A 56,181-nucleotide genomic window follows, 5' to 3' on the forward strand; every position below is an offset into this window, starting at 1 on the left:
GGCGGCTATACCCACCCCTGGCAGCCAGACTGGTGTGCTGCTGGCCGCCGATGGCCAGGTGGTCCAGCACTCGGATGTCCAGGAGGCCCAAGGACTGCTGTAGGCGATAGGTGACCTTGCGGTCTGCCTCGCTGGGCTCGGGATTTCTGCCTGGGTGATTGTGGAAAAGGATGAGCGCGACCGCGTTGAGCTCCAGCGCGCGCTTGGCGACGACTCGACTATGCGGGGCGAGCAAGCAGCAACGTGTGAGCTATGAATCAGGCGGCGTTGTCCCTGGCTTACACCACGAGTCGGGATCAGCTGATCAAGGAGAGGACGGCGTGGCACCGAAGCTCGGGCATCCGTCCTGCCGCATTGCCTTGGCATAGAACGCAGGAATATCCAAAGAGGCCACGCCATCCTTCACCGCCAGCCGAAGGGGTATGGCTTCCCAAAAGCTCACGATGGACTCGGAAAACGCGTCCAGATGCTCCTCGGTCACGCACATGCTCGTGTAATCCACATACCGCCAAGGGTTCTCCCCTGACTCCAACGCAGGGACAAAACCGGGGAAGCGCTGCTTCAAGGCTTCGAAGGCCGGGCCTTCGCCATGCTTGAACACGTTCACGACCAGTCGCAAGGCTTCAAGATCCTGATAGCGCGGCACTGACGGCACATCCCACCCGAAGGCGACCAACAGCGCCTCCAGGTGACCCCATTCGCACCGCCAAATCTGATCCCGAGTCTTCTCTCCAATGACCCACCCGGCTTGGCGCAGCTCGCGAGCAACCCGGACACGGAAGCTCTTTTCAAAGTGGTGATACATGCCGGCGGCGATGCCTAAGAGAGTGCGTTCCTGCATCTCATGGAGAAGGTCGTAGTGTTCGAGGCTCTGATGAAACGCCGCCTCGTAAACCATCGACATGTCCCATTGCTCGGGGTCGAAGCACTCTGGAGGGTTCTCCAAGCAGTCCTGCTCCATGGCTTCCGCCTCTGCGTCGATCGCAGCAAACGGCGTCAGGAGACGAGCCTTGGCCTGAGTTAGGTAGAAGCGCTGCTCCTTGACTCGCAGAGCGATCTCTTCTGCCATGAAACAAAAGACGCCACTGCGCCTGCGCGTGACCAGGACCTGCATTGTCGGCTCCATTTTCCATTGAAGGCTTAGGGCGTAGAACTTGAGGTGTAAGGTTGGAACTCGGTGCCAACAAGGACAAATGCCTCCGCCTTGGATGACTCAAGCACTTCAGGCTCATTGGCCTGGATATCCTCCAAGAACTGGCTGAAGATCTTGCCGCCCTTCTTCATGGTCATCTCATCCCCACGACGGCCATCTTTGCCCTGCACTGCCATGATGAGGGATTGGGCACCGGCCAGCTCTTTCAGCACGTCACCAGACAGTGGAACCAAGATCGTCCAAGACCAAGTGCAAAGGCGTCCGGAACAGTTGACCTGCGGACGAGTGTTGTTGACGGCACGCACACGAAGGGTGCGGCGGTCATCGAGGCGGAAGAGCACGGCGTCGACGTCAATAGGGTCGCCAAAGACCTGCATCATTCGCTGCAAGCCCATTTGCCCGTCGCCTGTGATGATCTGGTTCCCTACGCCCGCTAGGCCAATCGTCCCCGTGCCGTAAACGCAAGCGTTCTTGCCCGTGAAAGTGTCGGCCTCGCACTTAGGCTTGGCCATCAAAGGCATGGCGGCGCAGAAAAATCCCATCAGCAGGCTGCATCGGAGGACCGCAATCACTATGCCGTTCATTCATCCCCCGTCTGATTGCGATTCGATCCGGCGCCCTTCTTAAGCGCAGATCTGGCTTGGTAGGTATCCACAACGAACCAAACGTAGGCAAGCGCCGCATTGACCGCTAAACGGGCATGCCTAGGCTGTAGACCGCGATGATTGCCGCGTGGGCCGTGCCCCGTGCCATACCTGCCGCGCAACTCGGCCAAGTGATTGGTCATTGCCGCCAGGTTCCTCAAGATAAGCCTGATGTTGTCGGCACCTTTTGCGCGATCACTCACGTCGTCGGGGACCAGTTCAAGTTCCTTCGCCACTCGCTTGGTCAGGTCATTGATGTCGCTGGATTTCCCGACCTCGACGCCAAGGCGGCCTAAGATCGTCTTGCAGCAGGACTCAACGAAATCCTTGGCCGTTCCAATGGCGACCTCCGGATCGGCCGTAATGGCATTCTGCATGCGCTCGATCTGCCGAGCCATGGCCCCAGCCTCCAAAAAGTCGGCAACTGCCTTCGCCTGCTCTATCGCCTCGCGACCACCGTGGTTGAGTTGCTGCGGGATGTATCGCGGCCTGCCGGCGATTCGCTCTTCTTCCACCAACTCCCAACCCGCGCGACGCAACTGATCGTTGAAGTGCTGGACAATCTTTTCAGTCTCAGCGCGATCAGGACGGACCAGCGGGTGAACAATCTCGCACAGGAAGCGGAGAAATGTATCCGCCGGACCGTCCAACAGCGCAAACCGATCGTCATCAAACACCCAATACTGATCCCAGTCATCGTTGTTGATGCGATGCTGGTAGATGTCGCCTGCGGCGTCCTTGAATCGGCTGTCTGTGGATGGAAGCCGGCGCAGCTCAAAAATTCGACTAAGGAACTCCGGGTCTGGCAACGCGCCAAAGACATTCACTTGCTCCATGCGAAGGCCGTCGAGGATGTTTCGACGAACGGTCCGTGAGAGCCCTTCAGACGGCTCCTCGCGCCAGTTGAAGCCGGGCTCCAGAACAGGGGTCAAGTGAACCGAGTAGTAGTCTTGGGCCTCAGGGGGTATCGATGCTTGAACGGCATTGCCTATTGCTCGCTGAAGCTCCACTTGCTTCTGACGAAGGAGTGCAAAGGCTCCCGCAGGCACCTCCAAAATGAGCTTGTAGAAGTTCGTGCCACCGTTGAGGTTGTCGTAATAGTCGAAGGCAACCTTGCCCTTGCTCGTGCGGAGCAAAGATGCAGCCTCCAACTGTCCTTCCTGTCCAAGGAGAACGTAGGCTGCGCCCAAGTAGCGGTCTAGATCTTGGTCTTCCATGACTGTTTGTTTACCTCTTCGCCCGGATAGCAGCCTGAAGTTGCTCGGTCACGCTGTTGCCCTTCTCATCCTTCAACTGAGCCATGAGGTAGACCCCTCGGCCATTGCTCTTGGTGGCCCAAAGCTCGCCGATCATGCGCTTCTCCTTCTCGGAGTCCGCCGTGTATCGGTCGCCGCCTTTGTATTCAACAACCAGCAGACGCCCATCCTTGAGCCTGGCAACGAAGTCCGGGTAGGTGCGCTGCTTGGACGTCGGCATCCAGAACTGGCTCTTGTCCACCAGGTTGCGGACCCAGAACTCCACCTCGTCCAGCTGATCAATGGCTTGGGCACACAAGAACTCCTCGCCTACCTTGCCGCCGGCGGTCTTCCACTGAAGGTCGCCCACAAAGGGGTAGTAGTGCTTGCGGAACCGGTAGGTGCCGCCTTGGTAATAGGAATGCGCCGGATACTGGGTCATGTCCGCCGGATAGGTAAACATGGCATCGGGCTCATCGCTGACCACGATCTCCGCGTTCCCACGGAACAAGGCCTGCTGGAAGCCGTCCTTGAGGGCTTCGGCCTTGGCGATTTGGAGCTGCTCACCCAGTTTCCGCCGGAGAACGAACTGGCCGTTGAGCAACTGGGATAGCGAGAACCCGCGATCCTCGGACAGAGAACTGATGGCTCGGCGCAGCCACTCCCGAAGCACGGGCTGCTTGACCCCCGGATCGCGGATCTTCTGGTCCAGCCAGCCCACCAAGTCCGCTTGGGTGCGATCTTTGGCGAAGCCCGGCAAGTAGGTGTTTACGTCGTCATCGATCTTCGTGTAGCTCACCTTTGAATCGACGAGATCCACCTCAAAGGTCTGGCTGTCGGCGTTGAACTTGAGACTGGAGAGGTCCGGCGGATACGCCAGCAAGTCCCAGGTGAAGCCAGGGGGCGTGGCACCGCTCTCCACGAACTCCAGCTCGCCCTGTTCCATGACGCCGAGCCGAGGGACGCTGAACACCACCCCGTTCTGACTGGGCGCTTTGACCGCCTTGGCCGTGATCTGGTGCCGCTGGATCGTGGCCGTCGCTTCCTCGCGCTCCTTGGTTGGCACAGCCTTGGTGATCGCTTCCACCGTGGAATCGTCAACCTCGCCCGTGATCTCGACCGATCCGCCCTTCCCCTCTTCGCTTGGGGTAAACACCACGTTGGCCTGGTCCCGAGCAGGGATACCGGTGAGGTCTGGCTGCTTGCTCACCGCGATCGTGGTCTTCGGCGTGACGGGGGCCGGATTGACGTTGCCGCCTTGCAGCGGCAAACCAGGCCCGGGGGTGAGATCCGGCAGCACTGCGCCGACGGCTTCCAACGGGTTGAACCCGATATCGATGAGCGACTTGGTCAGCTCTGCCGCCGCCAGGTTGAAGGCCGTGGTGGTGACGTGCGCGTAAGCCTTGTTCATGGCCTCCTGCTTGCGGCGGGTGGCATAGGGCATGCGCAGCACGCGGCCCAGCAACTGCTGGATGTCCTTGTCGCTTTTGACTTGGGCCACCGAGCAGAAGACGTAGGCGAAAGAGCAATCCCACCCTTCCTTGAGCGCTTGCTTGGTGATGATGACCTCAATGGGGCAGTCCTTGGCGAACAGGTCCACCCCGTCGATTTCACGCTGATCGCCGGTCGCAATGGCAATGGCCTGCTCGGGCACCTTTTCGTTGTCGATGAGGTGCTTTTTGACCTCCTCCACCGTGGCCGTGCCCTTCGCATTCTCGGCCTGGATCAGCAGGATGGGACGGATGTAGTCCGGTTCCCCAAGCGCGGTCTTGCCCAGCTCGTTGCGGCGGGCGACGGCGCTGCCCACAGCCACCTCCCATTGTCCGACGTGCTCTTTGAGCACGACGGGAAACTTGATCATGTTGGCGACTTTCAGCTCAAACGCGCTGACGCTGACCAGCACGTTGCTCTTGGTGGCCTCGGGGGTGGCGGTCAGTTCCACCACCACCTTGGCACCCAAGCGCTCGTAGACTTGATACGAGAGTGGGGTATTGGCGTTGTGGGCTTCGTCGGTGATGACCAACGGTCCGTGGAGTTTGAGCAGGTTGGCAAACGAGGCAATCGCCTTACCGGCCTTGTTTTGCTCCAAGTAAGGCAGGTCGGAAACGCTGCCGGCGAAATGGGCTTCGAGATCTTCGTGGTGCTCGTAAACCTTGCGGCCTTCCTGGTTCTCCACGCGCAGCGCGGCCATGGTCGAGATGACCACGCACACCTTGGTGCCCAGGTCTGCGGGACGGATATGGGTGAAGTCCTCCACGTCAAACACGGCCACCTTTCCGCCAAACGCCTCGTCCAGTTCCTGGCGGTAGGGATGTCGTGGGTTCTTGAACGCCTCCAGGGTCTGGCTCTTGATTTGGGTGGTGGGCACCATCCACATGACCAGCGGGAACTCACGCTCCAGGTAAGCGTCGCCTGCAGCCTGAATGATGTGCGCACCCATGACTGTCTTGCCGCCGCCCGTGGGGATGCGAAGGCAGACGTAGGGCGAGGCTTCCATGCCCGGCATGGGCTTGTAGTGGGTGACCAAGCCAGGATCCACGTTCTGCTCGAACGCGGATGCGGGGCCGGTCAACCGGGCGTCCTCCAAGAACTGGGCCAAGCTGGACAGCGCCCGCTGCTGATACACCTTGAGAGAAAGAGCCATGCTTAGCGTGCCTTGATGTCGTAGGGGGTCTGCTTGAAGGTGATTTGGAGCTCCTCCAGCCGCTCCTTGGGCAAGTCGCACGACTCGCCGTAGATCACCTTGGGACCATCAAAGGGCTGCAGGCCTTTCAACACCCGCTTGGTCAGCACGTTACCGCCGGCCTTGCTTTCATCGCCCAAGATCCCGTTGAACAGCAGGTAGTAGCCGATTCCTTGGTGCTCGCCCAGGAATGGCTGCTTAGGAGCACGGGTTGAGCGTGCAGTGCCTGTTTCGGCAAACCAAACGTGGGCAGCTAAGTGCTCGAACCTGATGCCCGCGCGGATGTGGCCTTCGTCATCAAAGACGGGCACGCCTAGCTTGTAGAAGCGGAAGCCGCCTCCGCCCTTCCAATCCACCAAAGCCGAAATTCCGCCCTGTTCACCGTCTACCACCTTTGCGAGACGAGCTTGGCAGCGAGTCCGGGCGTGCTCACCCATCTCGATTCCAATCCAGTTCCGGGCCAGCTTCTGGGCAACAGCAGCGGTAGTTCCCGAACCTAAGAAGCTGTCCAGCACGATATCGCCCGGCTGAGTTGTCATTTCGATAACGCGCTTCAGCAGTGCCTCCGGCTTTGGTGTCGCAAAATGGTCGTCTCCAAATAGGGCAACCACCTCCTTCTTCGCATCTTGAGTATGGCCGACTTCCTCGTAGGGCCAGAAGGTCTGAGGAACGCGACCTTGTTTGACCTCCGAAAGAAATCGCTTGATAGCAGGGACGTTATTGCCATCCTTGCCCCACCAGATCCGCCGGTCCGCATCCAGCTCCCTTAGCCGCGGCTCCGAAACACGCCAGAACATTCCGTTCGGTGGTCCAGGAATGACACGCCCGGAGGGCGTAGTGATCGGGTAAGTTCCTGCACCGTAATAGTTCCGGGCAGAAAGATCCCCTGCCTTCCATAGGCCTCGACTGTCGCCATCCGGGTTCTTGTATGCCTTGTCCTGCTTCTCGGTCCGCGGCATGGGATTGGGTGCCCATTTTTCCGCATTCTTCGCGTAAACGAAGAGGTAGTCGTGATCCACGGAAAAGTGCCTCGCCGAATTCTTGGGCGAGTAGATTTTCTGCCAGATTACGGTTGCAACGAAGTTGCTCCGCTTGAAAATCTCATCAGCGATGACTTTGAAATAGTGCGCCTCGTTGTCGTCCAGCGCGATCCATATCGCTCCATCTTCGCTAAGAAGCTCTTTCAGGAGCTCTAGCCGCGGATAGATCATCGACAGCCATTGGGCGTGCTCCAAGTTGTCGTCGTATTGTTCGAATGCGCTCTTGGTGTTGTAAGGCGGATCGATGAAGATGCACTTCACCTGCCCTGCGTAGTAAGGCAGCAAGGCCTTCAATGCATCCAGGTTGTCGCCTTCGATCAGCATGTTCGGAGAGTCCACTTCCCCATAGGACAGACTGGCCACCGGCTCCAAGAGGCGGTAGGGCGTCAGGGCGGAACGGGTCAGGTCTTCATCACGGTCGGACCAGTTGAGCAGCGGCATCTAATACATCCGATCGAACAGGCCCCAAGTATCGTTCAGCAGCGCCTCTGGGCCAACGTTCCCGACCATCACCGCCCGTAAGTGCCTGATCGGACGAGCCTTAGAGAGAGCAGAGCTAAATCGCGGTCCTTGGACATGGCCTACCGGAGGATTGGACCGCTAGGAGCCCCCCCTACTAGGAGGCGATGAAGCCTGTCTTCTTGCAATAGCGGTAGACCGCCGAGCTGCTGACCCCTAGCTCCCGGGCCAACTGGGCTCTACTGACGGCCTTTAAACGGGCCTGAACCTGCTCCCAAGTCAGCCCACGCAAGTTGCGTTGCTTGGATCGGATTGGGGTGCCGCCCAAGCCCAACACTTGACGGTCGAGATTGACCGTGGCGATGGACACCCCCAACCGGGCCGCCACCTCTGCCGAAGTCCGCCCCTCTTCCAGCAGCTGCCGCACCTGCCGACGGCGTTGAGCCACTTGCTCAGCTTGCCGTGATCGGTAGGCCTGCAGCCCCACAGAAAGTAGGCCATGGCGGTGCACAAAGCGGCTTACGGCCTGGTGCGTGACCCCTACCCGTTCGGCCAAGGCGCGCTGAGTGACGCCCTGATCCAGCACGGCTTGGACTTGCTCTGAGGACTGCCCGCCTAGGAAGCCTTTGCGTGGGCTCATCGGGCGCTAGCCTTGAGGTCGCCACGCATGACGCCGGGCGACACCCCCAGCGCTCTTGCGATGGCCACATGAGCCATGCCCGCATCAATCCCGGCACGCACCGCATAACGGCGCTGGCGCACATAGGCATCGCGACGCTCCTCGAGCCTAGAAGGCATGGCATCACATGGGTCTAGGCGTTCGGCCTGCGCGATCTGCTCCTTCTCCCCGCGGGCAAGGCGGTCAGCGGAAAAAACGTCGTCCACCCCCGTGCCCCATGGTGTGTTTCGCTGGCAGGCTCGGTAAAGCACCAGGATTTCCGGAGGCATCGGCACCAGAGCTGCATGCCCGAGGTCCGCAATGGCATCAGGGGCGAATAGAGTGGAAGGATTCCGTTTCATCGCCTGCCCTCCTTCCCCATGCGGAAGAACAACAGACAGATAAGGGAGATAGATGCGAGGGCGAGCAAGCCCATGCGACCGTTGGCCGTGTCCTGCCACGCGTTGAAGCCGGAGCGGAAGAAAAATGCCAGCGTCAGCAGCACCCCGAGCCCAAAGCCGGCGCCGTGCACAATGGCGTCCAAGTGAAGTCGCGGCGTCGTCTCCCCGGCCTTCAGTCGGCGATACGCGGTCATGGCAGCACGGTAGCGGCGACCGGACCAGAACGGAACGGCAACGACCAGGAACAGCCCGCCCGCGAAGATGGCAAGAACCGTCCAAGAACTCATCCCAACCTCCACGTGGGCTGCTCGTTCTCCTCTTCGACGATCGTCCGCCTACCCCGATCATCGTCGTCATCATCATCGTCGTCGTTGTCTTCCGTGTCGTAACGATTGCTTCCAAGCCACACAGCAAGCCCACACGCCACCAGGAGACAAGAAAGACCAGCCAAGCCGAGCATCGATGTGCCGTTTATCTGGCGCAGCACCTCGACTCCCATGATCGGAACGAGGGTCATGACCTCCAGCGAAACAAAGAAGAGGTTATGCATGTGCTGCGGCCGGTAGGCATCTTCGCCGTCGTAGTCAACGATGCACCGGACGCGGTAGGCGTTGAAGTAAAGCGTCAATGGGGTCATCAAAAGCGCGAGCAGAATCAGATAGCTCATGCGGTCTCCCCCGGCTCTCCGCGACCTTCAACGCCGCGGCCGCGACAACCCGTGGCATAGGGTGCAGGCGGCCCACGTCGCGCGCGGGCATCCACACGAGAAATGGGGCGCGCCGAGTATGGGAAGGCGCTGCCCCAGCCCTGCGCCCAAGACGGGGTCACGCATGGGGCATCCGAAGTGAACGATCCGCCGCCGCGCAGGATGGTGGCCATGGGGCCGTCTTCAATGCGATAGAGGGCGGGCCGCCATCCAGTGACCAACGCTGCTTCAAGGTCACTTTCTGAGACCAAGAGCCCGTGTTGCCGGGCGATGACATGGAGGGGAAGACGCATGTACATCAGCGCTGCCCCTCAATCGGCACGACGCGGGTCTTGCTGCCCTTCCCCGTCAAGAACACCTTGTCACCGGCGCGAACCAGCAGATCCGCGGATTGCACGATCGCCTGGACCTTGCCGCTTTCCAGATCGCGCACGTAGATCTCGATGCCTGGGCGCTTGCTGATCCCGTTCTGGATGGCAGTTCCGGCGACGCCCCCAATCACCCCTCCCGCTACACGCGCGGCGCTGCGGTAGTCGCCTTTGAGCTCGCGGGCGGCACCGTAGCCGGCGGCCGCACCTATGGCGCCTCCAGCGTTCAGGCGTTTGTCGCTCTTGATGTCCACCGAGCGGACCATCAGGACTTCACCCAGACGGGCGCTCTGGACCGACAGGGCTTCAGATGTGCCGTAACGGCCGGCGGAGGTGGAATCGGCAGCAGAGGCCGTCAGCGGGAACAGGCTGGCGATGGCCAGGGAAAACATGAGTGCGCGCATGGATGCTCCTTTTTCGTGTGGGTTGATATACCCATAACAAAGAGTTGGAGTTGCGCAAGGGGCTCAGACAAGGGAAAGGCGGCTTTCGCCGCCTCTCTCCTTCAGCCACACTTCAACTGATTGGACCAGTGGGGATAGATCTTGGCCGACGCTCCAGAGCCGTATATGCAGGCGAAGGATGTGGAGCGAAAGTAGTCCACGGTCAGTTGACCGGACTTACTCACAACGAGCTCCTTCACGCGGGCGCCATCAATATCCAGGTAGGCGACCTGTATTTTGTCACCGGCTTCCTCTGCACGCATCACCTTCACCAGTGCCCCTGGGCCTGATGGCCGATCCGTGCGGATGAAGGGCGCTGGAGTCGGCCCAATGGGCGCGGCGACAACGGATGCAAAGGGACCATTCCCATGGACGAATACACCGTCATTGGGTTGGAGCGCAGGCCGCCCATTAGCAAAGGCTGGCTGGACGATCGCCCGTTTGACATCCTTCGGTCCAATCAGGCGGTAGAGGACCAAGCCGCCATCAAAACCTGGCGGCCAGACGCCTTCCACCCCGACGGCCTGGTGCGAGCGCACGCTTTCAGTGGTGTTCTCTACCGGTTCAACAGACAGGACCACGTAGCCAACCTGTGGGTCTTCAGATGGGGGCGAACCTGCCATCTTTTCAGACGAGCAGCCAGCCAGAGCGAGCAGAGAGCCGGCGACAGCCGAAACAGTAGCAATACGCATGAATCCTCCTTTTTTGTGTAGGTAGATACACTCATAACAAACAAATGAAGTTGCGCAAGGGATGGGGAGCGAAAAGAAAGGCGGCTTTCGCCGCCCCTTGATAAGCTAAAGCCGCGTCCGAACCGGCTGATTTTTTCAGTAAGAAAAGTCAGGCGATTGACTCGCCGCACATTAGAGAGATCGCAGCTCCGTTGGGACGACTTCCCCTGCCATCGGTCCGCGGAACCTCCTAGTCCGGCGCGTGAGCACTACCCATGAGCTATTGTTTGCCCCCGCACGCAGATGTTGAACCTCATGACCGGACCCACCTTCCCTATCCAACCCTCCAGCGTTCGCTTCATTAAACTTGGTAAAGGAGGCCAGTGGGAGCAACTGAGCATCAAAGAGCGACAGATCTTGTGCTTCGGCTTTGATTCCTCGGACCCCAAGCAACTACAGAAGATGAGGGACGGCAATTGGGTCGGGGTCAGAAATGGCTGGCTCGATGAGAACCGGGGCGCCGGGTTTCCTACTTACGTGACCAACGCATTGAAGGCCTACTTCCAAGACGACGGCACCACCTTGTGGGTGACCTTCTATGCAGGGGACCTGTATTGGTGTTTCCTAGAACCCGGAGAGCCCGTGCCGTTGCCTGAGAGCGCCGAAGGCTACAGTTTCCGCAAGGTTCGCGGCGCCTGGTCCAACAAGGACTGCAAAGGCAACGTCCTCAACCGCCGTAACTTATCGGGTGCCATCAACGCTGCGTCGCGGGTCCAAGGCACAACCCACCTGCTGTCTGCCCACAAGCAGCTCTTGCAGCGTCTGAATGGCCAGAGCCCCAAGGCCGTCGAAGACGCAGAAGTCGCCTACAAGGCGCTGGTTGAATCCGTCAAACCGCTGATCGGCGAACTCACCTGGCAGGACTTCGAAGTCCTTGCCGACCTCATCACCACGGCAAGCGGGTGGCGTCGAAACAATCAGCGCGGAGGCGGCGAAAAAACCATTGATCTAGATCTCGAGCTACCGCTGACTGGCGAAATCGCTTTTGCCCAAATTAAAGCCAAGTCTAAACAAGCCGAACTGGACAGCTACATTGAGCAAATGGCCCAGCGCGAAGGCGTAAAGATGTTTTACATCCACAACTCTGCTCAGGATCTTCAGACAGAGATACCAAACGTCTACATCATCGGTCGAGATCGCCTCGCGGAGCTGATCGTCAAGCTTGGCTTTGTTGAGTGGCTGGTGGACAAGGCCAGGTAGTAGTTGCGCCGCTGAAGGTCTGATCATCTCCAGCGGTCCTTCGGCTTGGTGCTGGGAAAGCCTTGTCCAGTTCAACAATTTCCTCGTGCGACAACACCAGGTCCAGCGCCGCCACGTTCTCCTCTACGGGGGTCTGGGTGCCGGCCTTAGGGATAGGCAATGACCCCGTCTTGGTGGAGCACCCAGGCCAAGACCATCTTCCGGCTTACCCATGGCGCTGGACCATGATCACTCTGCATCCACGACTTTCCAGGTCTCACGATGCTCTTGGCCATCAACGGCAACCGCATTTTACGTCGACAGCCCGCACCTTCGTCCCGCGATCGCTTTCAATGCGAGCGGTTGCTGGGGAGTAGAAAACTTCGGGCGCACTCAGTGCAGGCGTGAATATCCTCACCCACTTCGGCTCGGCGCCGGAGGCCAGCGAAGCAAAACCAATAAGGGAAAACCCAGAATCCATTTCATTTATCACTCCTTAAATATTGAGCTCATGACTAAAAAGAGATACTGAGGTATCCCTGCATCCTTCTGGCGCGTTCCGCTTCGAACATCAACTGATTCGAAAGCCATTGAATCCGAGACCGCCAATTTCCCGAGAAGGACGTCTTCCCTAGGCGAGCCCATGCGGCATCGTCCAGATCGCCGATTCCGCTCAGCAGCCGGGTAGCCCGGTCGGCCACAGCCTGACTTTGTGTAGCAGCATCATTGATCATCTCGGAGAAGGCCTCATCAAACCGTGCTCTTTCATCTTTACGCAAGAACAAGAACTCCTCGCCGGAGTCAAATGCGGTCTTGCCGCGATAAGCCGCCAGCAACATGCGGCGTTCTTGATCACTCATCTGCTTCCAGCGCTTTCCCGCCTTGAGAACGTTGAGGTCAAAACGGCGCAACTGATGGACCGTCAACCGCGTTTTGGTGGGATTGATAGAAAGTCCCTCGGACACCACCTCTATTGGTGAGACATAGCGAGAATGGGCAGGAAATGCATCCAGGGGGACTCGGACCAGTTCGGACATCACCCAGAGCGTGTGATAGCGAGTCGCAGGCATTGCAACGAGAACAGACAAGACCACCGCAAGGACCGCAGTGGAAACGGCCGACACTTTAAACGCCACACGCAAGAACTCACCGAGCCCAGCGAGAAAGCCCTTGCCGAGATCATGCCCGCCTCCGGTGGCACCAATCTGCCCCGACAGCTCCAACATGCGAGCGTCTATCTTTTTAAGTTCTTCTTCGTGCCTCAGCCGCGCGAGGGTATGCTCGGGGTGCTCGCCACGGGAGTGACCATCGACGGACTGACCCAGGCTAAGCCCATAATCCACTCCATGGAAAGGATCACCATTGCTCATGCGTTTGGCCGCCATTCTTCCCTGAGTATTCTTGGATACTAGCCGATATCTGGGCCGGATTTTATGCTCCAGCCCCAGTCACCCGACGTCAATTCTTTGGCACCAGCTGAGCGGTAGAGCTGAGCTAAAGCACGACTTGCCGTCTGCAGCCCTTCACGGGAAATCCATGCAGGTATTAGCCACCCGGCACTCCTTATCTGGTATGCGGGAGCTTCTCCCCGCCTCATTGGAGCCCTTGACGCGTCTCTGCTCTGTGTCCTGCGCCGTCATGATCTGCGGTAGCGGTTCGCGTTCGAATGCCTGGACGTCGAGAAACGTCATGACCTTCTCTGCCTGACTGGCCGCGCGAAACAGGGTCCTGGGGTCGTCAGCCAAGGCTTTCATCCAGGACTGCAGGTAGGCGGCGTGCTGCTCTTCGTGCTCTTTGCCCAGGGCGATGCCCAAGCGCTCCGAAATGAAGAGGCTGGACAGCTCTGCAACCAGCTCCTCTTTTGCGTATTCCTCGCTGCCGAACCGGCCGCTCAGGTCTCGGTCAAGCCGGGGCTTGGCACCCGTCCAATGGGCCAACTCGTGCAGGAGCGTGGCTTGGTAGCTCACGGCGTCGCTGAAGGTGTGGTGCTTCGGCAGGTGGATCGAATCGGCAATCACACTGTAGAACGCGCGGTTGCCGCCGTCGTTGTGGAGCTTGGGCTGGTGCTTGTCCAGCAGTTCCTTGACCCGAAGGTTTCGGATCGTTTCCGGCATGACAAAGGGTGGCGGGGGCTCGGGCATGCCGTCGATCTGGCTGGCGTTGAACACCGTCGCAACGAAAACGGATGGGCCTTGGTAGCCCTTCTCTTCGCCTTCAGCGGGCGGCTGCTCACCCTCCTGGGCCTTGCCCGTCTTCGAGAAATCCCAGTAGGCGATCTGCTGGCCCACTTCCCCTCGGCGCACCTGTCCGCCAACAGCCAGCGCTTGCTTATACGTCAGCCAACGGCTGTCCTCGTAGCCGTTGACCAGCTGCGCCCCTCTCAGGATCAGCGTGTTCGAGCCGCGATAGGCTTTGCCAGTGCTCGGGTTGTATGGCCCGTGGATGCTGCCGTTCTGCGGGGCGCTGGCGTCGTTCCAGGGCCGGCGCCAAGGAATGGTGCCCTGCTGCATGAGGGCGAGCATGCGCTCGGCGGTGGCTTGGATGAGATCGGAATACTTGGACATGGGGTGGTGCCTCAAATCTTTTTCAACCGCCTGCGCCTCTTAAAACAAGTGGTTGTGGGTGGATGGGTTAGAGCTCGATGTGTAAGGTCAGGGACTTGCGATGGAACAATGCCCGCCGGACCAGCTCGGCGATCTCATCCTCGCTTCGCAGCCCAAGGTCGCCTTCTTTTCCTAACTTCACATGGAAGCCGAAGGCCGATTGGATCAGCAGGTATTGCGGATCGGATTCGGGGCCATCTGGCCCTTCTAGGTCAGCGGCGGTGATGGCCTCTTCGTGAAAAGCGTCGTCGGGGATGTTGGAGATTGGCGATGGCATGGGAGGGGTTCCTTTTCTGAGGGATACCCCTTTGCAATACCTCACCTGCGGCGGATGTAAAGCCCCGAACCCACGTTCAGTGTCACCCAGGTTGGCCGCTCGCCCTTTTCTTCTCGATCTCGGCCTTTCGCTGGGCGCGGTGTTCCGACTCCCTGCGGTCTTGCGCCTTCCATGCAGCGGCGTTCTTCGTTTGACGCTCCCGTTCAACGCGACGCTCTGCCTGGACGTGCTCATAGGGCATAACGGTAAAGCCGAACAGATGCTGGATCGCCTCGGGCATCTCGACAAAATCCTGCTCGTCTTGCCGTTCGGCCGCGACTGCCCGCGCCAAGTTCTCAGCCTCGTTGGCCGCGCTTGCCTGCTCAAACTCAGCTTGGCGTGCTTCTGGGGTCAGGACATCCAGGCGCTTGAGCTCCTGCTCTTGCGCGCGCTCGGCATCGGTCTGCTCGCCTTTCCAGCTGCAGGGGTAGCAGTCCGCTTGTTCACCTTTGATGCGGCGGTTCGACGGGCGGCCACGCAGGTGCCCGGCGGTCTTCAAGCCGCGGGTGAACTGGCGCTGCGACAGGATTTCTTCCTGCTCAAAGCCCTTCTTTTCGCACCAAGCCTCGTAACGGGCGTGGATGGCCTTGATGCTCTGCCATTGCTCACTACCAGCAGCAGCGCCAAACGTAACGCGGTCTGCGTGAGCCCAGGCGGCGATGGAATCGGCGTTGTGGACGACCGCCTGCTTGTAAGCGCGGGCGGCTTCCGGGAGCTCGTGGTCGGCCATGAAGCGACCGCGGGCCACGACGCGGCGAGCGCCCTCCAGCATCCAGTCCAGGAACAACTGCCCCTCTTCTTCCAGCAGCTTCTTGCTGAAGTCCGGGATGCGGTCGTCGGCCGGGATGACGTTGGCCCACTCCACGATGGAAAGGCGACGGGCCACGCCGCCGGACTTGTCGCGGAAGAACGGCGCGGCGTTGCTGCTGATGATCCACTTAGCCTTGCTCTGGTAGTTCAGGACCGAGAGGTGCTTTCGATTGATGGCAATCCCGTTGCCGCTGACGAGGGTTTTAAACGTGCCCTCCTTCCACTTCTCGCATTCCACTTCATCGACCAGGATCAACTGGCTACCCAGAATGCCTTCCAGCGCGAAGGTGTCGCTCAACGTGCCCAGGTCCAGGCGGGCCACTTTGTTGTGCACGCCCTGCACCATCTCTGCCAACGTTGACTTGCCGCTCCCGGCAGCTCCAAACCACCATGCGGCGATTTGATACGAGCCCGGCAGCAGGGTCATGCCGCATTGTTCCTGCACCAAGGCACGCACGCCCTCATCGGGCAACGCGTGGGCCAGGAACTTCCCCAGCAAGCTGTCCGAGGGCAGTGACTTGGGGGTGTAGGCCTGCCCGGGCGTGGCGCCCGTTTCAATGGTCAGGGCGTGGGTCATGCCATACCGCGGCTTGGGGGCAAGGGCTTGGATGCCGTCGGCGGTGATTTCCAGGTAAGCGTCCGCGCAAGGGACCATCGCCCGCTTGGCTTCCAACTGCGGCAGCGGGCTTTGCTGGCCCAGTCGCGTGCGGGCATAGGCCCAGCAACTGGCGGCGAGCTTGTCGCTGGCTTTGGCCGGAATGTTGGCATCGAGCCAGTCCGACGCCAGGCCATCGCCCAGGCCGCGGTGGACCAAGGACCAGTGGTTTTCGTTCCAGCGGTAGACCAACGTGGACTGGGTTGCAGATTCGTCGCGGACGCTGGCCCAGAGGTTACCGTCGAGCCCCAAGCGAAGATGGCTAGCAAACAGGAAATCCAGGCTTTCCGGGCGCAACTCCCCTTTGTTGAGCTTGGCCTGTTTGTGGCGATCCAGGGCCCGGTGCTCCACCTTCAGGTTGCGGGTGTAGTCAGCGCGGTTTTTCTCCCAGTGCTTTTCGATGAGAAAAGACACATTCGAGGGGTTGACGGCGGACGGATCTTGGTCGAGATTGGTTTCAGACATTGTAGTTAGCTCCAACGAACCCTTGCCCTGCCAGGCGGGGGTTTCGCATTTGTGGGGTTAGGCGACTTGCGGCAAGGCGTTGTCGAGGATGCGCCGCAGCTTTTCACTGGGAGAAATGCCCGAACGCTTGGCGTCGGCTTTCAGCCGTTCAATCAGCACCTGTTCCATTCGGGCATTGAACGGGGCCTTTCGAATCGAGGACTGAGGGGTTTTCTGCGGCTGCATGGAATCTCCGTATTGCTTGTGTAATACATCCAAGAAAGCAGGTTTCCGAACAACGTCAAGCCCAAAGCGAAAAGAAAGTTTTTAGTTGCTGGTTAACTCTGCTGCTGGTTTTCTGCTTTTTCTTAAACCAGCACCCAAACCAGCAACTAAAAACACTTCAAGTGATTGATATTTATTATTTTTGTTCAAAAAATAAGCTAACTGCTGGTTTGCTGGTTAAAAAAATAGCTTTTACGCACGCACTGCGTCTCACGAGAGTTTGATACTTTTCGAACTACTTCAATTTTTTCATCGCTAGAAGAAATTTGAAAAAATAAACCAGCAAACCAGCAGAAGCTTGAAAAGCTTGTCCCGTAAGGCTTTAGCTGCTGGTTTAGCTGCTGGTTTATGATTTGAGCGTTAACCAGCAGAGGCGTTAACCAGCAGGAAACGCTAACAACATGGATACGGATGGATTCTTTTCCGTATGGTTTTGCCAATGAGTGGCTGGTAATAAGCGCCTGTCACTTGCGGGAGAAACAAAAGAAAAAGCAGCTCAAAGCAAAAGCGTCCGGAAGAGAAAGGCCGATGCCTTCGGCCTTTTTTCCTCCCAGACGCTGTGCTTACTCACCGTTGGCGGCCGCTGCAGCGCCGGCCACCACGCCCACGCGGGCCATGTCCAGATAACCGCCCGGGATCTGCCCTTCGCTAACCGCCAGGCGAAGCCGGCGTGCCGCCTCCTCCCCATAAGCCACGAACACCGGGCCGCAGGGCGGCGCGTCCCCAGGTGTTCCGTCCTGACGGCAAAACTTCAGCCTCCCCCGCTGGAACACGATGGCGCTCGTGGCAGGGTGGTTGAGCACGTGGTCCTGGAACCAAGCCGTGTCAGTCCGGGAAAACACCAGCGCGATGCCACCGCCCGGGTGGGTGGCCAGCTTCTGCATCCAGGCTTGCTGCCCCCGACCGAATGGTGGGTTCATGAAAACCAGAGCAGCTTCAGGCCAAGGCGTTGCCAAGCCGTCATCGCTGGGCCTGAGCATCACGCTCGCAGTCGGCCAGGGCATGCCCTCTTCGGGGGTGCAAGGATCCAAAGCAAAGGGCCCCAGCCCGGTGTGGCCTGCGCGCGGATTGCCCCAGATCAGCTCCGGCGGCGTGAGCCACGTGTCCGTGGTCTGCGCTGCCGGCAGGCGGTCGTAACCGACCATGGCGGACGCGAGCTTGGTTGCCCGTGGGGAGGAGGTGTTCCTGCGGGCCTTGGGCAGCGACAGGGCGTTGTGATCAGCGAGGACGTTTGCAGCATTCATCGGTAAATCTCCGGTTTTGATTGGTGGTTGGGCAAAGCTCCGCCAGCACGGCTGGCTGGCCGCGTTCGCGAAAGGGTTGGGGGTTGGGCCAAGCTTGGCCCGGACTACTTCAGGCGTGTCAGGCCATCAGTCGTTGGCGGCGTCCTGGACGTCAAGGAAGCGCTCCAGGGTGGCGATCTGCAGGGTGAGAACCTGGTGGGCTTGAAGCGCCGTCATGTCCCCGCAGGCCACCATGACCGACTGGGCAATGCCCGCCTCGAACTGGGCCAAGGCCTGCGGAAGCGCGTCGGCGAGGACGTCGGCCAAGGCCCGAGGCGTCAGCGCGGCCCGGTGATGACGAGCGGCGACGGGGTCGAGCTGGAGGATGATCGGAAGCATGTCGGCGGGTCCGTGTTGGTGTGGGAATAGCATCCTTTGAACCGCTAATCGCGTCTGGCGGAAAGGGGCGGTTGCCCCTTTGGCTTGACGACGGGCACAAAAAAGCCCCGGGCGTGAGCCGGGGGCTTGGATAGGTCGACCTGGCGTCGGCGGAAGCCGGCGCCTCCCTGCCTCTTCTTCCCCTACGCTCTTCGGCGGCGAGCAGCCGCCGCACGTTCGCTCCAGCGATCGCCTCCACCTTAGAACCGAAACGGTGGCCGCTCGATGGGAGGCCCTGCGGGCGGAAGGGTCACGTCCAGGATCGCGCCGCGCACCTCACTGACCTGCATCTCTAACGCTCGGCTTTCTTCGGCCCATTGCTCCACCAACGCTTTGTGGGCGTCCTGGGCATCCACCTTGTCCTCCTCCGGTGTGAGATTGGGGATCACGTTCTGGACACGCTGCAAGTGCTCTTGGAGCTCACTTCTAATGCCTTCCAGACCTCCTATGTATTGGCTCACCCACTCATTTTTGAGTGTCAGGTCGGCCCAAGGCAACTTGAACGCCTCGGGCAGTGTGGCCTGCTGAAGCATCACGATCCCTCGGCTATCTTCCCGCAGAGCGCCGCCTTTCGCTCGGAACAAATCCAGGAGGGCCTCTCGCTCCTCCGCGCTCCATCCCGCCAGGTTCAGCGACGAAACCCTGCCCTCGATCAACGTGATGTTGACCTTGCCCTCCTTAAGGACCTTGAATCGCGCGCTTGGAGGCATTGGGGCCTTCCGTCCTAGCACCTCGCCATCTTCTCGGCTTTCCCGCCACCGTCGGACACGGGGGTGGGCATCGGCCCATTCCAGCAACCGAGATATGGGAACGGCGGTGTGCGTGCCGTCGTCTACCAACAGGGGACCCGGCGGACTGTCGCTCTTGGCCAACTCGCGGAACGCCTTTTGCGATAGGTTAAGCAGCCCCGCCGCTTCTGCGGACGTCCAAGGCCTCGACTCGCTCGGACGGGTGCGTCCGGCTCTAGCGGCCGCGCGTGCCTGGTGATCAGCGACTGCTTCTTTCTCCACATCCCGCTTTAGGCGCGCCCATGACACGCCCTTGCCGCTCATGAACTCAGGGTTCCCGGGGGCGTAGGTCTCGCGGTAACGCTCGATCAGTTTGACGAGGACTTCTTGCTTGGAATCAAGAGACATGGGGGCTTGCCACCAAGAGGAAACCTGATGGTAGGCGATCAGAACCGGAACGGCTTGCGCGTGCTCTCTGGCGCCGTGGGCGGCGGCAGCCTGTCTTCCAGCCCTCTAGCGCGGTCTTGGTTGCGTGCGTGGTCCCGGGCTCCCTGGAAGGCAGCTAGCGCATCCTTCATGGCGTCATCGAAGGGATCGCGCGCCTCAACACTGATCCACGGCTCCAACAACGCGTCGGCCAAAGGCGCATCCCAAATCTCACCGTCGGCCAGGGCACGGTCCAACGTGTCCTCGCCCACTGTGAGCACGTGCCCGGCGATCAGGCCTTCCACTACGGCCCAGGCGTGGGAGGTTGCCCAGCCCTCGTGCGACGTCACCAAGGCGGCGTAGCGTCCAGCGTTCTTGCGCAGCTTTTCCAGAGCCACCTTGGCCTCATGGATCTGTCTCTCCAGTTCCAGCTCCCGCTGCTGTTGATTCAGCCGCTCCAACTCCGAACTCAACCGGCGCTCTTTCGCAGTTCTGCCTTGTTGACCATCTTTCCAGGCTACCAGCTCTTCGTAATCGTATTTCACCCGCTGGTTGGGGCCGTCCAGGGCACTGCCGGACGCTTTTTGAAAACGTGGGCCCATGGGCGGGATTCGGCGGCGCCACTCGCCCAGCGTGTCGGCATGGATGCTCAGGAACAACGCCGCAGCCTTGGCGGACACCATCCCGCCCCCCGCGCTCTTGGCTCGGATCAACTCCCCATTCCAGGCCTCTTCGGCTTTGGAACGGAAAGCCTCTTCTGTGCGAACCGGTTCAATCCTCGTCATCGAACGCCACCTTCTGATTTCTTGCGGCAAAGATCGTAGATGGCGGGTCGTTGACCTCGTCAAGCCGCGGCTTGTCCGTGCCTTTCCAGCGGTTCCACACCCTCGGGCTGCTGGCCATCATGTGCTCCTCTACGAGGGCAAACGCCTCCCGTAAAACAGCCCATTCCTGCTCCGTGTAGATCGCATCGGTAGAAGCGGATTCCTTGTCCTTGACCCTGTGGTGAAGCATTTGCGATACGACCCGGGCTTTGCCGCTGTGGAGCCGTTCTGCGTAGCGTCCCAACGTGCGGCGCAAATCGTGAGGGGTCAGACCGATGTCCACCTCCTCGCGCAAATCGATCAGCCCGGCGTCGCGGCGCACGTTGGCGATGATGGACTTGCTGTCGGAGTAGTGACCGGATTTGCTGCGCCGGGACCTGGCCGGAAAGACGAAACGGGTTCGATCCAGCGCGTGCTCGGCGTTGGCAACCGCGGCCTGAAGGGTTTCAATCAGGGCAGAGTGTCCGCCCCGCTTGATTGCTGTGGTGAGCGCGGCCTTGGCGGCCTCCAGCCCTTTCTTTGCCCCGCCATCGTCCTCGCGCTCGTTGAAGCGTCGCTGCAGGACGCGCTCGGCAAAATAGGTGACGGGCAAGAACCGCTGCTCCTTGTTCTTGGTTTCAAACAGGTAAACCTGGCTGCCCGCGCGCTTGGTGGTTGGGTTGATCTCCTCTGGGGCCGCTAGCCAAACCCAAGACACCAGTTCCTGCGACAGCTCACCCGGGGTGCAGCGGTCATACCACCGCAACGGCGCCGCTTCGCTACGCCTGGTTCCCCAAAGCAAGGTCAGCAGCAGGTAGTCTGCCCCGGCCGCGTTTCGCCCGCCTTGCTCGTCCCGCCGTGCTGCAATGGCTTTGAGGACCTTGGGCAGGGTTTTGTCATCCAAGGGATTGCGAACCTCGGCGCGGCTGTAGTGGCTGCGCAGTTCGTGGGCTTCGCGGAGCATGTCCCGAGTATGGATAACGACCAGGGGGTTGTAGAAGTGGCGTTGGGGCCGGCCGAACTGGTGATCGCGCGCTTTCTCCTCTTCGATGATGAAGTCAACCGCTCGCCTGGCGTCCGAGAACGTGTGCTCGGTTGAAGAAAGCCCGGCTGCTCGGACCCGCTGGATGTATTTGCCCGTGATGCCCAGCGCTTCCAACTGGGGAACGGTGAGCTTGGCCCAGTCCTCTACCTCCGCCAGCTTTTTGCTTATTTCCCGGGGAATGCGGTTAGACAGTTGCATGGAGCTGATCCGGCAAGCGTCAAAGGCTTGCTGGATGACCTCCAGCTGGAGCTGACTCAGGGTCTTGTCCGACAAGGCAACAGTGGGCCGTGAAAGGCGGGACAAACTGTCGCGCACCGCATCTACGCTGACCGGTTTGATCTTCTTGTTCTTTGCGCGGGAATCCAGGTGCGCGATGTAACGCTCCATCCCCTCCCGCAAGGTTAAGTCCCCGAACTCTTTTTCCGATTCTCTCTCCTGGGTTTCCAGTAGCTGCCGCCGTTTGACGTGGACGGGGTTCTTCCCGGTTTGCTTGAGCAGCGCTAGGTGCTCTCGGCAAACCTCCCTCGCCTCGTCCAGAGGCATATCCGCGACGTTGCCCAGGGTGAAGCGGATTGGCTTGCCATCGGGCCCGCGCTTCTGCCCCACGTAAGTGGTCATTGTGGAACCGACGCGGAAGCCAAACCCGGAGGGCGCCCCCGGCCCGCCGTCCAACACCAAGTAGGGCCTGCCCTCCGACCGGGGAGCGAGGCGGACCTTGCCCTGCGCGTCCCATGCAGGGGCCTTGGTCAAGGACAAGGCCAGGACTTGGTTGTAGGTCAGATTAAACTTGAGCGATCCAGCTCTCTTGCTTGCGCTTGTCGCGGTCTTCGTCATTGCATCCCCCCTACACTTCATTGCTACATTAGCGCACGCCATCGCCCGTTTCTACGTCCCGTTGCTACATTGATTTGACGTCATTTCAGCCACGCCGCTACTCAATTGCTACAAAAAACACCGTCACTCGTCGTTACTCGCCCCTACTCACCGCCATTGCTCAACCACACAATAATAATCAAGTGACTGATTTAAAAGTGATAACCAGTGACACCAAGGACGTGAAGGAACACACGCCTGCCATGAAGCAATTCTTCGCCGCCAAGTCGGACTACCCCGATCTGCTGCTGTTCTTCCGTATGGGCGACTTCTACGAGCTGTTCTACGACGATGCGCGCAAGGCGGCGCGGCTGCTCGATATCACCCTGACCCAGCGCGGCAGCTCCGGTGGCGCGCCGATTCCGATGGCCGGCGTGCCGGTGCATGCTTACGAAGGCTATCTGGCGCGGCTGGTGGCCTTGGGCGAGTCGGTGGCGATCTGCGAGCAGATCGGCGACCCGGCGCTGGCCAAGGGTCTGGTCGAGCGCAAGGTGGTGCGCATCGTCACGCCGGGCACGGTCACCGACGAGGCGCTGCTGGACGAGCGACGCGACACCTTGTTGATGGCGATCTCGCGCAGCAAGCAAGGCTATGGCCTGGCCTGGGCCGATCTGGCCGGCGGACGCTTTTTGGTCAATGAAGTAGACAGCGTCGACGCGCTGGAAGCGGAGATCGCGCGGCTGGAGCCGGCCGAACTACTGGTGCCCGACGAAGACAACTGGCCGGAATTTTTACGCGGGCGCATCGGCGTACGTCGCCGGCCGCCGTGGTTGTTCGATGCCGATAGCGGGCGTCGTCAATTGCTGGCGTTCTTCAAGCTGCACGACCTGTCCGGCTTCGGCATCGACGACAAGCCGTGCGCCACCGCTGCCGCCGGCGCGCTGCTCGGCTATGTGGAAGAAACCCAGAAGCAGCGCCTGCCGCATCTGACCTCCATCGCCATGGAAGTGGCCAGCGAAGCGATCTCGATGAACGCTGCCACGCGCCGGCATCTGGAGCTGGACACGCGCGTCGATGGCGATACCCGCAATACCTTGCTCGGTGTACTCGACAGCACGGTCACGCCGATGGGCGGCCGGTTGCTGCGACGCTGGCTGCATCGCCCATTGCGCTTGCGCGATGTACTGATGCAACGTCACCACGCGGTCGGCAGCCTGATCGATTCCGGCGCCGATGCCGACGTGCGCGAGGCCTTCCGCGCGCTTGGCGATCTGGAACGCATCCTCACGCGCGTGGCATTGCGCTCGGCACGCCCGCGCGATTTTTCCACCCTGCGCGACGGCCTGGCGTTGTTGCCGAAGGTACGCACCATCCTGGCGCCGCTGGATTCCCCGCGCCTGCAAACCTTGTTCGCCGAACTGGGCGAGCACGACGCCACCGCGCATTTGCTGATCGGCGCGGTAGCCGAACAACCGCCGCTCAAGCTCAGCGATGGCGGCGTCATCGCCACCGGCTACGACGCCGATCTGGATGAGTTGCGACGGCTGTCCACCAATGCCGATCAATTTTTGATCGACCTGGAACAACGCGAACGCGCCAGCAGCGGCATCGCCACGCTCAAGGTCGGCTACAACCGCGTGCACGGGTATTACATCGAGATCAGCAAGGGACAGGCCGACAAGGCGCCGCTGCATTACAGCCGCCGTCAGACCCTGACCAATGCCGAGCGCTACATCACCGAAGAACTCAAAAGCTTCGAAGACAAGGTGCTGTCGGCACGCGAACGCTCGCTGTCGCGCGAAAAGCTGCTGTATGAAGGGTTGCTCGATGCGCTGGGCAGCGAGCTGGAAGGCCTCAAGCGCTGCGCCAACGCACTGAGCGAGCTGGATGTGCTGGCCGCCTTCGCCGAGCGCGCGCAGGCGCTGGACTGGGCGCAGCCCGAACTGGACAGCGCGCCCTGCCTGCGCATTGAACGCGGCCGCCACCCGGTGGTGGAAGCAGTGCGCGACCAACCGTTCGAGCCCAACGATCTGGACCTGCACACCGACCGCCGCATGCTGGTCATCACCGGCCCGAACATGGGCGGTAAATCGACCTACATGCGACAGAACGCGTTGATCGTGTTGCTGGCGCATATCGGCAGCTTCGTGCCAGCCAGCCGCGCGGTGATCGGGCCGATCGATCGCATCCTCACCCGTATCGGCGCCGGCGACGACCTGGCGCGCGGGCAATCCACCTTCATGGTGGAAATGGCCGAGACCAGCTACATCCTGCATCACGCCACGCCGCACTCGCTGGTCTTGATGGACGAGATCGGCCGGGGCACGTCCACCTACGACGGTCTTGCCTTGGCCGACGCGGTGGCGCGCCATCTGGCGCACACCAATCGCTGCTATACCCTGTTTGCCACGCATTACTTCGAGCTCACCGCGCTGGCCGACGAATCGCATGCAGGCGGCGCCAGCGGCATTGCGAACGTGCATCTGGATGCAGTGGAACACGGCGAGCGTCTGGTGTTCATGCATGCGGTCAAGGACGGCCCGGCCAATCGCAGCTTCGGTCTGCAGGTGGCCGCACTGGCCGGCTTGCCCAAGGCAGCGGTGATGCAGGCGCGGCGTCGCCTGGCCGAGCTGGAGCAACGCGGCGGCGAAAGTCATAGCGCACACATGGCGCCCGCTGCCCTGGATGCCCCGCAACAGTTCGGGCTGTTCACCGCACCCTCCTCCGCGGCGCAGGACGCACTGCAGGCGCTGGACCCGGACGAACTCACCCCCAAGCAGGCGCTGGAAGCGCTGTATCGGTTGAAGGCATTGCTGTGAGGGCGGGCATTGGGGAGTCGGGATTAGGGATTGGTTAGTCTGAGAGCGGGATTGGGGAGTCGGGATTAAGGATTGGTTAGAGCGCAGTTGGGTGGCTTCATTCTTCGACTCACAGTGTGCAAACACCCCATTGCTCTCGTGACCAGATGCGTTCGCTTCGCCGCTTGGCGGTGAGCGCTACGCAGCCGCCTTGGATCACGCTTCGCGCGCGCGAGTGCGCGGGTGGATTGCTCTGACGCTGCGACAGGCGCACCCTGCCGCAACGCTTTGTCCAACAGGGAACCCGACGCATGACCACCTCTGCCTCGCTGACCGATCAGCTAGCCGCGCAATTGCAAGGCCCGCAGTTGCAACAACTCGCCAGCCGCCTGGGCATTGCGCCCGAGCAGGCCCAATCGGCGGTGCAGACCGCGCTACCGCTATTGATGGGCGCGCTGGGGCGCAACAGCCAGCAAGCCGGCGGCACCGATGCCTTGCTGGGCGCCCTGCAGCGCGATCACGCCGCCAGTCCGGACATCGGCAGCCTGTTCGGTGCGTTGCTGGGCGGTTCGGCTGGCGGGCAGCAAGCCAACGGTGCCGGCATCGTGAGCCATCTGTTCGGCGACAAGGCACCGCAGGCGGCGGCCGGCCTGGGCCAGGCCACCGGGCTTGAACCCAGCAAGGCCGGACAACTGCTGCAGCTGCTCGCGCCCATCGTGATGGCGTACCTGGCCAAACGGTTTCTTGGCGGCGGTGCGGCAACCAGCACTCAACTCGGCCCTGCCCTGGCGCAGGAACATCAGCAGGTCCGCAGCACTGGCGGTGCCGGCGGTTTGCTGACCAGCGTGCTGGATCAGGATGGCGATGGCCAGTTGGGTCTGGGCGATGTCATGAGGTTGGGCGGCAGCCTGTTCGGCAAACGCTGACCACGGGGCGCTGCACCGAGTGGGCACCGCCGTGCTATCCATAGTGCGACGCTATCGATATGGTTGAATAATTCGAATTCACCAAATGATCGATGCTCTTTATCGTGTGCCAACGCCGCCATGATGAGTCCGCCTGAAGCATCCGCCTGTCTGTTGCGTCTCCCGTCAGCCAGATCGCACTTGCGACGCCAGGCAGCCGCTAGCATCGGCAGGGCCGGCAGCCGTCGTGGAGCGGCTGCCGCTTTGTTTTCGTCATCGATGACCCCGCCTCACGCACTGCTCCACTTCGATTCCACCAGCACGTGTCGCGCATCGGCACGCAGCTCCCCAAGTGCTCACGCACATAGGTATTGCCATGACCACCGAAGCAAAGTGCCCGATCAACCACGCAGTCGTCGGCGCCGGAACCACCAATCGCGATTGGTGGCCGCAGCAATTGCGTGTGGATCTGCTCAGCCAGCATTCGACCAAGTCCAACCCGCTGGGCCAGACCTTTAGTTACGCCGAGGCGTTCAAGCGCATCGACCTGCCCGCGCTCAAGCAGGAACTGCGTGCATTGATGACCGACTCGCAGGACTGGTGGCCGGCCGACTTCGGCCATTACGGCCCGCTCTTCGTGCGCATGGCCTGGCATAGCGCCGGCACCTACCGCATCGGCGACGGTCGCGGCGGCGGCGGTCGCGGCCAGCAGCGCTTCGCACCGCTCAACAGCTGGCCGGACAACGTGAGCCTGGACAAGGCGCGCCGCCTGCTGTGGCCGATCAAACAGAAGTACGGCCAGGCCATTTCCTGGGCCGACCTGATGATCCTCACCGGCAACGTTGCGCTCGAATCGATGGGCTTCAAGACCTTCGGCTTTGCCGCTGGCCGCGAAGACACCTGGGAGCCGGATCAGGACCTGTACTGGGGCCGCGAAACCAAGTGGTTGGGTGGCGACGACCGCTATGCGCACGGCTCGCCGGGCGTGGACGAAGCGCACGGCGTGCTGGTCAAGGACGACGACAGCGAAGCGCCGCACACCCGCGATCTGGAAAATCCGCTGGCTGCCGTGCAGATGGGCCTGATCTACGTCAACCCGGAAGGCCCGGACGGCAAGCCCGACCCGGTTGCCGCCGCGCACGACATCCGCGACACCTTCGCGCGCATGGCGATGAACGACGAAGAGACCGTGGCGCTGATCGCCGGCGGGCACACCTTCGGCAAGACCCACGGTGCCGGCCCCGCCGATAACGTCGGTGCCGAGCCGGAAGCTGGCGAGCTGGAAAGCCAGGGCCTGGGCTGGCACAACCGTTACGGCAGCGGCAAGGGCGCCGACACCATCACCAGCGGCCTGGAAGTCACCTGGACCACCACGCCCGCGCAGTGGAGCAACGACTTCTTCGACCATCTGTTCAAGTTCGAGTGGGAACTGAGCAAGAGCCCGGCCGGCGCGCACCAGTGGGTAGCCAAGAACGCCGACGCCATCATTCCCGATGCGCACGACGCGGCGAAAAAGCATCGCCCCACCATGCTGACCACCGATCTGGCGCTGCGTTTTGACCCGGCGTATGAAGCGATCTCGCGCCGCTTCCACACCCACCCGGACCAGTTCGCCGATGCGTTTGCACGCGCCTGGTTCAAGCTTACCCACCGCGACATGGGTCCGCGTGCCCGCTACCTGGGTCCGGACGTGCCGGCCGAAGAACTGCTGTGGCAGGACCCGGTGCCGGCGGTCGGTCATGCCCTGGTCGATGCGCAGGATGCTGCTGCGCTGAAGCAGACCATCCTCGCTTCGGGCCTGAGCGTGGCGCAGCTGGTCACCACCGCATGGGCCTCGGCGTCCACCTTCCGCGGCTCGGACAAGCGCGGCGGCGCCAACGGTGCACGCATCCGCCTGGCACCGCAAAAGGACTGGCAGGCCAATCAACCCGAACAGCTGGCCAAGGTGCTCGGCACGCTGGAGCGCATCCAGGTCGACTTCAATGCCGCGCAATCGGGTGGCAAGAAGATTTCGCTGGCCGACCTGATCGTGCTTGCCGGTAACGCGGCGGTGGAACATGCAGCGCACGCCGCAGGCCACAGCGTCACCGTGCCGTTCGCGCCGGGCCGCACCGATGCCTCGCAGGAACAGACCGATGTCGAATCGTTCGCCGTCCTCGAACCGGTGGCCGATGGATTCCGCAACTTCGCCAAGCGCCGCTACGCAGTGCCTGCCGAAGCGATGCTGATCGACAAGGCACAGCTGTTGACCCTGACCGCACCGGAGTTGACTGTGCTGGTCGGCGGCCTGCGCGTGCTCGGTGCCAACGCAGGCGACGTGAAGAATGGTGTGTTCACCACCCGCACCGGCGTACTGAGCAACGACTTCTTCGCCAACCTGCTCGATATGCGCACCGAATGGAAAGCGACCTCGGACGCGAAGGAGCTGTACGAAGGCCGCGACCGCAGCAGCGGCGAACACAAATGGACCGGCACACGCGTGGATCTGGTGTTCGGCTCCAACTCCATCCTGCGTGCGGTGGCCGAGGTCTACGCCAGCGCCGATGCACAGGAGAAGTTCGTGCACGACTTCGTCGCTGCCTGGACCAAGGTGATGCAGTTGGATCGGTTCGATCTGGCTTGAGCGCAGCTAACAAACCGACTGTGCTCGCCGCGAGGCAAGCCCCGTCGGTGCTCGGAACCGGCATGGACAATCCATGATGGTTCCGAGTGCGCTGTCCACAGCCACCTGACGACTGCTCGCTCTGGTTTGTCAGCCGCTCCAAGCCGCAGCTGTAACGCAAACGCCCCGGATATCCGGGGCGTTTTGTTTTGCGGCAGTGCAGACGCAATGCTATGCCTTCCGACTGCCGTGATGCTGTTGATCAGATGCGTTGCTGCTCAGCATCGCCATCATCCCGAACAACAGCGAGTTTCCTTCGACAGGAGCGCAGGTTTTCAGCTGAATCGCACGCCCGAATAGCCACAGCAATGGTCTGCCCTGACCGCCTCCGTGCAACGCACGCGCCCCACACCCACCGATTTTTTACAACGCGTCAATATCGCCCAACGCGTTGATCAACCGGCGGGCACGCTTGTCTGGTTTTCCTTCCGGTGCGCGGTAACCGGTGCGCTCGGCAGCGCGCTGCAACCGCCATTGCGAACGCGCCTCGCGTGAGGCATCGCCCTCCACATACAGCGCCTGCGCAACCGGCGCGGGACCGCGCACGTCGCTGAGTGCGGCGACCGTGACCTCGAAGATTTCGCCACCGCGGTCGATGCGCAATTGCTCGCCGCTGCGCAGCGTGCGCGACGGCTTGGGCCGCTGACCCGCCACATCCACCTTGCCGGTCTCCACTGCCGTCTTGGCCAGGCTGCGCGTCTTGAAAAAGCGCGCGGCCCACAGCCACACATCCAGCCGGACCGTCTTGCCCTGTTCCAGCTCCAGATTCATGCGTCTTGCTGTCTCGTTCTATCAGGTAAGCAATGTTTGGGCAGCCATTCGGGAACTCAAGCTGGGCCGTCAACCCTGCGATGGTGATCGCTTGCCAGGTCGATGGTCGGCGCGCACCCCCATCCGCCCTGCGGGCACCTTCCCCCGCAGGCAGGGGAAGCGACCTGTTGTCCGTGTGCAACCCCGATCCATCAAATGCTCGCAAACCCCGGCCCTTCTCCCGCCTGCGGGAGAAGGTGGCGCGCAGCGCCGGATGAGGGACACGCCCCTGCTCTGCAGCGCATCCCGAACAGCAAGCGCAACATCTTGCAAAGACGGTCACCGCTGGTATCGAACATGGAGCGTGTCCCAACCCGACATCTGCAGCGCAAACCAAATGGCACTGCATCGGATCTCACCCGCGCAATGCTAGTGTGCGCAGCTTCTGCGCGACGATACGCCTGCGATGCCCAAATCCGCTGTCCTGACCGAAGGCCCGATCGGCAAGAACCTGCTGTTGTTCGCCCTGCCGATCATGGCTGGCAACATCGCCCAGTCGCTCAACGGCTCGGTCAATGCGATCTGGATCGGCCGCTATCTCGGCGAAGAAGCACTGACTGCGGCAGCCAACGCCAACAGCATCATGTTCTTCCTGATCGGTTCGGTGTTCGGCATCGGCATGGCCTCCACCATCCTGATCGGCCAGGCCATGGGCGCGCGCGACATCGCGCAGGCACGCAAGGTGATGGGCACCAGCGCGAGTTTCTTCGGCGGGCTGTCGGCGGTGATTGCCGTGCTCGGCTGGTTTCTGGCGCCGCACCTGCTCACCGCAATGGGCACGCCGGCCGCCTCGCAGACGCTGGCCGAAGACTATTTGCGGGTGATCTTCCTGGCGATGCCAACGCTGTATCTGTTCGCCTTCCTGTCGGCGGCGTTGCGCGGTACCGGTGATGCGCGCACGCCATTCCGGTTTCTATTGTTGTCAGTGCTGCTGGATATCGTATTCAACCCGTTGCTGCTGTTTGGCATCGGTCCATTTCCTGCACTGGGCATTGCCGGTGCGGCCTGGGCCACACTGATCGCGCAGGTGGTCGCACTGGCCGGCCTGCTGCTCTATCTGCGCAAGAAACGCCACGTGTTGTGGCTGGGTCGGCGCGACCTGCATCTGTTCCGCATCGACCCGGCCATCCTGCGCGCCCTCATCGTCAAGGGCGTGCCGATGGGCCTGCAGATGGTGATGATCTCGCTGGCGATGATCGCAATGCTGTCGCTGGTCAACGGCTTCGGCACCGACACCGCAGCCGCGTTCGGTGCCGGGCTGCAGCTATGGAATTACGTGCAAATGCCGGCAATGGCCGTAGGCGCCGCCTGTTCGTCGATGGCCGCCCAGAACGTGGGTGCCGGCCTGTGGTCGCGCGTGGATGCCATCGCTCGCACCGGCATCGCCGCCAACTTTCTGATGACCGGCCTGCTGATTGCGCTGTTGATCGGATTCGATCGCTGGACCCTTGCCCTGTTTCTGCCCGCAGGCAGCGCCACGTTGGAGATTGCGCGGCATCTCAACCACATCGCGATCTGGTCGTTCCTGCTGTTCGGTGTCAGCTTCGTGGTGTCGGGCGTGGTGCGCTCCACCGGCGCGGTGATCCCGCCGCTATTGATCCTGGCGTTTTCGCTATGGGGCGTGCGCGTGCCGTTAGCCAACGTGTTGCTGCCGCATCTTGGGGCTGATGCAGTGTGGTGGAGCTTTCCGATCAGCTCCACCTGCTCGATGCTGCTGTCGCTGGCGTATTACCGCTGGGGCGGCTGGCGCAAGGCGCGCATGCTGGCCACACCAACGCATCCGTCAGCACTGGCCGCTCCGGCTGAAGTACCCGCACATCCCGCTTCGCCGGTCGCCGATACCGCACCCACCACCGAGCAGACGCAGACACGATCGCACTGAACCTGCACGCCAAGCGGAACGTGCACGTCAAGCGCAGCCAAGCCGTGCAATCAATGCCGGTGCGCAGATGCGTTGATTGGTTTCAAGGTGTCGCGCAGAACCAACGACTGACACGTGATAAATCCAAGCGGCGTCATGCTGTCCGCCGGATGTCGTCATCCATCGGCATCCAGCAACGCCTGACATCCTGACGACCAAGCAGCATCTGCGCTGCACTTGGCCGTGCCTGAAACAGTGCAGCGGTTTTACAGCGCCGCGAGTGAGCAGGTCCGGGGGTTGCTGCATCCGTCGCGCAGACCCCATGTCCCAGACACGTAGAGTGGATCGACATGCGATTGTTTGCTGACGTGCATCCACTCCAGGGACCGGATGCAGGGAGATGCCTTCCATCTGCGTCGATCCATCTGCGTCGATGACGACTAGCGATCTGCATAGCGCGTAATCCGCCACTGCGATGGCATCAGCATCAGCGCATCGCCCACTGAGCGCACCATAAAAAACGCACGCTCTGAGCGTGGTCGACATTTTCCATCCCACAAACGCAAACGGCCGCCCGAAGGCGGCCGTCTGGCAAAAGCAGATCTTAACGACCTGCCAGTGTGGCTTACTCGGCGGACTTGGCAGCAGCCTGGCGAGCGGCCTTGGCCTGTGCAGCGGCGGCCAGATCTTCCTTGATGCGGGCAGCCTTGCCTTCCAGACCACGCAGGTAGTACAGCTTGCCGGCGCGCACCTTACCGCGGCGCTTCACTTCGACCGAGTCGATGATGGCGCTGTGGGTCTGGAACACGCGCTCGACGCCGAAGCCGTGCGAGATCTTGCGCACGGTGAAGGCGGAGTTCAGGCCGGCATTCTTGGTACCGATCACGACGCCCTCATAGGCCTGCACGCGCTCGCGGTTGCCTTCCTTCACCTTGACGTTCACCACAACGGTGTCGCCCTGGTTGAATTCCGGCAGCTTGCGCTGAATCTGGGCGGCTTCGAAGTCAGCCAGGATGGTCTTGTTGAGTTTGCTCATGATGGGCACCGCGTGTCTGGTGATATTGGACCGGCAGTCGCCGCACGGCGATTGCTCGAGGTTCGTAAAGAGGGCCAGACGCAAGGCTGACCAGCAAGCCGCATATTGTACCCCAATCAATCTTGCAAGAGCTAGGGGTGAGCCCTTATTTCTCGTTACCGGGTTTATCGTCGCTTGGGGCGAGTTCGCGGCGAAACTCGTCCAACAGACGGCGATCGTTCTTGTCCAACCCAGCCTCGTCCAACAGGTCCGGGCGTCGCAGCCAGGTCCGGCCCAGCGACTGCTGCCGGCGCCAGCGCGCGATGGCGCCGTGGTTGCCGGAGCGCAACACGTCCGGCACATCGCCCCAGGCATGGGTCGATGGATGGCTGTAGTGCGGGCAATCCAGCAGGCCTTGCGGGCCTTCGAAACTGTCCTGCGCGGCAGATTCGGCATCGTTCAACACACCGTCCTGCAGCCGCGTCACCACATCCACAAGGACTGCAGCGCCCAACTCGCCACCGGACAACACGTAGTCGCCGATGGAGATTTCCAGATCCACTGCCTGCGCCAGGAAGCGCTCGTCCACACCCTCGTAGCGCCCGCACAACAAGATCATGCGCGGCAACTGCGCCAGCTCGCGTGCGAGCGGCTGGGTGAGCGGCCGCCCTTGCGGGCTGAGGTAGATCACCGGTGCCGGCCGTGCATCTGCGGCTTGCACCGCATCCAGACAAGCCCGCAACGGCTCGATCAACATCACCATGCCGGGCCCGCCACCGAACGGGCGATCGTCCACCCGGCGGTAATTGCCCTGCGCATGGTCGCGCGGATTCCAGCCTTGCAGCTCCAGCAGACCACGCTCCTGCGCCCGCCCGACCACACCGAACGCCGCGCATTGCGCGATGAACTCCGGGAACAGGCTGATGACGTCGATGCGCACTTAAGAATCGGGAATCGGGATTGGGGAATGGGTAGAGCAAGAGCGAAGCCGAGGCACCGCTTCGATCAGAAATCCGGATCCCAGTCGACCACGATCAGATTGGCCTCGAAGTCCACCGATTTGACGAACTCCGGCAGCACAAACGGGATTAGCCGCTCGCGATCGCCGCGCACGACGACCACGTCGTTGGACCCGGTGGAAAACAGATGCGATACCGTCCCGAGCTTGACGCCCTCGACGGTTTCCACCTGCAATTCTTCCAGATCCACCCAGTAGTACTCGTCGGGCTTTGGTGGCGGCAAGACGCTGCGGGAGACATAGATTTCGGTCCCGTGCATGGCCTCGACCGTATCGCGGTCGGTCACGTCCGGGAACACCGCAATCAGGTTCTTGCCCTGATCGCGCCCACGTACGCCGCTCACAACCGTTTCCTGTCCCGATGGCGAGCGCACGATCCACGGCTGATACCGAAAGATCGCACTGCGCGGCTCGGTCCAGGATTCGAGCTTGAGCTCGCCCTTGACACCAAAAGCGCCGACAACCCTGCCTAACAGGATGCGGCGCTCGGTCGGCTTCATCTGCGTCGACTCTGGGCCAGGCGGCGACGCCAGGCCCTCAAGATCAGGCCGCAGCGGCCTGGGACTTGGATGCTTCGCGATACAGGTTACGCACCTTGTCGGTCAGCTGCGCGCCCTGGCCGACCCAATGGTCGACGCGCGCAACGTCCAGCACGATGCGCGGTTCTGCGCCCTGTGCAACCGGGTTGTAGTAACCCAGACGCTCGATGTTGCGGCCGTCGCGCGCGCTGCGCACGTCGGTCACGATGATGTGGTAGAACGGACGCTTCTTGGCGCCGCCGCGGGTCAGTCGAATCTTGACCATGGTGTTGTTTTCCTGAGTTGCCCAGTCGCCAGAGTGGCGCGGTAAGCCAGCGATTATAGCGGGCTCCGGCGGCGAAGCCAAGTCAGCCGGCGCCGGCACATCAGATCGCTCAGATCGCTTGCCAGGCATGGGTTTGCAGGGCCCGCTCCAGCAGCGGCAACTGCGCGGCATGCGGCCCCCAACGCGCCGCCCCCAGCGCCACGATGGCCTGCTGCCCACGCGCGTTGCAGGCGAATGCGCCATCGAAGCGGTCCAGCTCGCTCAGCTCCACCGGGCGACTGACCTGCGTGACGCCCAGCGTTTTCAGGCCGGACTGCAGCAACTGCTGCCGGGTGCCCAACAGCGACGCCCCTTGCGGCCAGACCAACCCGCCGCGTTCCCACAGCCCCAGATTCCAGAACGCCCCCTCCAGCACCCTGCCCTGGCGGTCCTGCAGCACGACATCGTCATGGTCGGCCTGCATGGCCAGCCGGCGCAGATGCAACAGCGGGAACGTGCCGACATGCTTGAGTTCCGGCCGTTCGCGCACGTAGTCGGTGACCTGCACGCGCAGCCCGGTCTCGGGCATGTCCGCCGGCGGCGAGATGGCGACCAGTACATCCAGTGCGACCTCGCGCAACGGGTTGCGGAAATCGTAGTCGGGCGCGAACACGGTGACGCGCAGACTGGCATCGGCCATGGCCGACGCCACCAGCGCAGCGTGCAACTGCGCCCGCAGCTGGTCCGCTTCCAGTTCCTGCCCAAACAGCGCGCGGCTACCTTCCTGCAGGCGATGCAGATGCAGATCCAACCCCTGCGTTGCTCCGTTGCGCACCTGCAGCGTGGTGAAGTGGCCGTAGTTGATCAGCGCCGCAGCACCGAGCTGTTGCGCGCTCGCCGGCGCGCCATTGCAGAAGATCAGCGACATAGCAGTGCCTGCGCCTGCTCCCACCACTGCGTGACCAGCTCACCGGCCGGCTGCACTGGCGCCATCCACGCCGATTGGCCCGCCCAGGCCTGCATCGACGCCAGACGGTTGTCGCGTGCTGCCGCCTGGCGCATTGGTGCAGTCAAGCCGCGCTGCACCGGATACGGGGCCGGCGGCGCTGCATCCGCAGCAGCGGCCGCACGCACATAAGGCGTGAGCAAGGCCCGTCCCAGGCGACCTGAAAACGCGCGGGTTGGCTGGGTGTGTTCAGGCTCGGCGGCGGCAAGCGCATCGGCCCAGGCGCTGGGCAGTGCGGCTTCGGGCGTGCGCAGCAGGCCGGTGCCGATCTGCACCGCGCTGGCGCCCAACGTCAGCGCCGCGGCAATGCCGCGCGCATCGGCGATACCACCAGCAGCGATGACCGGAATCTCCAGCTTATCGACAAGCCGCGGCAGCAAGGCGAACAATCCGGTCATCTGCTGCGCTGCCTGACTGGCATCGAACGCGCCGCGATGGCCGCCGGCTTCAGCACCTTGCGCAACCACCGCGTCGGCACCGGCAGCCTGCGCCGCGCGTGCTTCCTCCAGGGTGGTGGCGCAGGCGAACCAGGCGATGCCGGCCGCCTTCAGCCGCGCGACCTGGTCGGGCCGGAACACACCCATGATCGAAGACGCGACCGCCGGGCGGGCAGCGAGCAAGGCCCCGAACTGCGCATCGAAGTCGGCTGGGGTGGCATCGCCTGCGGCCTCGGCCACCGGCGGGCCCCACTGCGCAAGAAACCCGCGCAGCCGCGCTTCTGCCTCTGCATCGCGCACAGGCGCCGGATCGGGAATCCACAGATTGACCTGCGCAGGCCCGGCACTCGCTTCACCAAATGCGGCCATCCACGCAACGATGTCCTGCGGCTGCGACAACACCGCCCCCATCGCGCCCATGCCACCGGCGTTGGCAACAGCGACCGACAGCGGCACCGGGCAGGCGCCGGCCATGGGGCTGAGCAGGATCGGCAGACGCAGCCCGAAGCGGCTACAGAAAGAGGCAACGCGACCTGAGCGAGAGCGATTCATCCAGACCTTAAAATGTCACAACCTAAGACTCAGTATACACCGAAGAATTAAACAATGGGCATTGGGCACCATACAGATCAAAAATCAAATTCTCATAGGATTGCCTGAAGAATCGCAAGACAATTAAATGCCAACCAAACAGCGCGCAATATCACTATATAAGCAATATCACTATATAAAATGATCCGCAGCAAATTACCGGAACTTCGGCAAGGCGGGCCCGCTACTTGCAGGCCCGCCAATCAACTAGATGCCGAAGTGAATCGTTCCACGCAAAGGCGTTGTTCGATTATCACAATATTGTTCAAAATCAGCGTAAAACTTGACTACATTGGCCTGCGCATCTTTCTCGATAGCACGTACGTTGAGAGTGCCACGATTTTCGTTACACCCTCTTCCGTTGCCACTAAAGTCCAATCCTGCATTAGTGCGATCCGCAAAACGCCGGGTAGAGTAACGTCCAGGCACTAGCGCCTTCCCAGTCGGTGCAGCGATAGTTGCGGACCAATCGTCACGCAAGCCTGATGCGAAATACCGCAGGTATGAGTCCTTTCCATTCAGCACGAAGATGCTGGTGTCGTTGTAATACATCTTCCCCACACCACCACCTACGTAATCATCACTACCGCTCGTCAACTTCAGTGATAGCGGCGGCGCGTTATAGCTGATGACGCCAGCGAGTGCTGGCGCTTTACTCTGCTCGCATCGCTGCAGGAACGTCGCCTCCAGCTTATCCACATTGCCAGCGGCATCGAACGAAATCTGCCTGACCGTCACCTTCCCCCAGATTCTGTTGCAGCCCCGCCCGGTGCTGGATACGTCAAGACCAGGCGAACGTCCGGTCTTGAACACTGACCGCTCCGCGTTCGCATAAGTCCCTGGAGCTAGAACACCGCCAACCGGAGCGGCAATTCTTATATACCAATATTCACCAGACGCACCATTGGCAGTAAATGTAAGCCTATCCCTTGTTCCTTGCATGCCGAATTTTGCATTAGCATCAGTCAGAACAGCAGACTTCCCCTGACCAATATAGTCCCCAGCGTTGCTGGAATAAGAAAAGATTGATGCCGCACTACATGCGACCGACAGTCCAATACCGCCAAGACCGACTGCAAACTTGCAAAAAATTCCTTTAAATCCTTGCATGAATCCTCCGATGATTAGGTTGCTCGTCCGCGAGCAATCGCGCCCGTCCGCGGGCGCGAAATCCTAACACCGAAGTGATTTCAATACTCAGCGGGTGATGCGACCAAGCGGACGCATCAACACACTAACGCACTCAACGGAACGGCATGCCGCCACGGCCGCCCATGGCGCCCATCATGCCCTTCATGTTGCGCATCAGGCCCTTCATGCCGCCGCCGGCCAGCTTGCCCATCATCTTTTCCATCTGCTGGTACTGCTTCATCAGCTTGTTGACGTCGGCCGGCAGCATGCCCGAGCCACGCGCGATGCGGGCGCGGCGCGAGCCGTTGAGCAGGGCCGGGTTACGGCGCTCTTTCTTGGTCATCGAATTGATGATCGCGATCATGCGCGGCACTTCCTTGCCGGTGACCTGCTGCTTGACGTTGTCCGGGATCTGGCCCATGCCCGGCAGCTTGTCCATCAGCCCATGGATACCGCCCATGTTCTGCATCTGCTCGAGCTGTTCTTTCATGTCGTTGAGGTCGAACTTCTTGCCCTTGGCGACCTTGGCGGCGAGCTTGGCGGCCTTTTCCTGATCGACGCTCTGCTCGACCTGTTCCACCAGCGACAGCACGTCGCCCATGTCCAGGATGCGGCTAGCCACACGGTCCGGATGGAACACGTCCAGGCCGTCGGTCTTTTCGCCGGTACCGACGAACTTGATCGGCTTGCCGGTGATATAGCGCACGCTCAATGCGGCACCGCCACGGGCGTCGCCGTCGGTCTTGGTCAGCACCACGCCGGTCAGCGGCAGCGCCTCGCCGAACGCCTTGGCGGTGTTGGCGGCGTCCTGGCCGGTCATGGCATCGACCACAAACAAGGTTTCGGTGGGGTTGATCGCGGCGTGCAAGGCTTTGATCTCGTCCATCATCGCTTGATCGATCGCCAGACGGCCGGCGGTATCGACCAGCAGCACGTCGGCGAAGGACTTGCGCGCGTCGCTGATGGCGGCGCGCACGATGTCGACCGGCTTCTGCGAGGCATCGGAGGGGAAGAACAGCACGCCGACCTGTTCGGCCAGGGTCTTGAGCTGCTCGATCGCGGCCGGGCGATAAACGTCGGCCGAGACCACCATGACCTTTTTCTTGCGCTTTTCCTTCAAGTGCTTGGCGAGCTTGCCGACCGTGGTGGTCTTGCCCGCACCCTGCAGGCCCGCCATCAGGATGATGGCCGGCGCCGGCACGTTGAGGTTGAGGTCGGCAGCGGCAGCGCCCATGACGGCGGTGAGCTCGTCGCGCACGATCTTGATCAGCGCCTGGCCCGGGGTCAGCGACTTGAGCACTTCCTGGCCGACCGCACGCACCTTGATGCGCTCGATCAGCGCCTGTACCACCGGCAATGCGACGTCGGCTTCGAGCAGTGCGATGCGCACTTCACGGGTGGCTTCGCGGATGTTTTCCTCGGTCAGGCGGCCGCGTCCGCGCAGGCGCTCCATGGTGCCGGAGAGACGTTGGGTTAGGGACTCGAACATGCGCAAAGGACCGCGTAAGGGGAAACGGGCACCGATTATAGCGGCACAGGCCAACCGCCCGCCCCGTCGCCCGCCCGGCGAAGCCAGACCAGGAAGAAGCCGCCCCAACACTAGGCAATGTGCAGAGCCAACCCGCGCGACAGCGCCAGGAACGGCAGCTGCAGCGCCGACGGGCAAGTCTCCCTGACCCGCTCGCGCACCGGCTCCACCTGCCAGCCCACCTGCCAGCCCACCTCCAGCCCCGCAGCTCGCAACCCTGCTTTCCCGATTCCCGATTCCCGATTCCCGAATCACCAATCCCGACTCCCCGCCGCCAATATGCGAAACTTCCACGATGACAATCGTTCTCATCGCGTTCGCCTTGTATCTGCTGGCCGCGGCGCTGCTCACCCAGGCGGTGCTGCGCGATGGCAACCAGGCCCCTGCGCGCTGGCTGGCACCGGCACTTGCCGCCGTTGCGCTGCACGCCGGATATCACGTGCTGGTGGCGTTCCGCACCGCCGGCGGGCCGGACATGCATTTCTTTGCGGCGCTGTCGCTGTGTGGCCTGGGCATGGCCGCGCTAACGGCGGTGTTCGGAGGCCGCGGGCGGATGGCGGCGGTGGGCGTGGTGGTGTTTCCGCTGTCGGCGATCCTGCTGGCCAGTTATCACGCCTACGGCCACGAACCGAGCGCGGACCTGGGCTGGCGGCTGGAGTTGCACGCCTGGATGGCCTTGCTGGCCTACGCCACCCTGGGCATCGCCGCGCTGCTGGCGATCATGCTGTGGCTGCAGGAGCGTGCGCTGCGGCGGCGCGACTTCCACACCTGGCTACGTGCGCTACCGCCGTTGACCGAGCTGGAAACCTTGTTGTTCCGCACGATCACGGTCGGCTTCGTGTTGCTGAGCCTGACCCTGCTGACCGGGCTGCTGTTCGTGCAGGACTTCCTGGCGCAGCGGCTGTTGCACAAGACCGTGCTCAGCATCCTGTCGTGGATCGTGTTCGGCGCGCTATTGATCGGCCGCTGGCGCAATGGCTGGCGCGGCAGCAAGGCGGTGCATTGGACGCTGACAGCGATGGCGCTGCTGGTGCTGTCGTTCTTCGGCAGCAAGTTCGTGATCGAGCTGGTGCTGGGGCCGCGTTGATGGCGGTGGGCGTGCAACGGTCTCGCACGTCATCAGGGCGGGACGCACGCCGGAGGTGTTACGACGTGGGTCACTGCATGTTGGTGCCACCGAAAATGATCAGTCGTCTGCGCGAATACGCGAGCGATGCGCTTCAGAACGCAGGCCTGGAACTGGCTTGCAACTGCGGCGTTTATCAACAGTCAGGCTGACCTGACTGCTGTGTGGATCGGCGTGCAGTGTGCGCCTGCCGATGTCGCCGCGTCGCTTGCGCCCAGCTCACGAGCGCACCCCATGCTTGCGCGGTGACCAGACGCAGCAACGCCTGTTTCCAGCAACCGCCGCGCAGGCCTATCGCCTTACCTTGCCCTGACGCCGCCGCTCACGCATCCAGCGCCGCACTGACAACATCCCACGGCTGGTCCGGGCCGGGGCTGGCGAAGCGATAGACGATGCGGCGGCGGTAGGTCTCTCCAGGGCGCAGGATCGTGGAGGGGAAGTTGGCGTGGTTGGGCGCGTCCGGGTAGTCCTGCGGCTCCAGGCAGACACCGCGCCCCAGGCCGGGATGATGGGTGTCCAGATGCTGCCCTTCGTAGAGCTGCACTGCCGGCGCGTCGCTACTGATGCGTAGCGCCACGCCACTGTGCGGCGAGTACAGCTCGGCCACGCGGTCTGCGCCGTCTGCCAACACCAGGCACTGGTCGTAGCCCTTGCCGAGCACGACCTGCGGATGCGCAGAGTCGATGCGGTCGGCCAGCGCGGCAGGCGTGCGGAAATCGAAGGGCGTACCCGCGACCGAGGCGATCTCGCCTGTCGGGATCGACTCGGCATCCACCGGCAGATAGCGGTCGGCAGGCACCCGCAACACCTGTGAAGCCGCACGCGTCTGCGGGTCGCCCGACAGATTGAAGTACGGGTGATGGGTCAGGTTTAACGGCGTGGCGGCATCGCAATGCGCTTCGAAGTCCAGCTGCAGGCTGCGCTCGTGCAGCGCCAGACGCGTACGCACCTGCAGATTGCCGGGGTAGCCTTCTTCGCCATCGGGCGAGTCGTAACCCAGCAACACCTGATCCGAGGTCTGCTCCAGCACGCTCCACACGCGCCGACCGAACCCACGCAGGCCGCCATGCAGCTGGTTGCGCCCTTCGTTGGCCGCAAGCAGGTGCGTCACCCCATCCAGGGTATAGCGCGCACCGGCGATGCGGTTGCCGAAGCGGCCCACCAGGATATTGAGGCTGTCGCCATCGGCCGCGTAGGCAGGCAGGTCCGGCAAGGCCAGCAGCAACGGCACCACGCCGTGCGCGGTGGTCAGCCGCAGCGCATGCAGGATGCCGCCATACGTCAGCACCTCGGCCTCCAGCCCGGCATCGCTGCGCAGGGTAAGCGCGTGGACCTCGACACCGTCTGGCAACTGCCCGAACACTCGCTGCATGAATCGCCCCGCCACTGATGGAAGCTGGCGAGCATAGCGGTGTCGCGCATCTGCCGACCATGCCAGCGCGCACATCCTGGCCCTAGCGCAGCGCTTTCCGTGGCAACCAGCACAGCCTCTGCGTGCTCGCTTGCCTGTCAATAGGCTGGAGCGGCACATCAGTGCATTCCTAAACCGCGTAAGCAGGCGCTAGACGAAAAAGCTGCAACCATCGCCGAACGCGACAGCGCAAAGGCTTCAACAACAGTCTTTGTTGAGTACGTCGACCGCGTGCAAATCGTGCGGGAAGCCGGTGCCACCGTCACCCGCGAGATCCCGCCCCATGGTCCACGGAAAGTAGACGCTACTTGCGCTAGCCCTGCTGGCTTTGCGGCTGCACGCCGCTGCCGCCTCGGGCAACCCGGCCAGGCCGCTCACCGGAGATCCTGATGCGCCAGCCACCAGCATTACGCTCTCTGCCGTCGCCGACAACTACACCAGTTGCCACGCCACCGCCACGCAGCTGAGCGCGCTGCAGGCCTGGATCGATCTGCATCTGCCGGCGGCACCGCCGTGATCAAGCCCGCCAGCCTGCGCGCGCATCTGGTAGCGGCCCTGCAGGATCTGGCACGCGATGCCGACCGGCTGCTGGTGTTTATCGATGCCGGCAGCCTGGTTAGCACGTCCAGCCGGGGCTGTCATTCGAGTACCAATACAAGCTCAACCTGATCGTGACCGACTACGCCGGCCACCCCGACAGCGTGATGCTGCCGCTGCTGGAGTGGATGCAGACCAACCAGTCGGAGCTCCTGTGCAATCCGGCGCGGCGCGGCGAGATCGCCTTCGAGGCCGACATCCTCGCCAACGATGCGGTGGACCTGTCGATCAAGTTGCCGCTGACTGAGCGCGTCGTAGTGACGGCCAAGGCCGGCGGCGGCTATGACATGACCCATGCGCCCGAGCCGCAGATCGATCCCACATGGATGAGCTGATCGCGCTAGAGACTGGGGCAGCGCCGTTGTTGGCGCGTCTGCAGGAGGCTGAGCGGCGCAAGCTGGCTAGCAAGATCGGCACCGCGTTGCGACATTCGCAGAGCCAACGCATCGGCAAGCAGCAGGCGCCCGACGGCTCGCCCTACGCGCCGCGCAAGCAGAAGAAGCTGCGAGAGAAGTCCGGGCGGGTCAAAAGCGCCAAGATGTTTGCCAAGCTGCGGCAAGCCAAGTTCTTCAAGGTCAGTGCAAGCCCCAACGCAGTGAGCGTTGGATTCGTGGGGAGCGTGTCGCGCATTGCCCGGGTGCATCAAGAAGGGCTAGCTGAGCGAGTGCGGCCCGGCGGCACCAGGGCCCGTTATGAAAAACGCGTGCTGCTAGGCCTTTCCGCTGAGGACCGACACATCGTACGCAATCAACTCCTAAATCACTTCGGTGAGTGAAGCAGCCAAGTCAGAAGCATGACAGTCCGCGCGAGATACGCGAGCAAAGATGACCATGCTCACACTAGAAGCGTCGGGTTTTTGACGCATGAATGAAATGCGGGTAGTTTGCCCTTGGGGAGGCAACGGAGTGCTGCAGCGACCTGGGGCTTTCCCATCCCCCGAAATCATGGAGTGATTTATGAAGCGTTTCTTTCAAGGCAAGTCAGTAAGGCTGCTTCCCGAACTTCGCTACGCTTGTGCAGCTGTCGCGATATCAGCAGCACTGACAATTGGCTCGCCGGTGCTCGCAAGCCCTGCTACCCCTAGCATGGCAAGCCTGACTACTCAACAAAAGGCCGACCTCAGTAAGATGCTGACGGCTGAACTTCAGCAGGTGGTCAACAAGCAAAAGAGGCTTCCAGGACAGAAAGTACAGCCGATTTCCGTGCGACTTGATAGTCAGACCTCAACTGTGATGATTGAGATGGGCCGCGACTTCATCCCGAAGGGCGACAAGTACATCTCAGGAGATGTGGAAGAACAACTCCATCAACTCGAAGTAGTGGCGTTCCAGATAGTGGGCGATTCCTTTGTCGTCGAAGGCACTACCTTTACATTCGGCGGCGTACCTGGGGACAAATTGTTCGCGCCCACGAAATGGAAGCCCGAACACCTGAGGAATAAAACAACCGTAAACCCTTCTGCTGATGCAGACAGTCCAGTGGTTGTGTCTGCGGGACATGGGCGAACCAAGGTAACCGGTGGATGGGGATGGCAGCGACCTGCAATGAACGGCTGGCATGAGGATGTCGACAACCCAACGCTAGCATCGAAACTCGCAGAATTTCTTCGCACACGATCCGACGAAACGATAACATTTCCTCGATCCACATCCGCAACCATCGAAGGGCAGACCAAGCTGCCCTGGTGGCAGCTAGCTGCCAAATACCACTTGGCACGGATTTTACCCAACGAAACAAACATCTGGAATAGCCCTGACGTAACCTCAGAGAAGGACAAGGATGTTCATTCTCGGCCCAGATATGCCCGCTATCTAAATGCAAAAGCAATTATAAGTTTGCACACTGACGCAGCAGATGACACGACAGTGAGGGGCACCAGAGTTATCTACCAAACTGGCAGCACACCGAGTCAAGAGCTGGCGACAGCGATATCCTGCTCAATGAAAGAAATCATTAACGCTACCACGGGGTACGAAACCTGGCGAGTAAACACTCCAACAGCAGGAAACTATGGCGAGAACAGAGAAGCCATTGAGGTCCCGGCAAATTTAATTGAAGTTGGCTTTCATTCAAACCCACAAGATGCCGCAGCATTCGTGGATCCTGTGTTTCAGGACGCTGCAATGAAAGGCATCGAAAAAGGATACAGGGTAAACAGCAGAGGAAAAACCTGCGTTCCGCAGAAAATAACATCCGTACCCAATGTCGTTTTTACAGTGAATGGCCCTCGACTTGACGTGCCGATAAATTTCGTTGGAAACCCACAATTTCCGGTGGTTCGGACCCGCGAATTTGTTAAGTGCCCTAGCGGCTGGACGTGCCCAAAAGCAGAGTCATTCACTATCTCGGCGGAGCAGGCATCCCCAATAGTGGGGACGTGGTCCTGCACAGGTAACCAAACAATTCCACGCACCACTTTCCAAATTAAAACCACCATCGTAGATGCTGACGGCGTCAAGAATGAGTTCAACAGTTCGTTTGTGTGTGCACCAGCATGAATAAATTTTCAATTTAGTAAGTAAGGCCATTAGCTACATATTTATTCATTATCTTTAGAAGCTCCACGCGGAAAGGCTAAACTCTTCTCACTTGGAGTCGACATGGCGTCTTTTACAGCAGTTGATCTGTCCAGGCTCCAGGCGCCCGATCTAATCGAGACGCTGAGCTTCGAAACGATCTTTGCCGCAGCGTTGGCTCAATTCTGCCAACTGATGCCGGAGTTTTCCGCACTCACCGAAGCCGAACCGGTCTACAAGCTCCTGCAGCTGTTCGCTGCCCGCGAGCTACTGATCCGCCAGCGCGCCAACGACAAGGCACAGCAGACCATGCAGGCCTTCGCCACTGGCAGCAACCTCGATCAAATGGGTGCATTGTTCGGCGTCGTTCGCTTGGTGCTCGATCCAGTTCAACCGGGTGACGGCGTACCACCGACCAACGAGTCGGAAGTGAACTTCCGCTACCGCATCCAACTGGTGCCCGAGACTTTCAATATTGCGGGTGCTGAAGGCGCCTATCTCCGCAACATCATTAGCACGGCGGCCGGGATCATGGACGCAGCCCCGAGATCCAACTCCGTGCGCATGGGATGAGTGGAGGCAAGTTCGGTGTGCCCTAGCCGACACTGGGGGGTTATTGAGCAGCACCCCCGACGCGGCCAAAACATGAGGAGCGCTCAGTCGCGCTCTTCCGAGCTGCGCCGATGTCGCCACCGGCGCAGACATCGGCCCTTGCTCGTACTACGCTGGCGGCACGCCTGCCCATCCGATATAGCGCGTAACCGAACCCAACAACCAACACAGGAGCGCCCAGCCGATGCAGTGGATTTCCCTCACTTTGCGGACTTCATGCAAACGGCTGGCGCAGACCGTCGTTGCGGCCGCCCTGGCGACCGCCGTCTGCAGCGTGTCGGCGGCTGAGGTCAAGGTGACCGGGACGCTGCGTGCGGACCAACCGGGCGCGCAGGTCTCGCGGCAGCTCTTTGGTCAGTTTGCCGAGCATCTGGGTACGGGCATCTACGGCGGCGTGTGGGTGGGCGAAGACTCACCGATTGCCAATACGCGCGGATATCGCAACGACGTGCTCGCCGCGTTGAAGGCCATTACTGTGCCGAACATCCGCTGGCCGGGTGGCTGCTTTGCCGACGAATACCACTGGCGCGATGGCGTCGGCAATCCGGCCAAACGCCCGATCCGCGTCAATACGCATTGGGGCGGCGTGGAAGAGTCGAACCGGTTCGGCACCCACGAGTTCATGGACTTCACCGAACTGCTCGGCACCCAGGCCTATATCGCCGGCAACGTGGGCAATGCGGCGCCGGACGAGATTGCGCAGTGGACCGAATACATGACCGCGCCCACACGCTCCAGCCTGGCCAATGAGCGCCGCGCCAACGGCCGCGATGCGCCATGGAAGGTGCCCTACTTCGGCGTGGGCAACGAGCTGTGGGGATGCGGCGGCAATATGCGGGTGGAATACGCGGCCGACGTCTATCGGCGCTACCAGACCTTCGTCAAGGCGCCGGCCAACCAGCCGCTGCTCAAGATCGCGCCCGGCCCCAATAACGACGACTACCACTGGACCGAGGTGATGATGCGCGAGGCCGGCACGCTGATGGACGGCCTGAGCCTGCATTACTACACCGTGCCCGGCGGCTGGCCGCCGCGTGCCTCATCGACCGACTTCGACGAGCGCGCCTGGATCGACACGCTGTCGCGCACGCTGGTGATGGACGAGCTGATCACCAAGCACAGCGCGATCATGGACAAGTACGACCCGGGCAAGAAAGTCGCACTGGTGGTCGACGAATGGGGCACCTGGTACGCAGGCCTGCCCGATGCGAATCCGGGATTTCTGCATCAACAAAACAGCCTGCGCGATGCGCTGGTTGCGTCGCTGAACATCGATATCTTCAGCACGCATGCCGAGCGCGTGCGCATGGCCAACATCGCGCAGATGGTCAACGTGTTGCAGGCGATGATCCTCACCGATGGCGACAAGATGGTACTGACGCCGACCTACCACGTGTTTGCGCTGTATAAGCCCTACCAGGACGCCACGCATCTGCCGCTGCAGCTGCAGACACCGGAGTACCGCCACGGCGACGCGCATGTGCCGGCGGTGCATGGCTCGGCAGTCAAGGCGAAGGATGGGCATGTGTATGTCGCGCTGACCAACCTGGATGCCACTGCCGCGGCAAGTGTCAGCGTAGACGTGCAAGGGCTGTCTGCACGCCGCGTCGACGGGAAGATTCTGACCGCTCCGGCGATCACTGCCCACAACACTTTTGCGCAGCCGCGCGTCGTCGAACCGAAGCCATTCAACGGCGCCCGTTTGCAAGCGAAGGTGTTGACGGTGGCGCTGCCTGCGCACTCGGTAGTGATGCTCGAGCTGCAGTAAACCAGCTATCGAGGGGTTATCGCTTCAAGAGCGCGCAACAAAACGAGTGCGCGACCACCATGCAAGCCAGGCAGTTGCTGGAAATCAGCATGTCACGTGCGCACGTCAGGGTGCGTACGCCCCCCCCCCCCACACTCGCGTGGCCGGTCGCTGCGCTTGATTGGCCGATCTAGACCGATGTAGGCGCCGATGCCGGTAGCGGATCCGGCTCAGCAACGCGCCACTCTAGGGGCAAGCGTTCCAGTACGTGCGCCATGAAAGCGCGCACTTTCGGAGTGAAGTCACGACGGTCGGCCACGCAAAGAAACAGACGCAATGGCTCGACGGCGGCCTGCGTCGCGTCGCTGCCATCGGGCACAAACAACGCTTGCAGTTGACCGCGCTGCAGGTAGGGCTGCACCACGAAGGCGGCCAGGCGGGTAATGCCGCCGCCAGCGACGGCCATGGTGGCCAGCGCGTCGACATCGTCGCTGACCATCGCCTGGCCGAGTTGCGGCTGAAACCGCACGCCGTCGCGCACGAAGTTCCAACGCAAAAAGCGCCCGTCCACCGGGTAGCGCAGCAACAGACAGTCGTGATATTTGAGCTCATCGGGGTGCTTGGGGGTGCCGCAGCGGGCCAGATACTCGGGCGCGGCGCATACCACGAACGGCACATCCGCAATGGGCCGTGCCACCAGGCCATCTTCCAGCTGCGCTTCGATACGCAAACTGACATCCACGCTCTCCTGCGCGTGCTGCACCACACGGTCGGTGCACAGCAGTTCGATCTCCAACTGCGGATATTGCTGACGCAGCGCAGGCAGCATGGGTGCGAGCACATGGCGTGCGAACGCGGCGGTGCTAGCCACGCGCAATCGTCCCGCCAGCGCCTGCTGCGGGCCGGCCACCAGTTGCCGCGCACGCTCCAGGTCGCGCTCCAGTTGCCGCACCTGTTCGAAATACAGCGCACCGCGTTCGGTCAACGCCAGGCTGCGGGTGGTCCGGTGCAGCAAGCGCACGCCCAGATGCTGCTCGAGCCGCGCGATGTTCTGGCTGACTGCGGCGGCGCTGACGCCCAGCAATTTGGCTCCACCGGCAATGCTGCCGGCATCCACGGTGCAGACGAAACTGCGAATCGACTGAAGAATATTCATTAATTGAGCAAGTATTCCCGAGCGATTCGTAAGATTCTCTTACGTAAGCCGCAAGGTTACGCGATCTACCCGAACTGCGACGCTCGCCCTAGAGTTGCGCTACGCCGCTGGTTCGCGGCAAGCGAGGCCCCCTATGTCGTCATCCCCACCATCCTCCGCACTGGCGCGCTCACGTTGGAAGCTCGGCGTACGCGCCACACCGTTCGTGTTTGCGTTTTACATGGCCGCGATCATGGCGTTGCTGATGTGCGTCGTGATCACCGGCGCCAATACCGGGCTGACGCCGGGATTCGGATGGCGCGTGCTGGATGCCTACCGCATTGCGATGCCCACCGCGTTTTGCTGCGTGCTGGTGGTGCGGCCGCTGGTAAGCCGCCTGGTTGCGTGGACCGTGCATGCGGGGCAGTGACGAACGCCGGCACGTGCAACGCTGGTGATCGACAGGCGCATCCGCATGGCAGTGCCTGCGCGCGTACGGCGTAGATGGCACCGCCATGCTGCAAGCGCTTCCATGCGTCCTCGACACGTTTGAGGTGTGACTGGCTCACGCATGCCAGCCGCTGCGCGGCAGTGAAATACTCCGAGCATGCGCGATCGCATCAGGCTGCTGCCGCGCAACATGCGGCAGCCGACGTTTGCGACCGTCGTCATACCAATGATTGATTATTCCGGAATGAACACCACGGAACGGAAACACGCCGAACAATTGCTTTGACTCTGAACCAGGCGCTGCGCAGCGTCGTTTCTCCACGGACCCGGGTCCATCATCGGAGAGGCGCATGAGCGTCGTACGCAGCGTCACCATGCAGTTCGCTGTTTTGCTGGGCATCGCACTGGCCCCCTGCGCGCAAGCGCAGACCCTGGTGTGGGAAGACAACTTCAACGGTCCATCGATCGACGGCACCAAGTGGACATACGACGTCGGCAACGGGTGTCAGATCAGCTTGTGCGGCTGGGGCAATGGCGAGATGCAGTACTACACCAGTCGCCCCGACAACGCGCGCATCGAAAACGGCCGGCTGGTGATCGAAGCGCGCCGCGAAGCGTTTGGCGGCATGCCCTTCACCTCGGCACGGCTCAAGACCGAAGGCCGTATGCATTTCACCTACGGCACGCTCGAAGCGCGCATCAAGACGCCGGTGGTCGGCAATGGGCTGTGGCCGGCGTACTGGATGCTGGGCACCATCGGCGTGTGGCCCGGGCGTGGCGAAATCGATCTGATGGAAGCCGGCATGGCTGCGGCGATCGCCAACGGCACCGCCAATCGCCGTATCGGTGCGGCCGTGCATTGGGACTACAACGGCGCGCAGGCCGACTACGACACCAGCTACACCAGCCCGGTGAATCTGCACACCGATTTCCATGTGTACCGCATGACCTGGGACCCGCAGTTCATCCGCATCTCGATCGACGGGCAGCAGTACTTCGAATTTGCGATTTCCAATATCGAAGGTGCCTCGCTGCACGAGTTCCATCAGCAGCAGTATCTGCTGCTCAATCTGGCGGTGGGTGGCACCTACACCGGGGTGACCTCACCGGCCGCGGTGACCGCACCGCTGCCGGGCAAGATGGAGATCGATTACATCCGTCTGTATCAAAACCCCGGTTCGCAATTGTATGTGGGCAGCCAACACGCCATGCCGGCCGGACGCTTTGGTGTGTTCACCGACCAGGCCGATACCAGCGCGCGATTGACCTTCGGCCAGGATGCCGAACTGTATCTCTGGAACAACCTCACCCCGATCGCGCAGGCACCGTTCGAAGGGGCCAATGTCATGGCGTATCGCGCCAACGCGGGGGCCTGGTATGGACTGGGAATCCAGAGCGATTACCGCAATCTGGCTGCCTACGCCGGCGGCGCGCTGAAGCTGCAGGTAAAGACCACCGCCGCATCGACATTCAAGATCGGCATCAACACCAGCTTCGGCGACAGCTGGGTGGATTTTGCGGCCGGCGGCAACCAGTACGGCCTGGTGCGCGATGGCGCCTGGCACGAGGTGAGCATTCCGTTCAGTGCCTTCTACGACCTGGATCTGCAGGCGGTCAAACAGCCTTTCATGCTGGTGGCCGATCCGCCGGGCGCGCCGGTGGAGATCGCCATCGACAAGGTCTACTACCAGAGCCGTTGACGCCGCAGCGGATGCAAACCTGCGGCCAGCGCTCAGGCGTTGGCCGCAACGCCCTTCAACATGTCGATAAGCTGACGTAGGCGATAAGGCTTGGGCAGGAAGTCGACCCCAGCCGGCAGCGGCGGCAGCTGCGCTTTCGCAAACCCCGAGGCCAGGATGACGCGCGCCTGCGGCAACAGCTGCGCCACCTGCTCGCTCAATTCGATCCCCGACATGCCGTTGGGCATGCGGATATCGCTGAACACCACATCGTAAGGGCCGCTGTCGCGCAGCATGCGCAAGGCGTCATGGGCATCGTCGGCGGTGTCGACCGTGATGCCTGCATCGCGCAATGCCTCGCCGATCAACTCGCGCAACTCTTCTTGATCTTCCACCATCAGCAGGCGCAGGGGTTCAGTCATGCTCGGCCTCCTCGATGGCCGGGAGAAACAGGGTGACGGTGGTGCCGCACCCAGGTGCGGTCTCCAGATCGACAAAGCCACCGGATTGGGACGCAAAGCCATACACCTGGCTCAATCCCAGGCCGGAGCCTTTGCCGACATCCTTGGTGGTGAAAAACGGCTCGCTGGCGCACTGCGCCACCTGTGCCGACATGCCGGGGCCATTGTCGCGCACTGCGATGCTGACGTAACGACGCGTTGCGCCCTGCGGCGCCGATGGTGCAACGCGCTGCTGCGCGGCGGTGATCACGGTGATGGCGCCACCGGCCGACATCGCATCGCAACTATTGAATACCAGATTGAGCAGCGCCGCTTCCAGTTGGCCGGGGTCCACGCATACATCGGGCAAGGCATCGGCGAAGTCCAGCGAGAGCGTTACCGCGGTCGGGCAGGCGCGGCGCAATAGTTCGAGCGTACGCGTCACCACCGCGTTGGCGGCATGCCGCTCCGGAACCAGGCGCTGCCCACGCGCGAAGGCGAGCAGCTGGCGTGTCAGCAAGGTGCCGCGATCCACCGCGGTCTGCGCCGCTTCCACCAGCATGCGCGTGCGCGCATCGTCGCCGGCACGCAGCGCGATCAGATCCAGGCTGGTCACCATCACCGTCAGCAGGTTGTTGAAGTCGTGCGCCATGCCCAGCGTCAACCGACCCAGCGCCTCGACTTTCTGCGAATGCAACAGCGCGTGCTGCGCCTGCTGCAATAGACGTTGCGCGTCATGGCGGTCGGTGACATCGCGGGTGATCTTGGCAAACCCGACCAGCACGCCGAACTCCAGCACCGGTTCGATCACCACGCTGGCCCAGAAGCGGCTGCCGTCCTTGCGTACGCGCCACCCTTCAACAGCAAGACGCCCCTGCCGCTTGGCAATGTCCAGGTTCTGCATGGGCTCGTCGCGCTGCGCATCTTCGGGCAGATAGAAACGCGAAAAATGCGAACCAAGCACGTCAGCAGCGGTATAACCCTTGATGCGCTCACCGCCGGGATTCCAGCTGCGCACATAGCCACCGGTGTCGAGCATATAGATCGCGTAATCGGAGACGCTTTGCACCAACAGCTGGCACTGCCGGCTGTCGTGCGACAGCGGCCCTGCGTTGTCGATGGTCGTTTCCGTCTCCATCGCGCGATGTTCCCCCGGAAAAGCGCGCGACCATAGTGACGTTGCCGTGAAGGTTGCGTGCAAGCCAACCCGGCTGGAAAAGCGTCAAAAACCCGGCGATTGGCGCGTGAAAGTTATCGGCTACCATGACCGCCCTCTCAGTTTGGTGCGCGCGCCTCATGCAGAACATCTCGACCACACGCGACCGCTGGATCTGGGTCATCGCGGGGGCCTTGATGGCTGGCACGTTGAGCGTGGAGTTGGTCACGCCGCTGGGGTATGCGGTATGGCTGACCTACTTCGTGGCGGTCGGCGTGACGGTCTTTCAGAACCGCCCGCAGGCGCCGCTGGTAGTCGGTGTGCTGTCGTGCGTGCTACTGGCGATCGGTTTTCATCTGGCGCCGCCCAGCACCAATTCGAGCTTCTCATCGATCAACCGCAGCATTGGCGGCGTCTCGTTTCTGGCGATGGCGTTAGTGGTGACGCAGGCGATCCGCGCACGTCGTCAGGCCGAATTGGGGTTGTGGCTGCAGCAGGCCGAAAACACGGTCGAAGCCAGCCTGCGCGGCGATCAAAGCCCGGAAGACTTGGCCGATGCTGCGCTGCGCGCGCTGTGCGACACCTTGGGCGCGCAGGTCGGCGCGCTGTACCGCATCGAAGGCGAGCGCCTGCGGCTCACCGGCGGCGCGGCGCTGCCGGTCGACATGCCCAAGACGCTGCCCAGCAATGCCGGCCAATGGGGTGAGGTGTTGCAGCGTGGCACGGTGCGCCGCGTGCGTGGCGTGGATGCCGGGCATCTGCAGATTGCCTCCGGGCTGGGCCAGAGCGCCTGCCAGGAATTACTGCTGGCCCCGGTGACTGCCGATGGCCGGGTAATCGGTCTGCTGGAACTCGGTCGGGTCACCGACGCGCAGACATCCGGATCGCGCGAGCAAGAATTGCTGGCGCGTTGCGGCGAGAACATCGGCCTGGCGCTGCGCACCGCGCTGCTGCGCGCGCAGTTGATGGCCCTGCTGGAAGAAACCCAGCGGCAGAGCGAGGAACTGCAGACGCAGCAGGAAGAACTGCGCGTGGCCAACGAAGAACTGGAAGAACAAAGCCGCAGCCTGCAGCAATCGCAAAGCGATCTGGAACAGCAGCAGGCCGAACTGGAACAGACCAACGTCCAGCTGGAAGAACGTACCCAGGCGCTGGAAGCGCAGAAGCAGGCGCTGTTGGTCGCGCAAGGCCAGCTGGTGCGCAATGGCAACGAACTGGCCACCGCTTCGCGCTACAAGTCGGAATTTCTGGCCAACATGTCGCACGAGCTGCGCACTCCGCTCAACAGCGCGCTGATCCTGGCCAAGCTGCTTGCCGACAACAAGGACGGCACGCTCAGCGCCGACCAAGTGAAGTACGCGCAGGCGATTCTGTCGTCCAACAACGATCTGCTGGCGCTGATCAACGACATCCTGGATCTGTCCAAGATCGAAGCCGGGCACGTGGAACTGACCGACGACACCATCGCCACCAGCTCGGTGCTGCAACGACTGCGCGACACCTTTGAACCGCTGGCGCGACAGAAGGGCCTGACCCTGGAGATCGGCACCGAGGCCGACGCACCGACGCAGCTGGTGGTCGACAACCAGCGTCTGCAGCAGATCCTCAAGAACCTGCTGGCCAACGCGATCAAGTTCACCGAACGCGGCACGGTAAGTCTGTCGATCCAGGCAAGCGCACCAGGACGGGTGCTGTTCAAGGTCGACGACACCGGCATCGGCATCGCACGCGAACAGACCGATGTGATTTTCGAAGCGTTCCGGCAGGCCGATGGCAGCACACGGCGTCGCTATGGCGGCACGGGCCTGGGCTTGTCGATCTCGCGCGACCTGGCACAACGCATGGGCGGCAGCATCAGCGTGGACAGCGAACCCGGGCGCGGCAGTTGCTTCACCCTGGAATTGCCGACCGACGGTGCACCAGCAGAAGCGATGCGCGCCGCCGAAGCGACATCGACGCCGACATCGACATCGACGTCGACGTCGAGTGCAATCAACGCGCCCGCGCTATCGCGTCACCACACCGGCATGACGATGACAGCGCGGCCTGGCGAGCACCCCGGGGTTGTCTCCGCTGCAGTACCGCTGCCGATTCCTGCGCCCAACGCGGCGCCACAGCAACGCGCACAGGACGACCGCGATCAGCGCACCCGTCCCGGTCGGCTGATCCTGGCGGTGGAAGACGACACCCGCTTTGCGCAGGCCCTGGTGGACCTGGCGCACGAGTTGGATTTCGATTGTGTGGTCGCACCCAGCGCCGAAGAAGCGCTGCGACTGGCCGCCGAGTTGCGCCCCAGCGGCATCCTGCTCGACATCGGTTTGCCGGATGCCTCCGGCCTGAGCGTGCTCGAACGCCTCAAGCGCGATCCCGCCACCCGTCACATCCCGGTGCACGTGGTGTCTGCACTGGAACGCAGCCAGATCGCGTTGGAACTGGGTGCGGTGGGCTATCTGATCAAGCCGGCAACGCGCGAGTTGCTGGCCGGTGCGATCCGTCAACTGGAAGACACCAACGCGCGTGCGGTGCGTCGCCTGCTCATCGTCGAAGACGACAGCGCCTTGCGCGAAAACCTGCAGTTGCTGTTGGCGCGCGACCAATTGGACATCGTTGCAGTAGGCAGCATTGCCGAGGCGATGGCGCAGTTGGCCGGCTCCACCTTCGACTGCATGGTCACAGATCTCACCTTGCCCGACGGCAGCGGCTACGACCTGCTCGAACGCATGGCCGGCAACGACGCGGTGGCGTTCCCGCCAGTGATCGTCTACACCGGGCGTGCACTGACGCGCGATGAAGAACAGCGCCTGCGCCGGTATTCCAAGAGCATCATCATCAAGGGCGTGCGCTCGCCCGAACGGCTGCTCGACGAAGTGACCTTGTTCCTGCACAGCGTGGAAGCCTCGCTGCCCAGCGACCAGCAACGCCTGCTGCGCGAAGCACGGCGCCGCGATGCGGTACTCGACGGCGCCACCGTGCTGCTGGCCGAAGACGACGTGCGCAACATCTTTGCGCTGTCCAGCGTGCTCGAACCGCTGGGCGTGACCCTGGAGATCGCACGCAATGGCCGCGAAGCGCTGGAACGCCTGGCCGAGCGCGAGGTGGACCTGGTACTGATGGACATCATGATGCCGGAGATGGATGGCATCACTGCGATGCGCGAGATCCGCGCCAATCGCCAGTGGCAGGATCTGCCCATCATCGCGCTGACCGCCAAGGCCATGGCCGACGACCGCGAACGCTGCCTGGAAGCCGGTGCCAACGACTACATCGCCAAGCCCATCGACGTGGACAAGCTGGTGTCGCTGTGCCGGGTCTGGTGCTCGCGGCAATGACGCCGGTTGAACTGTTCGATCTGGAGTTGCGGGTGCTGCTGGAAGCGGTGTACCAGCGCTATCACTACGATTTTCGCGATTACGCGGTGTCGTCGTTACGGCGGCGCATGCGCCATGCCATGGCGCGTTTCGAGTGCGCCCGCGTGGCCGATTTGCAGCATCGGCTGCTGCACGAACCGGAGACGTTTGCGCAGGCGATGCAGTTCTTCACCGTGCAGGTGTCGGAGATGTTTCGCGACCCGGCGTATTTTCGCGTACTGCGCGAGCATGCGGTGCCGGTGTTGCGCACCTATCCGTCGATCAAGTTGTGGGTGGCAGGCTGCAGCACCGGCGAAGAAGTCTGGTCGCTGGCGATCCTGCTGCACGAAGAAGGCTTGCTGGAAAAGGCCGTCATCTACGCCACCGACATCAATCCCGAAGCGTTGAACATGGCCGAAGCCGGCGCGTATGGCATCGATCGCATCGCACAGTTCAGCCGCAACTATCTGGATGCCGGCGGCCGTGGGTCGTTGTCGGACTACTACACCACTGCCTACGACGGTGCGGTGTTCGACCGCCGCTTGAAGCGCAATATCGTATTCGCCGATCACAGCCTGGCCACCGATACGGTGTTCTCCGAAGTGCATCTGGTGTCGTGCCGCAATGTGCTGATCTATTTCAACCGCGGCCTGCAGGACCGTGCCGTGGGCCTGTTCTTCGACGCGCTGGTACACCGCGGTTTTCTGGGCCTGGGCAGCAAGGAATCGCTGCAATTCGGCGCGCATGCGCAGGCCTTTGAAACCTGCGCACGCGAACAACGCCTGTATCGGAAGGCCGCATGAGCAGCACACTCGCGCACCGACACTTCGACGCCATCGTGATCGGCGCCTCCGCCGGTGGTGTGATGGCGCTGCAGGCGCTGTTGTCCCACCTGCCCGCCGATCTGCCGATGCCGGTGCTGGTGGTGCTGCATCTGCCGCGCGACCGCACCAGCCATTTGGCCGAGCTGATGGACGCGCGGTGCGCGCTACCGGTGCGCGAGGCGGACGACAAGCAGCCATTGCGCGCCAGCACCGTGACCATTGCCCCGCCCGACTATCACCTGCTGGTGGAAACTCGCGACAGCCTGGCCCTGTCGATGGATGCGCCGGTGCTGTTCTCGCGCCCGGC

At 62.0% G+C, this 56,181-nt stretch carries 49 protein-coding genes, 1 other RNA gene and 3 pseudogenes (2 of these 53 cut by a window edge); 18 read left to right on the plus strand and 35 right to left on the minus strand.

Going from position 1 to position 56,181, the window contains the following annotated elements:
- The 12 genes and pseudogenes from ABQZ00_RS13675 to ABQZ00_RS13730 all read right to left on the minus strand — a co-directional run.
- Positions 1-223 (minus strand): annotated as a pseudogene (locus tag ABQZ00_RS13675) (JAB domain-containing protein); its annotated part reaches 29 nt to the left of the window's first position; the annotation flags it as partial.
- Positions 224-304: 81 nt separating this feature from the next.
- Positions 305-1,114, minus strand: coding sequence for a hypothetical protein (locus ABQZ00_RS13680; RefSeq protein ID WP_180313188.1), 810 nt, complete (start codon positions 1,112-1,114; stop codon positions 305-307).
- A gap of 26 nt (positions 1,115-1,140) precedes the next feature.
- Positions 1,141-1,737: a hypothetical protein gene (locus ABQZ00_RS13685; RefSeq protein WP_323538056.1), complete on the minus strand. Its 597-nt coding sequence runs from the start codon at positions 1,735-1,737 to the stop codon at positions 1,141-1,143.
- A complete protein-coding gene (locus ABQZ00_RS13690) occupies positions 1,734-3,014 on the minus strand; it encodes an abortive infection family protein (protein ID WP_323538055.1) in 1,281 nt (426 codons plus the stop codon). The genes ABQZ00_RS13685 and ABQZ00_RS13690 overlap by 4 nt, the downstream gene beginning before the upstream one ends.
- A 10-nt stretch (positions 3,015-3,024) precedes the next feature.
- Positions 3,025-5,676 (minus strand): DEAD/DEAH box helicase, encoded by a 2,652-nt coding sequence (locus ABQZ00_RS13695; RefSeq protein WP_323538054.1) that lies wholly within the window; start codon positions 5,674-5,676, stop codon positions 3,025-3,027.
- A gap of 2 nt (positions 5,677-5,678) precedes the next feature.
- Positions 5,679-7,196 (minus strand): site-specific DNA-methyltransferase, encoded by a 1,518-nt coding sequence (locus ABQZ00_RS13700; RefSeq protein WP_323538053.1) that lies wholly within the window; start codon positions 7,194-7,196, stop codon positions 5,679-5,681.
- A gap of 175 nt (positions 7,197-7,371) precedes the next feature.
- The gene (locus ABQZ00_RS13705; protein ID WP_323538052.1) at positions 7,372-7,854 is read right to left on the minus strand and encodes a hypothetical protein; all 483 of its coding nucleotides are present in this window, start codon (positions 7,852-7,854) and stop codon (positions 7,372-7,374) included.
- Positions 7,851-8,234, minus strand: a complete 384-nt coding sequence (locus ABQZ00_RS13710; protein WP_323538051.1) for a hypothetical protein — start codon at positions 8,232-8,234, stop codon at positions 7,851-7,853. The genes ABQZ00_RS13705 and ABQZ00_RS13710 overlap by 4 nt, the downstream gene beginning before the upstream one ends.
- Positions 8,231-8,560: a hypothetical protein gene (locus tag ABQZ00_RS13715; RefSeq protein ID WP_323538050.1), complete on the minus strand. Its 330-nt coding sequence runs from the start codon at positions 8,558-8,560 to the stop codon at positions 8,231-8,233. Before ABQZ00_RS13715 ends, ABQZ00_RS13710 begins: the two co-directional genes overlap by 4 nt.
- The gene (locus tag ABQZ00_RS13720; protein WP_323538049.1) at positions 8,557-8,940 is read right to left on the minus strand and encodes a hypothetical protein; all 384 of its coding nucleotides are present in this window, start codon (positions 8,938-8,940) and stop codon (positions 8,557-8,559) included. The genes ABQZ00_RS13715 and ABQZ00_RS13720 overlap by 4 nt, the downstream gene beginning before the upstream one ends.
- Positions 8,941-9,277: 337 nt before the next feature.
- Positions 9,278-9,751, minus strand: a complete 474-nt coding sequence (locus tag ABQZ00_RS13725) for a hypothetical protein (RefSeq protein ID WP_323538048.1) — start codon at positions 9,749-9,751, stop codon at positions 9,278-9,280.
- Between the two features lie 101 nt (positions 9,752-9,852).
- Complete coding sequence (locus ABQZ00_RS13730) at positions 9,853-10,482, minus strand: hypothetical protein (RefSeq protein WP_323538047.1); 630 nt, start codon at positions 10,480-10,482, stop codon at positions 9,853-9,855.
- A gap of 294 nt (positions 10,483-10,776) precedes the next feature.
- Between ABQZ00_RS13730 and ABQZ00_RS13735 the strand changes: the two genes are divergently transcribed.
- Complete coding sequence (locus ABQZ00_RS13735) at positions 10,777-11,721, plus strand: hypothetical protein (protein ID WP_323538046.1); 945 nt, start codon at positions 10,777-10,779, stop codon at positions 11,719-11,721.
- Between the two features lie 494 nt (positions 11,722-12,215).
- On the opposite strand, the gene ABQZ00_RS13740 is transcribed toward ABQZ00_RS13735, so the two are convergent.
- The 10 genes from ABQZ00_RS13740 to ABQZ00_RS13785 all read right to left on the minus strand — a co-directional run bounded on the left by ABQZ00_RS13740 (position 12,216) and on the right by ABQZ00_RS13785 (position 22,310).
- Complete coding sequence (locus ABQZ00_RS13740; RefSeq protein WP_323539617.1) at positions 12,216-13,085, minus strand: hypothetical protein; 870 nt, start codon at positions 13,083-13,085, stop codon at positions 12,216-12,218.
- Between the two features lie 138 nt (positions 13,086-13,223).
- Positions 13,224-14,264 carry an ArdC family protein gene (locus ABQZ00_RS13745; protein WP_323538044.1) on the minus strand — a complete coding sequence of 347 codons (1,041 nt, stop codon included), beginning with the start codon at positions 14,262-14,264 and terminating at the stop codon, positions 13,224-13,226.
- A 67-nt stretch (positions 14,265-14,331) separates the two neighbouring features.
- Positions 14,332-14,580, minus strand: a complete 249-nt coding sequence (locus ABQZ00_RS13750) for a hypothetical protein (RefSeq protein ID WP_180313369.1) — start codon at positions 14,578-14,580, stop codon at positions 14,332-14,334.
- Positions 14,581-14,662: 82 nt separating this feature from the next.
- Positions 14,663-16,549 (minus strand): DNA primase family protein, encoded by a 1,887-nt coding sequence (locus ABQZ00_RS13755; RefSeq protein WP_323538043.1) that lies wholly within the window; start codon positions 16,547-16,549, stop codon positions 14,663-14,665.
- A gap of 57 nt (positions 16,550-16,606) precedes the next feature.
- Positions 16,607-16,774 carry a DUF3450 domain-containing protein gene (locus ABQZ00_RS13760; protein ID WP_146091519.1) on the minus strand — a complete coding sequence of 56 codons (168 nt, stop codon included), beginning with the start codon at positions 16,772-16,774 and terminating at the stop codon, positions 16,607-16,609.
- Between the two features lie 602 nt (positions 16,775-17,376).
- Entirely contained in the window at positions 17,377-18,057 is a 681-nt protein-coding gene (locus tag ABQZ00_RS13765) for a DNA N-6-adenine-methyltransferase (RefSeq protein ID WP_233369400.1), read from the minus strand.
- Positions 18,058-18,183: 126 nt separating this feature from the next.
- A complete protein-coding gene (locus ABQZ00_RS13770; RefSeq protein WP_323538042.1) occupies positions 18,184-18,435 on the minus strand; it encodes a hypothetical protein in 252 nt (83 codons plus the stop codon).
- Between the two features lie 239 nt (positions 18,436-18,674).
- On the minus strand, positions 18,675-19,610 hold the full coding sequence (locus ABQZ00_RS13775; protein ID WP_323538041.1) for a hypothetical protein: 936 nt from the start codon (positions 19,608-19,610) through the stop codon (positions 18,675-18,677).
- Positions 19,611-19,648: 38 nt separating this feature from the next.
- Complete coding sequence (locus ABQZ00_RS13780) at positions 19,649-20,413, minus strand: nucleotide-binding protein (RefSeq protein WP_323538040.1); 765 nt, start codon at positions 20,411-20,413, stop codon at positions 19,649-19,651.
- A complete protein-coding gene (locus tag ABQZ00_RS13785) occupies positions 20,400-22,310 on the minus strand; it encodes an integrase arm-type DNA-binding domain-containing protein (RefSeq protein WP_323538039.1) in 1,911 nt (636 codons plus the stop codon). The genes ABQZ00_RS13780 and ABQZ00_RS13785 overlap by 14 nt, the downstream gene beginning before the upstream one ends.
- Before the next feature lie 242 nt (positions 22,311-22,552).
- Between ABQZ00_RS13785 and mutS the strand changes: the two genes are divergently transcribed.
- The 4 genes from mutS to ABQZ00_RS13805 all read left to right on the plus strand — a co-directional run bounded on the left by mutS (position 22,553) and on the right by ABQZ00_RS13805 (position 28,750).
- A complete protein-coding gene (gene mutS / locus ABQZ00_RS13790) occupies positions 22,553-25,108 on the plus strand; it encodes a DNA mismatch repair protein MutS (protein ID WP_323538038.1) in 2,556 nt (851 codons plus the stop codon).
- Positions 25,109-25,398: 290 nt separating this feature from the next.
- The gene (locus tag ABQZ00_RS13795; RefSeq protein WP_323538037.1) at positions 25,399-26,013 is read left to right on the plus strand and encodes a DUF937 domain-containing protein; all 615 of its coding nucleotides are present in this window, start codon (positions 25,399-25,401) and stop codon (positions 26,011-26,013) included.
- A 355-nt stretch (positions 26,014-26,368) separates the two neighbouring features.
- Entirely contained in the window at positions 26,369-28,615 is a 2,247-nt protein-coding gene (katG, locus tag ABQZ00_RS13800; protein ID WP_323538036.1) for a catalase/peroxidase HPI, read from the plus strand.
- A gap of 62 nt (positions 28,616-28,677) precedes the next feature.
- A non-coding RNA gene (locus ABQZ00_RS13805) (sX9 sRNA) lies at positions 28,678-28,750 on the plus strand.
- Between the two features lie 267 nt (positions 28,751-29,017).
- Here ABQZ00_RS13805 and ABQZ00_RS13810 read toward each other — a convergent pair.
- Positions 29,018-29,425, minus strand: coding sequence for an RNA-binding S4 domain-containing protein (locus ABQZ00_RS13810; RefSeq protein WP_055845428.1), 408 nt, complete (start codon positions 29,423-29,425; stop codon positions 29,018-29,020).
- A 445-nt stretch (positions 29,426-29,870) separates the two neighbouring features.
- On the opposite strand from ABQZ00_RS13810, the gene ABQZ00_RS13815 reads away from it, so the two are divergent.
- Entirely contained in the window at positions 29,871-31,346 is a 1,476-nt protein-coding gene (locus tag ABQZ00_RS13815) for an MATE family efflux transporter (RefSeq protein ID WP_323538035.1), read from the plus strand.
- Positions 31,347-31,950: 604 nt separating this feature from the next.
- Here ABQZ00_RS13815 and rplS read toward each other — a convergent pair.
- The 8 genes from rplS to ffh all read right to left on the minus strand — a co-directional run bounded on the left by rplS (position 31,951) and on the right by ffh (position 38,795).
- A complete protein-coding gene (gene rplS / locus ABQZ00_RS13820; RefSeq protein ID WP_115512230.1) occupies positions 31,951-32,361 on the minus strand; it encodes a 50S ribosomal protein L19 in 411 nt (136 codons plus the stop codon).
- 145 nt (positions 32,362-32,506) lie between these two features.
- Positions 32,507-33,280, minus strand: coding sequence for a tRNA (guanosine(37)-N1)-methyltransferase TrmD (gene trmD, locus ABQZ00_RS13825; RefSeq protein ID WP_055845432.1), 774 nt, complete (start codon positions 33,278-33,280; stop codon positions 32,507-32,509).
- A 65-nt stretch (positions 33,281-33,345) separates the two neighbouring features.
- Positions 33,346-33,858: a ribosome maturation factor RimM gene (gene rimM / locus ABQZ00_RS13830; protein WP_115553295.1), complete on the minus strand. Its 513-nt coding sequence runs from the start codon at positions 33,856-33,858 to the stop codon at positions 33,346-33,348.
- Between the two features lie 43 nt (positions 33,859-33,901).
- Positions 33,902-34,162 (minus strand): 30S ribosomal protein S16, encoded by a 261-nt coding sequence (gene rpsP / locus ABQZ00_RS13835; RefSeq protein WP_005989876.1) that lies wholly within the window; start codon positions 34,160-34,162, stop codon positions 33,902-33,904.
- Positions 34,163-34,271: 109 nt separating this feature from the next.
- Complete coding sequence (locus tag ABQZ00_RS13840) at positions 34,272-35,069, minus strand: aminotransferase class IV family protein (protein WP_323538034.1); 798 nt, start codon at positions 35,067-35,069, stop codon at positions 34,272-34,274.
- Positions 35,060-36,136: an NAD(P)H-dependent flavin oxidoreductase gene (locus ABQZ00_RS13845; protein ID WP_323538033.1), complete on the minus strand. Its 1,077-nt coding sequence runs from the start codon at positions 36,134-36,136 to the stop codon at positions 35,060-35,062. The genes ABQZ00_RS13840 and ABQZ00_RS13845 overlap by 10 nt, the downstream gene beginning before the upstream one ends.
- Before the next feature lie 246 nt (positions 36,137-36,382).
- Positions 36,383-37,285, minus strand: coding sequence for a hypothetical protein (locus ABQZ00_RS13850; protein ID WP_323538032.1), 903 nt, complete (start codon positions 37,283-37,285; stop codon positions 36,383-36,385).
- 133 nt (positions 37,286-37,418) lie between these two features.
- Positions 37,419-38,795, minus strand: coding sequence for a signal recognition particle protein (gene ffh, locus ABQZ00_RS13855; RefSeq protein WP_055845447.1), 1,377 nt, complete (start codon positions 38,793-38,795; stop codon positions 37,419-37,421).
- 334 nt (positions 38,796-39,129) lie between these two features.
- Between ffh and ABQZ00_RS13860 the strand changes: the two genes are divergently transcribed.
- Positions 39,130-39,921 carry a cytochrome C assembly family protein gene (locus ABQZ00_RS13860; protein WP_055845453.1) on the plus strand — a complete coding sequence of 264 codons (792 nt, stop codon included), beginning with the start codon at positions 39,130-39,132 and terminating at the stop codon, positions 39,919-39,921.
- A 361-nt stretch (positions 39,922-40,282) separates the two neighbouring features.
- Here the strand turns inward: ABQZ00_RS13860 and ABQZ00_RS13865 are convergent, their stop codons facing one another.
- Complete coding sequence (locus ABQZ00_RS13865) at positions 40,283-41,332, minus strand: aldose epimerase family protein (protein ID WP_323538031.1); 1,050 nt, start codon at positions 41,330-41,332, stop codon at positions 40,283-40,285.
- A gap of 177 nt (positions 41,333-41,509) precedes the next feature.
- Here ABQZ00_RS13865 and ABQZ00_RS13870 point away from each other — a divergent pair.
- The 6 genes and pseudogenes from ABQZ00_RS13870 to ABQZ00_RS13895 all read left to right on the plus strand — a co-directional run.
- A pseudogene (locus ABQZ00_RS13870) lies at positions 41,510-41,888 on the plus strand (hypothetical protein); the annotation flags it as partial.
- A pseudogene (locus ABQZ00_RS13875) lies at positions 41,885-42,303 on the plus strand (phage tail protein). The pseudogenes ABQZ00_RS13870 and ABQZ00_RS13875, both read left to right, overlap by 4 nt.
- Positions 42,291-42,743 carry a phage virion morphogenesis protein gene (locus tag ABQZ00_RS13880; RefSeq protein ID WP_323538030.1) on the plus strand — a complete coding sequence of 151 codons (453 nt, stop codon included), beginning with the start codon at positions 42,291-42,293 and terminating at the stop codon, positions 42,741-42,743. The pseudogene ABQZ00_RS13875 and the gene ABQZ00_RS13880 overlap by 13 nt, the downstream one beginning before the upstream one ends.
- Before the next feature lie 181 nt (positions 42,744-42,924).
- Positions 42,925-44,466: an N-acetylmuramoyl-L-alanine amidase gene (locus ABQZ00_RS13885; protein WP_323538029.1), complete on the plus strand. Its 1,542-nt coding sequence runs from the start codon at positions 42,925-42,927 to the stop codon at positions 44,464-44,466.
- A 102-nt stretch (positions 44,467-44,568) separates the two neighbouring features.
- Entirely contained in the window at positions 44,569-45,057 is a 489-nt protein-coding gene (locus tag ABQZ00_RS13890; RefSeq protein WP_323538028.1) for a hypothetical protein, read from the plus strand.
- A 223-nt stretch (positions 45,058-45,280) separates the two neighbouring features.
- Positions 45,281-46,864, plus strand: a complete 1,584-nt coding sequence (locus ABQZ00_RS13895) for an alpha-N-arabinofuranosidase (protein WP_323538027.1) — start codon at positions 45,281-45,283, stop codon at positions 46,862-46,864.
- A 169-nt stretch (positions 46,865-47,033) separates the two neighbouring features.
- Here ABQZ00_RS13895 and ABQZ00_RS13900 read toward each other — a convergent pair whose 3' ends face one another.
- Positions 47,034-47,999 carry a LysR family transcriptional regulator gene (locus ABQZ00_RS13900; protein ID WP_323538026.1) on the minus strand — a complete coding sequence of 322 codons (966 nt, stop codon included), beginning with the start codon at positions 47,997-47,999 and terminating at the stop codon, positions 47,034-47,036.
- A 133-nt stretch (positions 48,000-48,132) separates the two neighbouring features.
- Between ABQZ00_RS13900 and ABQZ00_RS13905 the strand changes: the two genes are divergently transcribed.
- Both ABQZ00_RS13905 and ABQZ00_RS13910 read left to right on the plus strand, forming a co-directional pair.
- Positions 48,133-48,408: a DUF2798 domain-containing protein gene (locus tag ABQZ00_RS13905; protein ID WP_055845463.1), complete on the plus strand. Its 276-nt coding sequence runs from the start codon at positions 48,133-48,135 to the stop codon at positions 48,406-48,408.
- A gap of 370 nt (positions 48,409-48,778) precedes the next feature.
- Entirely contained in the window at positions 48,779-50,128 is a 1,350-nt protein-coding gene (locus tag ABQZ00_RS13910; protein WP_323538025.1) for a glycoside hydrolase family 16 protein, read from the plus strand.
- Between the two features lie 32 nt (positions 50,129-50,160).
- Here ABQZ00_RS13910 and ABQZ00_RS13915 read toward each other — a convergent pair whose 3' ends face one another.
- Together ABQZ00_RS13915 and ABQZ00_RS13920 are read right to left on the minus strand one after the other, a co-directional pair.
- Positions 50,161-50,529: a response regulator gene (locus ABQZ00_RS13915; protein ID WP_055845468.1), complete on the minus strand. Its 369-nt coding sequence runs from the start codon at positions 50,527-50,529 to the stop codon at positions 50,161-50,163.
- Complete coding sequence (locus ABQZ00_RS13920) at positions 50,522-51,685, minus strand: PAS domain-containing hybrid sensor histidine kinase/response regulator family protein (RefSeq protein ID WP_323538024.1); 1,164 nt, start codon at positions 51,683-51,685, stop codon at positions 50,522-50,524. The genes ABQZ00_RS13915 and ABQZ00_RS13920 overlap by 8 nt, the downstream gene beginning before the upstream one ends.
- A gap of 158 nt (positions 51,686-51,843) precedes the next feature.
- Between ABQZ00_RS13920 and ABQZ00_RS13925 the strand changes: the two genes are divergently transcribed.
- The 3 genes in view from ABQZ00_RS13925 to ABQZ00_RS13935 are tightly spaced (each overlapping or abutting the next) and all read left to right on the plus strand, a layout consistent with a single transcriptional unit that may run on beyond the window.
- Positions 51,844-55,032: a response regulator gene (locus tag ABQZ00_RS13925; protein ID WP_323538023.1), complete on the plus strand. Its 3,189-nt coding sequence runs from the start codon at positions 51,844-51,846 to the stop codon at positions 55,030-55,032.
- On the plus strand, positions 55,005-55,853 hold the full coding sequence (locus ABQZ00_RS13930; protein ID WP_193552536.1) for a CheR family methyltransferase: 849 nt from the start codon (positions 55,005-55,007) through the stop codon (positions 55,851-55,853). Before ABQZ00_RS13925 ends, ABQZ00_RS13930 begins: the two co-directional genes overlap by 28 nt.
- Positions 55,850-56,181, plus strand: the 5' portion of a protein-coding gene (locus tag ABQZ00_RS13935; RefSeq protein WP_323517355.1) for a chemotaxis protein CheB. 253 nt of this gene lie beyond the right edge of the window; only the first 332 of its 585 coding nucleotides appear in the window; the start codon lies at positions 55,850-55,852; its stop codon lies beyond the right edge, outside the window. The genes ABQZ00_RS13930 and ABQZ00_RS13935 overlap by 4 nt, the downstream gene beginning before the upstream one ends.

Origin of the sequence: Xanthomonas sp. WHRI 10204, from assembly GCF_040202875.1 — a bacterium.
Classification (GTDB): domain Bacteria; phylum Pseudomonadota; class Gammaproteobacteria; order Xanthomonadales; family Xanthomonadaceae; genus Xanthomonas.

What these genes read in the sequence shown, in the direction of transcription:
- ABQZ00_RS13680 (WP_180313188.1), bottom strand. Translation starts at nt 1,114, where the DNA reads ATGCAGGTCCTGGTCACGCGCAGGCGCAGTGGCGTCTTTTGTTTCATG.
- ABQZ00_RS13685 (WP_323538056.1), bottom strand. Translation starts at nt 1,737, where the DNA reads ATGAACGGCATAGTGATTGCGGTCCTCCGATGCAGCCTGCTGATGGGA.
- ABQZ00_RS13690 (WP_323538055.1), bottom strand. Translation starts at nt 3,014, where the DNA reads ATGGAAGACCAAGATCTAGACCGCTACTTGGGCGCAGCCTACGTTCTC.
- ABQZ00_RS13695 (WP_323538054.1), bottom strand. Translation starts at nt 5,676, where the DNA reads ATGGCTCTTTCTCTCAAGGTGTATCAGCAGCGGGCGCTGTCCAGCTTG.
- ABQZ00_RS13700 (WP_323538053.1), bottom strand. Translation starts at nt 7,196, where the DNA reads ATGCCGCTGCTCAACTGGTCCGACCGTGATGAAGACCTGACCCGTTCC.
- ABQZ00_RS13705 (WP_323538052.1), bottom strand. Translation starts at nt 7,854, where the DNA reads ATGAGCCCACGCAAAGGCTTCCTAGGCGGGCAGTCCTCAGAGCAAGTC.
- ABQZ00_RS13710 (WP_323538051.1), bottom strand. Translation starts at nt 8,234, where the DNA reads ATGAAACGGAATCCTTCCACTCTATTCGCCCCTGATGCCATTGCGGAC.
- ABQZ00_RS13715 (WP_323538050.1), bottom strand. Translation starts at nt 8,560, where the DNA reads ATGAGTTCTTGGACGGTTCTTGCCATCTTCGCGGGCGGGCTGTTCCTG.
- ABQZ00_RS13720 (WP_323538049.1), bottom strand. Translation starts at nt 8,940, where the DNA reads ATGAGCTATCTGATTCTGCTCGCGCTTTTGATGACCCCATTGACGCTT.
- ABQZ00_RS13725 (WP_323538048.1), bottom strand. Translation starts at nt 9,751, where the DNA reads ATGCGCGCACTCATGTTTTCCCTGGCCATCGCCAGCCTGTTCCCGCTG.
- ABQZ00_RS13730 (WP_323538047.1), bottom strand. Translation starts at nt 10,482, where the DNA reads ATGCGTATTGCTACTGTTTCGGCTGTCGCCGGCTCTCTGCTCGCTCTG.
- ABQZ00_RS13735 (WP_323538046.1), top strand. Translation starts at nt 10,777, where the DNA reads ATGACCGGACCCACCTTCCCTATCCAACCCTCCAGCGTTCGCTTCATT.
- ABQZ00_RS13740 (WP_323539617.1), bottom strand. Translation starts at nt 13,085, where the DNA reads ATGGCGGCCAAACGCATGAGCAATGGTGATCCTTTCCATGGAGTGGAT.
- ABQZ00_RS13745 (WP_323538044.1), bottom strand. Translation starts at nt 14,264, where the DNA reads ATGTCCAAGTATTCCGATCTCATCCAAGCCACCGCCGAGCGCATGCTC.
- ABQZ00_RS13750 (WP_180313369.1), bottom strand. Translation starts at nt 14,580, where the DNA reads ATGCCATCGCCAATCTCCAACATCCCCGACGACGCTTTTCACGAAGAG.
- ABQZ00_RS13755 (WP_323538043.1), bottom strand. Translation starts at nt 16,549, where the DNA reads ATGTCTGAAACCAATCTCGACCAAGATCCGTCCGCCGTCAACCCCTCG.
- ABQZ00_RS13760 (WP_146091519.1), bottom strand. Translation starts at nt 16,774, where the DNA reads ATGCAGCCGCAGAAAACCCCTCAGTCCTCGATTCGAAAGGCCCCGTTC.
- ABQZ00_RS13765 (WP_233369400.1), bottom strand. Translation starts at nt 18,057, where the DNA reads ATGAATGCTGCAAACGTCCTCGCTGATCACAACGCCCTGTCGCTGCCC.
- ABQZ00_RS13770 (WP_323538042.1), bottom strand. Translation starts at nt 18,435, where the DNA reads ATGCTTCCGATCATCCTCCAGCTCGACCCCGTCGCCGCTCGTCATCAC.
- ABQZ00_RS13775 (WP_323538041.1), bottom strand. Translation starts at nt 19,610, where the DNA reads ATGTCTCTTGATTCCAAGCAAGAAGTCCTCGTCAAACTGATCGAGCGT.
- ABQZ00_RS13780 (WP_323538040.1), bottom strand. Translation starts at nt 20,413, where the DNA reads ATGACGAGGATTGAACCGGTTCGCACAGAAGAGGCTTTCCGTTCCAAA.
- ABQZ00_RS13785 (WP_323538039.1), bottom strand. Translation starts at nt 22,310, where the DNA reads ATGACGAAGACCGCGACAAGCGCAAGCAAGAGAGCTGGATCGCTCAAG.
- mutS (WP_323538038.1), top strand. Translation starts at nt 22,553, where the DNA reads ATGAAGCAATTCTTCGCCGCCAAGTCGGACTACCCCGATCTGCTGCTG.
- ABQZ00_RS13795 (WP_323538037.1), top strand. Translation starts at nt 25,399, where the DNA reads ATGACCACCTCTGCCTCGCTGACCGATCAGCTAGCCGCGCAATTGCAA.
- katG (WP_323538036.1), top strand. Translation starts at nt 26,369, where the DNA reads ATGACCACCGAAGCAAAGTGCCCGATCAACCACGCAGTCGTCGGCGCC.
- ABQZ00_RS13810 (WP_055845428.1), bottom strand. Translation starts at nt 29,425, where the DNA reads ATGAATCTGGAGCTGGAACAGGGCAAGACGGTCCGGCTGGATGTGTGG.
- ABQZ00_RS13815 (WP_323538035.1), top strand. Translation starts at nt 29,871, where the DNA reads ATGCCCAAATCCGCTGTCCTGACCGAAGGCCCGATCGGCAAGAACCTG.
- rplS (WP_115512230.1), bottom strand. Translation starts at nt 32,361, where the DNA reads ATGAGCAAACTCAACAAGACCATCCTGGCTGACTTCGAAGCCGCCCAG.
- rimM (WP_115553295.1), bottom strand. Translation starts at nt 33,858, where the DNA reads ATGAAGCCGACCGAGCGCCGCATCCTGTTAGGCAGGGTTGTCGGCGCT.
- rpsP (WP_005989876.1), bottom strand. Translation starts at nt 34,162, where the DNA reads ATGGTCAAGATTCGACTGACCCGCGGCGGCGCCAAGAAGCGTCCGTTC.
- ABQZ00_RS13840 (WP_323538034.1), bottom strand. Translation starts at nt 35,069, where the DNA reads ATGTCGCTGATCTTCTGCAATGGCGCGCCGGCGAGCGCGCAACAGCTC.
- ABQZ00_RS13845 (WP_323538033.1), bottom strand. Translation starts at nt 36,136, where the DNA reads ATGAATCGCTCTCGCTCAGGTCGCGTTGCCTCTTTCTGTAGCCGCTTC.
- ABQZ00_RS13850 (WP_323538032.1), bottom strand. Translation starts at nt 37,285, where the DNA reads ATGCAAGGATTTAAAGGAATTTTTTGCAAGTTTGCAGTCGGTCTTGGC.
- ffh (WP_055845447.1), bottom strand. Translation starts at nt 38,795, where the DNA reads ATGTTCGAGTCCCTAACCCAACGTCTCTCCGGCACCATGGAGCGCCTG.
- ABQZ00_RS13860 (WP_055845453.1), top strand. Translation starts at nt 39,130, where the DNA reads ATGACAATCGTTCTCATCGCGTTCGCCTTGTATCTGCTGGCCGCGGCG.
- ABQZ00_RS13865 (WP_323538031.1), bottom strand. Translation starts at nt 41,332, where the DNA reads ATGCAGCGAGTGTTCGGGCAGTTGCCAGACGGTGTCGAGGTCCACGCG.
- ABQZ00_RS13880 (WP_323538030.1), top strand. Translation starts at nt 42,291, where the DNA reads ATGGATGAGCTGATCGCGCTAGAGACTGGGGCAGCGCCGTTGTTGGCG.
- ABQZ00_RS13885 (WP_323538029.1), top strand. Translation starts at nt 42,925, where the DNA reads ATGAAGCGTTTCTTTCAAGGCAAGTCAGTAAGGCTGCTTCCCGAACTT.
- ABQZ00_RS13890 (WP_323538028.1), top strand. Translation starts at nt 44,569, where the DNA reads ATGGCGTCTTTTACAGCAGTTGATCTGTCCAGGCTCCAGGCGCCCGAT.
- ABQZ00_RS13895 (WP_323538027.1), top strand. Translation starts at nt 45,281, where the DNA reads ATGCAGTGGATTTCCCTCACTTTGCGGACTTCATGCAAACGGCTGGCG.
- ABQZ00_RS13900 (WP_323538026.1), bottom strand. Translation starts at nt 47,999, where the DNA reads ATGAATATTCTTCAGTCGATTCGCAGTTTCGTCTGCACCGTGGATGCC.
- ABQZ00_RS13905 (WP_055845463.1), top strand. Translation starts at nt 48,133, where the DNA reads ATGTCGTCATCCCCACCATCCTCCGCACTGGCGCGCTCACGTTGGAAG.
- ABQZ00_RS13910 (WP_323538025.1), top strand. Translation starts at nt 48,779, where the DNA reads ATGAGCGTCGTACGCAGCGTCACCATGCAGTTCGCTGTTTTGCTGGGC.
- ABQZ00_RS13915 (WP_055845468.1), bottom strand. Translation starts at nt 50,529, where the DNA reads ATGACTGAACCCCTGCGCCTGCTGATGGTGGAAGATCAAGAAGAGTTG.
- ABQZ00_RS13920 (WP_323538024.1), bottom strand. Translation starts at nt 51,685, where the DNA reads ATGGAGACGGAAACGACCATCGACAACGCAGGGCCGCTGTCGCACGAC.
- ABQZ00_RS13925 (WP_323538023.1), top strand. Translation starts at nt 51,844, where the DNA reads ATGCAGAACATCTCGACCACACGCGACCGCTGGATCTGGGTCATCGCG.